The 57,671-nt window shown below is 34.5% G+C and carries 42 protein-coding genes, 1 tRNA gene and 1 pseudogene (1 of these 44 cut by a window edge); 18 read left to right on the forward strand and 26 right to left on the reverse strand.

Features of this window, described 5'->3' with window-relative positions; translation table 11 throughout:
- From CHB80_RS24680 to CHB80_RS14165, 5 genes and pseudogenes are all read left to right on the forward strand, one after another.
- A partial coding sequence (locus CHB80_RS24680) for a DUF7507 domain-containing protein (protein WP_179218171.1) occupies positions 1 to 3,983 on the forward strand: 3,983 nt, incomplete at its 5' end.
- A gap of 35 nt (positions 3,984 to 4,018) precedes the next feature.
- Positions 4,019 to 4,933, forward strand: coding sequence for a PorP/SprF family type IX secretion system membrane protein (locus CHB80_RS14145; RefSeq protein WP_089372142.1), 915 nt, complete (start codon positions 4,019 to 4,021; stop codon positions 4,931 to 4,933).
- Positions 4,934 to 4,946: 13 nt separating this feature from the next.
- Positions 4,947 to 6,914: an OmpA family protein gene (locus CHB80_RS14150; RefSeq protein ID WP_089372143.1), complete on the forward strand. Its 1,968-nt coding sequence runs from the start codon at positions 4,947 to 4,949 to the stop codon at positions 6,912 to 6,914.
- Between the two features lie 344 nt (positions 6,915 to 7,258).
- Positions 7,259 to 7,843 (forward strand): annotated as a pseudogene (locus CHB80_RS24960) (IS6 family transposase).
- A gap of 292 nt (positions 7,844 to 8,135) precedes the next feature.
- On the forward strand, positions 8,136 to 10,274 hold the full coding sequence (locus tag CHB80_RS14165; protein ID WP_089372146.1) for a hypothetical protein: 2,139 nt from the start codon (positions 8,136 to 8,138) through the stop codon (positions 10,272 to 10,274).
- A gap of 126 nt (positions 10,275 to 10,400) precedes the next feature.
- Here the strand turns inward: CHB80_RS14165 and CHB80_RS14170 are convergent, their stop codons facing one another.
- The gene (locus CHB80_RS14170) at positions 10,401 to 11,111 is read right to left on the reverse strand and encodes a hypothetical protein (RefSeq protein ID WP_089372147.1); all 711 of its coding nucleotides are present in this window, start codon (positions 11,109 to 11,111) and stop codon (positions 10,401 to 10,403) included.
- A 912-nt stretch (positions 11,112 to 12,023) separates the two neighbouring features.
- On the opposite strand from CHB80_RS14170, the gene CHB80_RS14175 reads away from it, so the two are divergent.
- The 6 genes from CHB80_RS14175 to CHB80_RS14200 all read left to right on the forward strand — a co-directional run bounded on the left by CHB80_RS14175 (position 12,024) and on the right by CHB80_RS14200 (position 15,537).
- A tRNA-Ser gene (locus tag CHB80_RS14175) sits at positions 12,024 to 12,111 on the forward strand.
- Positions 12,112 to 12,327: 216 nt separating this feature from the next.
- Positions 12,328 to 13,122, forward strand: a complete 795-nt coding sequence (locus CHB80_RS14180; RefSeq protein WP_089372148.1) for a MotA/TolQ/ExbB proton channel family protein — start codon at positions 12,328 to 12,330, stop codon at positions 13,120 to 13,122.
- A 30-nt stretch (positions 13,123 to 13,152) separates the two neighbouring features.
- Positions 13,153 to 13,629 (forward strand): hypothetical protein, encoded by a 477-nt coding sequence (locus CHB80_RS14185; RefSeq protein ID WP_089372149.1) that lies wholly within the window; start codon positions 13,153 to 13,155, stop codon positions 13,627 to 13,629.
- 6 nt (positions 13,630 to 13,635) lie between these two features.
- Positions 13,636 to 14,253 carry an ExbD/TolR family protein gene (locus CHB80_RS14190; protein ID WP_089372150.1) on the forward strand — a complete coding sequence of 206 codons (618 nt, stop codon included), beginning with the start codon at positions 13,636 to 13,638 and terminating at the stop codon, positions 14,251 to 14,253.
- Between the two features lie 4 nt (positions 14,254 to 14,257).
- Entirely contained in the window at positions 14,258 to 14,725 is a 468-nt protein-coding gene (locus CHB80_RS14195) for an ExbD/TolR family protein (RefSeq protein ID WP_089372151.1), read from the forward strand.
- Positions 14,726 to 14,829: 104 nt separating this feature from the next.
- On the forward strand, positions 14,830 to 15,537 hold the full coding sequence (locus CHB80_RS14200) for a porin family protein (RefSeq protein ID WP_089372152.1): 708 nt from the start codon (positions 14,830 to 14,832) through the stop codon (positions 15,535 to 15,537).
- Between the two features lie 33 nt (positions 15,538 to 15,570).
- Here CHB80_RS14200 and CHB80_RS14205 read toward each other — a convergent pair whose 3' ends face one another.
- The 11 genes from CHB80_RS14205 to pyrH form a co-directional block, all read right to left on the reverse strand.
- Positions 15,571 to 16,176, reverse strand: a complete 606-nt coding sequence (locus CHB80_RS14205) for a hypothetical protein (RefSeq protein ID WP_089372153.1) — start codon at positions 16,174 to 16,176, stop codon at positions 15,571 to 15,573.
- On the reverse strand, positions 16,176 to 17,627 hold the full coding sequence (gene rpoN, locus CHB80_RS14210; RefSeq protein ID WP_089372154.1) for an RNA polymerase factor sigma-54: 1,452 nt from the start codon (positions 17,625 to 17,627) through the stop codon (positions 16,176 to 16,178). Before rpoN ends, CHB80_RS14205 begins: the two co-directional genes overlap by 1 nt.
- Positions 17,628 to 17,727: 100 nt before the next feature.
- Complete coding sequence (locus tag CHB80_RS14215; protein ID WP_089372155.1) at positions 17,728 to 18,357, reverse strand: response regulator transcription factor; 630 nt, start codon at positions 18,355 to 18,357, stop codon at positions 17,728 to 17,730.
- Complete coding sequence (locus tag CHB80_RS14220) at positions 18,354 to 19,148, reverse strand: sensor histidine kinase (RefSeq protein WP_229746959.1); 795 nt, start codon at positions 19,146 to 19,148, stop codon at positions 18,354 to 18,356. Before CHB80_RS14220 ends, CHB80_RS14215 begins: the two co-directional genes overlap by 4 nt.
- 85 nt (positions 19,149 to 19,233) lie before the next feature.
- A complete protein-coding gene (locus CHB80_RS14225; RefSeq protein WP_089372156.1) occupies positions 19,234 to 19,938 on the reverse strand; it encodes a hypothetical protein in 705 nt (234 codons plus the stop codon).
- Positions 19,939 to 19,982: 44 nt separating this feature from the next.
- A complete protein-coding gene (locus CHB80_RS14230; RefSeq protein ID WP_089372157.1) occupies positions 19,983 to 20,642 on the reverse strand; it encodes a nucleoside triphosphate pyrophosphohydrolase family protein in 660 nt (219 codons plus the stop codon).
- A 215-nt stretch (positions 20,643 to 20,857) separates the two neighbouring features.
- Complete coding sequence (asnS, locus tag CHB80_RS14235; protein WP_089372158.1) at positions 20,858 to 22,300, reverse strand: asparagine--tRNA ligase; 1,443 nt, start codon at positions 22,298 to 22,300, stop codon at positions 20,858 to 20,860.
- 327 nt (positions 22,301 to 22,627) lie between these two features.
- Positions 22,628 to 25,054, reverse strand: coding sequence for an efflux RND transporter permease subunit (locus CHB80_RS14240; RefSeq protein ID WP_089372159.1), 2,427 nt, complete (start codon positions 25,052 to 25,054; stop codon positions 22,628 to 22,630).
- Between the two features lie 65 nt (positions 25,055 to 25,119).
- Complete coding sequence (locus CHB80_RS14245; RefSeq protein ID WP_179218172.1) at positions 25,120 to 27,237, reverse strand: DUF5686 family protein; 2,118 nt, start codon at positions 27,235 to 27,237, stop codon at positions 25,120 to 25,122.
- A gap of 85 nt (positions 27,238 to 27,322) precedes the next feature.
- Positions 27,323 to 27,880 (reverse strand): ribosome recycling factor, encoded by a 558-nt coding sequence (gene frr / locus CHB80_RS14250; protein ID WP_089372160.1) that lies wholly within the window; start codon positions 27,878 to 27,880, stop codon positions 27,323 to 27,325.
- Positions 27,881 to 27,932: 52 nt separating this feature from the next.
- On the reverse strand, positions 27,933 to 28,640 hold the full coding sequence (gene pyrH, locus CHB80_RS14255; protein ID WP_089372161.1) for a UMP kinase: 708 nt from the start codon (positions 28,638 to 28,640) through the stop codon (positions 27,933 to 27,935).
- A 281-nt stretch (positions 28,641 to 28,921) separates the two neighbouring features.
- On the opposite strand from pyrH, the gene CHB80_RS14260 reads away from it, so the two are divergent.
- Complete coding sequence (locus CHB80_RS14260; protein ID WP_179218173.1) at positions 28,922 to 29,623, forward strand: spondin domain-containing protein; 702 nt, start codon at positions 28,922 to 28,924, stop codon at positions 29,621 to 29,623.
- An 84-nt stretch (positions 29,624 to 29,707) separates the two neighbouring features.
- Here CHB80_RS14260 and tsf read toward each other — a convergent pair whose 3' ends face one another.
- The 4 genes from tsf to rplM all read right to left on the reverse strand — a co-directional run bounded on the left by tsf (position 29,708) and on the right by rplM (position 32,663).
- Positions 29,708 to 30,673 carry a translation elongation factor Ts gene (tsf, locus tag CHB80_RS14265; protein WP_089372163.1) on the reverse strand — a complete coding sequence of 322 codons (966 nt, stop codon included), beginning with the start codon at positions 30,671 to 30,673 and terminating at the stop codon, positions 29,708 to 29,710.
- Positions 30,674 to 30,801: 128 nt separating this feature from the next.
- Positions 30,802 to 31,659: a 30S ribosomal protein S2 gene (rpsB, locus tag CHB80_RS14270; RefSeq protein ID WP_089372164.1), complete on the reverse strand. Its 858-nt coding sequence runs from the start codon at positions 31,657 to 31,659 to the stop codon at positions 30,802 to 30,804.
- Positions 31,660 to 31,821: 162 nt separating this feature from the next.
- Positions 31,822 to 32,208 carry a 30S ribosomal protein S9 gene (rpsI, locus tag CHB80_RS14275; RefSeq protein ID WP_089372165.1) on the reverse strand — a complete coding sequence of 129 codons (387 nt, stop codon included), beginning with the start codon at positions 32,206 to 32,208 and terminating at the stop codon, positions 31,822 to 31,824.
- The gene (rplM, locus tag CHB80_RS14280; protein WP_089372166.1) at positions 32,208 to 32,663 is read right to left on the reverse strand and encodes a 50S ribosomal protein L13; all 456 of its coding nucleotides are present in this window, start codon (positions 32,661 to 32,663) and stop codon (positions 32,208 to 32,210) included. The genes rpsI and rplM overlap by 1 nt, the downstream gene beginning before the upstream one ends.
- A gap of 216 nt (positions 32,664 to 32,879) precedes the next feature.
- Between rplM and CHB80_RS14285 the strand changes: the two genes are divergently transcribed.
- From CHB80_RS14285 to CHB80_RS14295, 3 genes are all read left to right on the forward strand, one after another.
- Positions 32,880 to 33,434: a hypothetical protein gene (locus tag CHB80_RS14285; RefSeq protein ID WP_143337145.1), complete on the forward strand. Its 555-nt coding sequence runs from the start codon at positions 32,880 to 32,882 to the stop codon at positions 33,432 to 33,434.
- A gap of 132 nt (positions 33,435 to 33,566) precedes the next feature.
- Positions 33,567 to 36,272, forward strand: a complete 2,706-nt coding sequence (locus tag CHB80_RS14290) for a DUF5916 domain-containing protein (protein WP_089372168.1) — start codon at positions 33,567 to 33,569, stop codon at positions 36,270 to 36,272.
- A gap of 65 nt (positions 36,273 to 36,337) precedes the next feature.
- The gene (locus tag CHB80_RS14295) at positions 36,338 to 36,871 is read left to right on the forward strand and encodes a hypothetical protein (protein ID WP_089372169.1); all 534 of its coding nucleotides are present in this window, start codon (positions 36,338 to 36,340) and stop codon (positions 36,869 to 36,871) included.
- A gap of 146 nt (positions 36,872 to 37,017) precedes the next feature.
- Here CHB80_RS14295 and CHB80_RS14300 read toward each other — a convergent pair whose 3' ends face one another.
- The 8 genes from CHB80_RS14300 to CHB80_RS14335 form a co-directional block, all read right to left on the reverse strand.
- Entirely contained in the window at positions 37,018 to 37,821 is an 804-nt protein-coding gene (locus CHB80_RS14300) for a TerC family protein (protein WP_089372170.1), read from the reverse strand.
- A 747-nt stretch (positions 37,822 to 38,568) separates the two neighbouring features.
- The gene (gene polA / locus CHB80_RS14305) at positions 38,569 to 41,412 is read right to left on the reverse strand and encodes a DNA polymerase I (RefSeq protein ID WP_089372171.1); all 2,844 of its coding nucleotides are present in this window, start codon (positions 41,410 to 41,412) and stop codon (positions 38,569 to 38,571) included.
- A 133-nt stretch (positions 41,413 to 41,545) separates the two neighbouring features.
- Positions 41,546 to 41,989 carry an SRPBCC family protein gene (locus CHB80_RS14310; protein WP_089372172.1) on the reverse strand — a complete coding sequence of 148 codons (444 nt, stop codon included), beginning with the start codon at positions 41,987 to 41,989 and terminating at the stop codon, positions 41,546 to 41,548.
- A gap of 233 nt (positions 41,990 to 42,222) precedes the next feature.
- A complete protein-coding gene (locus CHB80_RS14315; RefSeq protein WP_089372173.1) occupies positions 42,223 to 43,407 on the reverse strand; it encodes a T9SS type A sorting domain-containing protein in 1,185 nt (394 codons plus the stop codon).
- 126 nt (positions 43,408 to 43,533) lie between these two features.
- Entirely contained in the window at positions 43,534 to 44,625 is a 1,092-nt protein-coding gene (locus tag CHB80_RS14320; protein WP_089372174.1) for an AraC family transcriptional regulator, read from the reverse strand.
- A gap of 1,014 nt (positions 44,626 to 45,639) precedes the next feature.
- A complete protein-coding gene (locus CHB80_RS14325; protein WP_089372175.1) occupies positions 45,640 to 46,647 on the reverse strand; it encodes an isoaspartyl peptidase/L-asparaginase family protein in 1,008 nt (335 codons plus the stop codon).
- A 92-nt stretch (positions 46,648 to 46,739) separates the two neighbouring features.
- The gene (locus CHB80_RS14330; RefSeq protein WP_089372176.1) at positions 46,740 to 47,330 is read right to left on the reverse strand and encodes a hypothetical protein; all 591 of its coding nucleotides are present in this window, start codon (positions 47,328 to 47,330) and stop codon (positions 46,740 to 46,742) included.
- Positions 47,330 to 50,242, reverse strand: a complete 2,913-nt coding sequence (locus CHB80_RS14335; protein WP_089372177.1) for a GH92 family glycosyl hydrolase — start codon at positions 50,240 to 50,242, stop codon at positions 47,330 to 47,332. Before CHB80_RS14335 ends, CHB80_RS14330 begins: the two co-directional genes overlap by 1 nt.
- A gap of 125 nt (positions 50,243 to 50,367) precedes the next feature.
- Between CHB80_RS14335 and CHB80_RS14340 the strand changes: the two genes are divergently transcribed.
- Entirely contained in the window at positions 50,368 to 51,093 is a 726-nt protein-coding gene (locus tag CHB80_RS14340; RefSeq protein ID WP_089372178.1) for a copper homeostasis protein CutC, read from the forward strand.
- 35 nt (positions 51,094 to 51,128) lie between these two features.
- Here the strand turns inward: CHB80_RS14340 and lepA are convergent, their stop codons facing one another.
- On the reverse strand, positions 51,129 to 52,925 hold the full coding sequence (lepA, locus tag CHB80_RS14345; RefSeq protein ID WP_089372179.1) for a translation elongation factor 4: 1,797 nt from the start codon (positions 52,923 to 52,925) through the stop codon (positions 51,129 to 51,131).
- A gap of 133 nt (positions 52,926 to 53,058) precedes the next feature.
- Between lepA and CHB80_RS14350 the strand changes: the two genes are divergently transcribed.
- Complete coding sequence (locus CHB80_RS14350) at positions 53,059 to 55,473, forward strand: outer membrane beta-barrel family protein (protein ID WP_179218174.1); 2,415 nt, start codon at positions 53,059 to 53,061, stop codon at positions 55,471 to 55,473.
- A 4-nt stretch (positions 55,474 to 55,477) separates the two neighbouring features.
- Here CHB80_RS14350 and CHB80_RS14355 read toward each other — a convergent pair whose 3' ends face one another.
- The gene (locus CHB80_RS14355) at positions 55,478 to 56,587 is read right to left on the reverse strand and encodes a TolB family protein (RefSeq protein WP_089372181.1); all 1,110 of its coding nucleotides are present in this window, start codon (positions 56,585 to 56,587) and stop codon (positions 55,478 to 55,480) included.
- A gap of 45 nt (positions 56,588 to 56,632) precedes the next feature.
- On the opposite strand from CHB80_RS14355, the gene CHB80_RS14360 reads away from it, so the two are divergent.
- On the forward strand, positions 56,633 to 57,671 hold the 5' portion of the coding sequence (locus CHB80_RS14360) for a M28 family peptidase (RefSeq protein WP_089372182.1). 200 nt of this gene lie beyond the right edge of the window; the window shows 1,039 of its 1,239 coding nt (coding positions 1-1,039); it begins with the start codon at positions 56,633 to 56,635; the stop codon falls past the right edge of the window.

Genomic DNA, 57,671 nt, shown 5'->3' on the forward strand with positions numbered 1-57,671 from the left:
CTGATCCAAGTGGCGCTATGGTGATGGATGTATCTGATTCAGGTAATGCAGCAGATGATACAGGAGCGGATGATGATGTCACTACGACACCTATCCCTGCTAATTCTAGTATGGAACTCGTTAAAACAAGTATTCTTGTTGATGGTGGTGATGGACTTCAAGCTGGAGATACTATTGATTACACATTTACAGTAACAAACACTGGAAATACTACGATCAGTACTGTTGTATTAGACGATCCATTGCTTGGAGGTGTGATTTCAGGACCAGTATCAGGAGATCTCAATACTGATGACATCCTTGACACGGATGAAGTATGGGTTTATACAGCAACATACACAATTACACAAGATGATATCAATGTTGGAGAAGTTATAAATACTGCGACAGTGACAGGAGAAAATCCTTTAGGTGATATGGTTTCTGATGATTCAGATTCTGGTAATGTTGGAGATGACACTGGAGATGATGATGATGATACGGTAACACCATTACCGGTAATGGCTGAGATTACTTTAGCGAAAGCGGTATCAACATTAATAGATACCAACGGTGACGGCCTTTTAGGCGCAGGTGATGAAGTTACCTACACCTTTACGGTGACTAATACAGGAAGTGCAACTGTTGAAGGTCTTATCATAACAGATCCTGTCATAGGACTTAATAATGCAATAGTGAATCCTGATACATTAGCTCCTACAGAAGTAGGAACGGTGACGGCAATCTACACGCTTACCCAGAATGATGTGAATGCTGGAAATGTAGAGAACTCAGCAATAGCCACTGGAACAGATCTTAATGGAAATTCTGTAACAGATGTGTCTGATAGTACGAATCCAAATGATGATGAAGGACAACCTGGGAATTCAGATGCAGATATAGATGACACGAATGATCCAACAAACTTACCAATACCTGCAACCCCTGCATTAGAGCTTGTGAAAACAAGTGCGTATGTAGATTCTAATGGGGATGGCATTGTGAGTCCTGGTGATATTATTGTCTACACGTTTGTGGTGACTAATACAGGTAATGTAACGGTAACTTCTATTGATGTAACGGATAGTAATCTTACACCTAATCTAGTGGGTACAATAAGTAGTCTAGCGCCTGGGCAAAATGAAACGTTAACGGCTAATTACTTTATAAATCAAGATGACATTAATGCAGGAGAAGTAATTAATGAAGCAGTAGCTAGGGGAGATGATCCAAATGGGAATCCAGTGAGTGATAACTCTGATTCTGGTAACCCTGCCGATGATACAGGAGCAGATGACGATGATACGGTTACACCACTTACGGGTAACCCTATGTTAGAACTTGTTAAAAGCTCTATGATTGATCTTGAAACTAATAGTATTATTTATACATACGCTGTTGAGAATACTGGAAATGTAGATGTATTTGATATTACGATTACTGAAACAACGTTTACTGGAACTGGTATAACACCTACTCCAATATATACAGGTGGCGGAAGTGATATCGATGGTGAGGCAGATGATTTTGATGCGATGCCAGGTGATATATTATTTTTTACTGCAACCTATGTATTAACCCAAGCAGATATCGATGCGGGCATTGTGACAAATCAAGCTGAGGCAAATGGAACTGGGGTAGATGGGACTTCTGTGTCTGATGAATCCGATTCAGGAAATGATGGTGATAATACGGGTGCTGACAATGATCCTACAAATACATTCATACCACAAGATGCTAGTATGAACCTTAATAAAATAGGCGTTTTAGATGATGGCGGTGATGGAATACAAGTCGGCGATCTTATCACGTATACCTTCACATTGACAAATACTGGAACTACAACTATTATCAGCCCTGTTCTTACAGATCAATTACTAGGAGGTGTTATTCCAGGTCCAGACTCTGGAGACCTTAATACCAATGATATCCTCGAAGTGGATGAAGTATGGATTTATGTAGTAACATATCCATTAACTCAGGATGATATTGATGCTGGGATGGTTATTAATACAGCAACTATTGCTGGAAATGCTCCAAACGGAGAGCCTGTTGTTGATACATCTGATGATCCAAATGATAACTCAAATATAGATCCAAATGGTGATGGAAACCCTGATGATCCTACCGTAGTAGACTTTGGATGTATGCCTAATATCTCATTATTTAAAGAAGACATCGCTTTCAGTGGTGATGTGACCAATCCAGTACCAGGTGATATTATCACTTTTGAATTTACTGTTGTAAATACGGGTAATATTACCTTACTAAATGCTGAGATATTTGATGCATTGTTAGGAGGGTTTGTTGGTGAGTTTGAAGAGATTCTAGTAGGCGAGTCAGTTACAACAACACAAGATTATGTAATCACACAAGCAGATATTGACAACGGAAGTGTTTTAAATACTGCATTTGTTGTAGCTGATCCAATCGGTGCTGATTGTGATGAAGTAAGAGATGTATCTCATGATAGAGATTTTGCGACTAGTGGTGTTGATTCTGACGGTGATGGAGATCCAACAAATGATGTGTTAGTAGATTCTGACGGAGACGGAGAACCAGATAATGACACAGAGGTACTATTGCAGCAAAACCCAGTGATCGTTATCACAAAAACATTTGTATACATAGATGCAAATGGAAATGGAGTAGTAGATGTAGGAGATCAATTACTGTACAATTTTGTAGTAATGAATAACGGAAATGTGACTGTGACAGATATCGTAGTTGATGATCCATTGCTAGGCGGTATTGTAGGGGTGATAGATGTTCTTACACCATCAGACACTGGAAATGTGACTGCCACATACAATCTTACTCAGGAAGATATTGATAATGGTAGTGTAACTAATACAGCAACTGCCGTAGGAAATGATCCATTTGATAATGATGTAACTTCAACAGATACTGTTGTATTTGATATCAACGATATGAGTAATATTACGCTATTGAAAGATGCTGAACTTGTTGATTCAAATAATAGTAATACTGTAGATGTTGGTGATGAGATTATTTACACATTCACTGTGACTAACACAGGTAATGTGACCGTTACTAATATCACTATTGATGATACAACTATCGGAGTTACCAATCTTTCTATATCACCAAGTACATTGGAGCCAGGAGAAAGCGGTATTGCTATTGTAAATTATGCATTGACACTAGATGATGTTCAAGCGGGAATGATTGTCAATACAGCTACCGCAAATGGTCTTGATCCTATGGGAGATATAGTTACCGATGTTTCTGATAGTACAAATCCAGCTGATGATACTGGAAATGATGATGATCCTACGGTTACCTTATTCGAAGTAGCGAGTATTTCTCTTGAGAAAGAAGGAGAATATATAGATGCTAATCAAAATAATATTGTAGATCAAGGTGATCGAATAGATTATACATTTACGGTCACTAACACAGGTAATACTCCATTGTTTGATGTAACCATCCTAGATTTACTCGTAGATGTAGAAGGAGGACCGATTAATCTAGCTATTGGAGAAGTGGACAGCTCGACATTTACCGCTAGTTATATCTTAACAAATGAAGATGTAGTAAACGGAAGTGTAGTAAATACAGCAACAGTAAGTGGATTAACCGCAGATGGTGCTATTGTTTCTGATACTTCTGATGATCCTACAGATGCTACAAATGTAGATCCTAACAATGATAATAATCCTGATGATCCTACTATTATTATACTTGATGTAGAACAAGATCTAGAAATCTTTAATGAAATCTCTCCTAATGGAGATGGAACGAATGAAACATTTGTCATTCAGGGGATACAGAATTTCCCTAATAATGTACTACATATTTATAATAGATGGGGTAATCTAGTCTTCAAAGCAGCGAATTATCAAAATGATTTTGATGGCACATCAAATGGGAGAGCCACTATAAATAAAAATAAAAAGTTACCAGTAGGTACGTATTATTACACGCTTGATTTAGGAGATGGCAGCGATGGACGTGCAGGATGGTTATACATAAACAGATAATTGAAATAGTATTAGATAGTTAAATAAGATATAAAATGAATATAAATCTTAAATTATTAATAGGTGTCTGTATAGGTTTTTCTATACAGATGACCTTTGCGCAACAAGATCCACAGTTTACACAATACGTTTACAATACGTTAGGGGTAAACCCAGCGTATGCAGGATCTCGAGGTCATGCAACTGCTCTAGGTTTGGTAAGGGCACAGTGGGTTGGTCTAGAAGGGGCTCCAAAGACACAAACGTTCACTATTGATTCTCCTTTAGGTGAGCATGTTGGGCTTGGATTAGCTATTGTAAATGATGAACTAGGTCCTTCTAGGGAAACATACATAGACTTAAACTTTTCATATACGATACAAACTTCACAAAATCGAAGATTATCTTTTGGAATAAAAGGAGGAGGGCGTTTTTTAGATATTGATTTCACGAGAGGTAATGCACAGAGTCCAGATATTCTATTTCAAAATAATGTAAGTGAAGTGCTTCCAACAATAGGAGCTGGAATTTATTGGCATAGTGACAAGAATTATATTGGAATATCTACCCCAAACTTACTTACAAATCAAACGTATGATGACGTACAACAAACTGTAGCAGCAGAAAGGTTGCATTTGTTTATCATTGGTGGTATTGTGACAGATTTAAGTTCAGATATAAAGTTTAAGCCTGCGTTTCTAGTAAAAGCCGTTTCTGGAGCGCCTTTAATTGCAGACCTCTCTGCTAACTTTATGTTTTATGAAAAACTTCGATTAGGTGTCTCTTATAGATGGGACGACTCTGTAAGTGGTTTAGCTGGTTTCCAGCTTACACCTCAATTACTATTAGGTTATTCCTATGACTATACAACAACAGATTTACAACGTTTTAATACAGGTAGCCATGAAATTGTACTACGATTTGATCTTATTTCTAATCGTAAACAACTAAAATCTCCACGTTTCTTTTAAATTTTATAGATATATGAAAAAGAATATTTCGATACTTCTACTTTTACTTTCCGTTTCAGCATTTGCACAGAAATCGTATGAGAAAGCAGATAAGTTTTTTAACCAAATGCGATATGTAGAAGCAGCAAAAGCGTACGAAAAAGGGATTGACCGAGGCGATAACTCTATGGAGGTTCTTCAGAAAGCAGGAGACGCTTATTATTTTAACACTGATATGGAACAAGCTAATAAATGGTATGATATTCTCATTAGTAGATACCGAGGTGAAGTGCATCCAGAATATCTGTTTCGTTTTGCACACACGTTAAGAGGTATAGGAAACTATAAGTCTGCAAATAAGTGGATGAAAGCTTTCGCGAAAGCATCTAATAAAGAAGATAAACGTATAGATGATTATGCTCAGAAAGAACAAACACTAGCAGATGTAATGGCCATACCACCTGCATTTGAGCTTGCTAATCTTGATATTAATACTATATATTCTGATTTTGGCCCTACATATTATGGAAGTAAGCTCATTTATTCTTCGGCTATTGATACTTCTTATTATGTGAAGCGTAGATATCATTGGAACAAACAACCGTTTTTAAATTTTTACGAGGGTCAAATTAATGCGACAGAGACAAATGTAAAACGTGAGCGCCCGTTTTCTGAATCACTTAATACAAAATACCATGAGGCAACACTTACATTTACAAAAGACCATAAGCGTGTTTATTTTACACGTAATAATTACAATGGAGATTTAAAACGTGATGATGAAGGTGTCAACCATCTTAAACTTTATACAGCAGTTCGTAATGATAGTATTTTTAGTGATTGGAGTGATATACAAGAACTCCCTTTTAATAGTGATGAATACTCCGTAGGACATCCTACGCTAAGTGCTGACAATAAAAAACTATATTTTGTTTCTGATATGCCAGGGAGTATAGGAGCAACAGATATATTTGTTGTAGATGTTTTGGATGATAATAGATATTCTACTCCTAAAAATGTTGGACCGACCATTAACACCTCTGGTCGAGAAATGTTCCCTTTTATTACTGAAGACAAATTATACTTTGCTTCGGATGGACATTTAGGAATTGGAGGGCTCGATGTTTTTGAGAGTGATGTTTTAGAGACTTCTTTTTCAGAACCTCGAAATTTAGGATTACCACTTAACAGTAATTTGGATGATTTTGGGTTTATAATAAATGAAGCCAATGAACAAGGGTTTGTGTGTTCTAACAGAGAAGGAGGTGTAGGGGATGATGATATTTATGCTTTTAGAAGAACTACACCAGAAAATATTACTGAAGCTATTATAGCTGATAATTGTAAGCAAGTTGTAAAAGGATATGTTAGTAATACAAGAACTAAAGAGCGTATTGCTGATGTTACCGTAGGATTGTACAGTGAAGAGGGTATAAAGTTAACAGAAACTAAAAGCCAGTTAAATGGAGATTATCAATTCAACTATGAGTTATTATGCAGTGAGCGTTATGAAATACGTATAGAGAAATTAGGATATAATCTCAATAATAAATTATTTGTTACTTCTAGTATCTCAGAAGAGACAATTATTCCTTTGGAATTAGAAACAGTGGATGAGTTGATTGTTGAGGATAACGGTGTCTTAAAAATAAAGGTGGGGATCATATTTTTCGATACTAATAAGAGTTATATACGTCCTGATGCTGCTGTAGAACTTAATAAAATTGTGGCATTAATGTTTCAACAACCAGATTTACATATAAGAATTGAATCACATACAGATTCGAGAGCCAAGGATAGTTATAACCTCGCGCTTTCGCAAAGAAGGGCTGATTCTACAAAAGACTATCTTATCCGACAAGGGGTGTTATCATCTCGTATAGTAGAAGCTAGAGGATATGGTGAAACACAATTAATCAATAACTGTGAGAACGGTGTTAGTTGTGAAGAGATTGAACATCAATTAAATCGTAGATCAGAATTTGTAATTGTCAAAATGTAGTTTTTATATAGACAAATCCCGCTTTACGATATGTACAATATCATTTTTTTATGTCAACTGATGTAATGAGGGCAAAATGATATAGTGTTTTTTCTCTTTTTAAATTACAGTATTTAGTTAGAGGCTATCCCTATGAAGTGTTTAGCGGGTATTTTAATTTTCTTATTTATAGGTAAATGAATCCATCTAACAAGCAAAAGTTAGCTAAATTGATTTTAAGCCAGAAACCTTTGAAAATGAAGATGCTATAAAGCAACTTCTAGCTAGAAGCAGATATTTAGGTTCTGTCGCATTAATTCTACTATTTCAAATAAACTTAAGTTTGATGTTTATAAAGTAGTTCCATGTACAAACACCATCGATATCCTCACATCATCATACAACAAGCGGTATATTTTAAATTTCGATTTAGTTTATGTTACCGTGATATTGAAGAATTGATGGCTATTCGGGGTGTTAAAGTTGATCATTCTACAATACAGCGTTGGGTGTTTAAGTTTTCTAAAGGCATAGAGAAAAATATGAACATTCGTAAGAAGTTAGTCATCGATAGTTGGAGACTTGATGAAACGTATATCAAGGTAGCAGGTAAGGATAGGTATTTATACCTAGCGGTGGATAAGCAAGGAAATACGATAGATTTCTTACTGACCAAATGAAGAATGAAGGGTTCTGCCCAAAAGTTCTTGAATAAGGCTATTTGAAATAACGCGAAACTTTGTATTATCAATATTGACAAGAGTGGAGCGAACACTGCTGGAATACGGACTTGGAATAGAAGGAGTTTGACTTCAAAGAAGATAAAGATTCGGAGAGTCAAGTGTCTCAACAATATTGTAGAACAAAATCATCGAAGCATAAAAGGAAAATTGGAATTACCACAGGATTTAAAGAATTTGAATCAGCATAACGGACACTTGCAGGAATAGAAATCATACACATTATTAGAAAAGGAAAGATATTGAGTCCTAAGACATCTATATTTAAAACTTTTTGTTTACTGGCTACTTAAAGGGTCTGTTTCTTTCTAGATTACATAATCATTGAATTAATGCGACAGAATCATAATCACACCTTGTATAAAAAATACGTAGCGAAAAGCTATTTTAATATATATAAGATAATTTTCAATGAAATCATCATTATAAATAATGATTTCATTGATATGCAATAAAACTAAATCCAAATAAACTAAATTTGTGAAATCAGCCTTTTTATTAAATGAAATTTACAGACAATACTTTTATAAATCTTCCTGGGGCATATTATCCTCAAATTCTAAGTGAGATAAAAAAGAACCCGAATGTTTTACAACCTATTTATGAGGCATTCACAAATTCATTAGAGTCAATTTATCTTAAGCAAGATGATAATAAAAATAACTCAATTATAATTAAGCATTATCTTAAAAGGAATTTACTTGATGAGTTAGAGTTTGATAAAACCATAATAGAGGACACTGGTAAAGGATTTGATGATAAAGAATTTGAAAGATTTAACATTTTTAAAGACTCTAGAAAGGGGTTTAAAAACAAAGGTTCTGGGAGAATCCAATTAGCTCATTTTTTTAATAATATAGAGTATAGCAGTATTTTTAAGACTAACGATAGTTTTATGAAAAGAAACTTTACGATTTCTAAATCAAGGGATTATGTTCATTCAAATAATACTATTACCTTTTTAAAGTTCACACAACCACTTAACGGAGACGTTAAAGCAACAGGGACTTCTCTGCTTTTGTCTGATTTACTCGAAGATGAAGATAAAAAGCATTATAACTTTAATATAGAGGATTTAAAAGAAAATATTATCAATCATTACTTGATGAATTTTTGTTTAAATAGAAATAACCTTCCAAAAATAACTTTAGAACAATACGTAAATAATGATTTTACTAGAAATCTTGAAATAACTCAAGATGATATACCTAAAAACGAGCAAACATTTGAATTCAATTTGAATTACAGTTTGTTATCTGGATATGAAGTTAAAATTTTAAATGATGAGGAAACTTTCAAAGTAACACCATTTAGAATACCGAAAGCCTCTCTTTTAGAAAATGAAATTAAACTTACAAGTAAGAATGAGATTATTGAATTAAAGAAGTATGATTTGGAATTGACAAATATTTCGGCAAAAGATAATGTCGATGGGGATAGATTTTTATTTTTAATTTCTAGCAAATATTTGGATAACAGAGATAGTGATGTTAGAGGTGAACTAAGGATACCCAGTAAAAAAGACTTAAAGAAAGATTTAGAGTTGTTCAGTAATAAGGAAATCTTTATTGAAGATATTGGGGTAGGTGCAAATGAATCGATTTTATATAATTATGAAGAAATTCAAAATAAGGTAGAAGAAAAACTAGGAAAGATAGAAGAGTTGAAATCTATGTTCCTTCTAAATGATGATTTCTTAAAGGGAATATCAATATCGCTTAATGATTCGGAAGAGAAGATTTTACAGAAAGTATATGTAGAAGAATCTAAACAAGTAGCAAAACTTGATAGTAAGATAAAATATCATTTTGAACAATTGGATAATCTTGATCCATCATCAAAAAGCTATCAAGAAGAATTTGAAGATTATATTGTTAGATTGGTTAAAGATATACCATTGCAAAACAGAAAGGCTTTAACACATTATGTAGCTAGAAGAAATCTTGTACTTGAATTATTTAACAAAATCCTAAAAAGAAAATTAAAAGTTCAAAATGACGGTAGTAGAAACAATGATGAATCTTTGATACATAATTTGATATTTAAGCAACATAGTGATAATACTGATATTAGCGATCTTTGGTTGCTAGAGGAAGATTTTATACTATTTGATGGTTCTTCTGAACATGAATTAAAAGATGTAGAACTTGAAGGAAATAAAATCTTTAAAGATGATAAAAAATTATCGAAGGAAGAATTAGAATTTAGAGATTCTCTAAATGAAAAAAGATATCAAAAAAGACCTGATATATTATTATTTCCCGATGAAGGTAAGTGTATAATTATTGAATTTAAAGCTCCTGATGTGAATGTTTCAGATTACATAAATCAGATTCAAAATTATGCAACATTAATAAGAAATTTCTCAAGAGAAGAATTTCAATTCAAAACTTTTTATGGATATTTATTAGGTGAAAAAATAAATACTTTTGATGTAAAAGCAAAAGACCCTGATTTCAATCAAGGACATAAATTTGATTATCTATATAGACCTTCTAAAACTGTAGCTGGCTTATTTAATAATAGGGATAATGGCTCACTTTATATGGAAATAATGAAATACTCTACATTATATGATAGGGCAAAAAACAGAAATGACGTTTTCATAAAAAAATTGACCCAAAAGTTTGAAGATGATTAACCTTTCTATCAAGTTAGAGGTCTGGTTTAAATATCCTGATTCTCATTTTTAAAGTCTGTAAATTAAAGCCTCAAAGCGGTGAGTTTTCATCGCGTCGCGCTAATCAATTAGGCTTTCATATCCATTTTATTTCTCTTTCACCAAATCTTTTTTGATTTCCTCAAGAGACACTAAAGATTTTTTAAGGTTTGGCACATAATTATTGTACATGATTTGATGATTACCTGCCACCCAATGTTTATATTCCTTACTGTTAGTAAAATATTCTTTTAATTCTTGACTACTATTTTTCTTGTTAATTCTTTTTAAAATCCACTCTAAGTACCAACTGTGATTATCTCGAACTAAATTTCTAAACTCTATTGACTGTTCTTCAATTATTAGTTCGTAAGGAGTTATATCATCATTAATCATTAAGTCATAAACTTTAATAATTTTAAGAGACAAACTATCTTTAAAAGGAATTTGTCTTAACTGGTCAATTCCCGTTTTATTAAAGACAATTCGATAATCTTGAACAATTAACCTTGAAAGTCCGACATCTAATAAATCTGAAGTTGCTAAATTATTCATGACCAATTGAAAAATATGTCTTTTCTTTTCATAAGTATTTATCATTTGAGTAATTTCTTGGATATCGTCATTTACATCATCTAAGATTCTACTATGAATTTCTTTCAATTTATTCTTGTCCTTTTTATATTCTGTCCAATCATTGATTGCAAGGGCAATTAATAACCCAATAGCAATTAAAAATACTTCCCCTATTGCATATCTAAGATATTTCCTCAAGTCTTTATTTATTAATATTCGCCTAATCTTTTTTAAATGTTTCATTTTTTATTTATGAAGCCTAACGATATCGACTACGAATAGTTGCGTGGTTTAGTACTAAACTTTGTAGATACAAACCAAGTAGGAAATTCCGCAGGAATTTCTAAAGTAAGCAAGAACAAGCAATTACTTGTAGTCAATGTGTGTGCCCAGTATGGACGTCTTTTGTTTATCGAAAGATAACTAATTCATTTAGAGGGTGCAAGTCCTTTATGGGGCTGGGTGACACCTTGAATCTTTAGTAAGCTACAAGGTTACTATCTGTGAAGCTAGGGCTGAAGAAAGCAGGACTACAAATCTTGGTGCTGACGAACAGATTCACTGTAAACCATATTATTTGATTTTATGTAAAAGGAATATCAACTTAAAACCAAAATGATTGTATTTATCGTTAATATGGGCAAAAGTTAAAGATTGATTTTCTTTACTTTTTAGTCTGATAACCATTCAAATAATATTAGTAAAGCTAGTTAGAGTTAAGTTTATATCTTGTTTCAAAAAGTTTGATATTTGTCCTGTAAAGTAAAAAGCAACTTAGGCTTTCACATGCTGTCAGGTGTAAGAATATGCCATGATTTGTAGTTTCTATATATTTTGTTTATCGAAGAATAACGTGCTATAAAATGTATTTTAAAGACCATAACCCGAAGGTCACTAATTCAATACTTTCAATATTATTTCATAGATATTCTTAGGAATAAAGTTTGATAGATTAAATCTGATGTCATATCAATATTTTTCTGTTTACTACGATGTTGATAAATCTTAATTATGGTGGTAAGTGGATTTGGTAAGTGAAAAGTTAAGTTTTTGACATTTTTCCACTTTTTTTAATTTTTGAGAAATGTTTATTTTTTTATTCCCAACTAATTTAGTTCTTTTGTCGAGATCAATGATTTCAGTTATTGACAATACAGAGAGGTGGCCGAGCGGTTTAAGGCGCACGCCTGGAAAGCGTGTATACGCCAAAAGCGTATCGAGGGTTCGAATCCCTTCCTCTCTGCTTAATAAAGAAATAAATATCCTTTATTATAAGTTCTTACAAATAGAAACAATTTTATGCTAAAAACTTGCTATTTCATTATAAGTAAGCAAGTCTAGTGCATAGTATGTGCTCACTATAGCACATAATGAGTTTCTATCTGCTATTTTTTTCAGAATTAATCTAATTAATTACTATATTTAACCCTTTACTAATTTAAATTTAAGATCAAGAGCAATGAAAAAATTATTCTCTATTATGGCAATCGCAGCTGTTGTAGCTTTAGGGACTTTCACATCTAAAGCCAGCAATGCGCAAACAACCCTTCCAGTTCAAGTACAGCAAATAATTGCTAGTGTTGATGCAGGAGCAACATTTCAAGAAGAAGCAGCAGAAGAAGAACTATCTTTTACACAAGATTTAAAGAAACGTTTTATAGAAGGAGGACCTGGATTTATGGGGATTGTACTTTTATGTCTTATCTTAGGTTTAGCTATCGCAATAGAAAGAATTATATACTTAAACTTAGCTTCTACTAACAGTAAAAAATTAGCACAAAATGTAGAAGACGCACTTAATAGTGGTGGTGTTGAAGCAGCAAAAGAAGTTTGTCGTAACACAAAAGGACCTGTTGCATCTATTTATTATCAAGGACTGGACCGTGTAGGAGAAGGTGTTGAAGCAGCAGAAAAAGCGGTAGTTTCTTACGGTGGTGTACAAATGGGACAACTAGAGAAAAATGTTTCTTGGGTTTCATTATTTATCGCACTAGCACCGATGCTTGGTTTCATGGGAACGGTAATCGGGATGATTCAAGCGTTTGATAAAATTGAAGCGGCAGGAGATATGAATCCAGCACTGGTAGCAGGAGGTATTAAAGTAGCACTTCTTACTACAGTATTTGGATTAATTGTAGCTATTATACTTCAAATTTTCTATAATTACATTATTGCTAAAATCGATAGTATTGTAAACGATATGGAGGATTCTTCAATCACTCTAATCGATATGTTAGTGAAGCATAAAAAATAATTAGTAATACCTTAAAAACTTTAAAAAATTATGGGATTACATAAAATATTAAAAATAGTAGTAGGTGTCATTGGTATTATTGCCATGATATTTGCTGGTATTGTTTGGACAATTGACAGTGAGCCACTTCAAGACGAAGTAAAAGCATTGGGAATAAATGCAGTAGATGTACCTTCTAGTATTGGTAACTTAATGACTATTGGATATATCGTACTAGCTTTAATTTTAGTGCTAGTTATAATCTTTGTTATTAAAGGATTATTTAGTGGTAATGCTAAGAACGTATTGATCGGAGTTGGTGTTTTCTTACTTGTAATAGCGATATCTTATTTCATGGCATCAGATGTGATACCTGATGACATAATGAAAGCAGCTGCAAAGCAGGAAATAGAGCTTACACCTAACAAGATGAAATGGGTTGGTGCTGGTATAAACTCGTTTTTTATATTAGCTGCTACTGCTATAGGATTAATGTTGTTCTCAGGAGCAAAGAAACTTGTAAAATAATTTATTATGGCAAAACGCTCAGCACCCGAAATTAATGCAGGATCTATGGCAGATATTGCGTTCTTGCTTCTTATTTTCTTCTTAGTTACTACAACTATAGATAAAGATAAAGGACTGGTAAGGCAATTACCTCCTCCTCTAGATGAAGAAATTATACCACCTATTATTAAACAAAAGAACTTGTTTGTAGTATTGGTAAATAGCAATAATGATCTTTTGGTAGAAGATGAGCCCATGGAATTAAAAGATTTACGTCAAGCGGCTAAAGATTTCTTAGACAATGGTGGTATTCCTGCAGGTCAGGAAGGACACTGTAATTACTGTCAAGGAGCTCGTAGCCCAAGTTCATCAGATAACCCTGACAAAGCCATAATCTCTATGAGTAGTGCAAGAAAAACAGATTACACTACATATATTGCTGTTCAGAATGAATTAGGAGCTGCATATAACGAACTTAGAGATAGAGAGTCACAAAGACTTTTTGGATGGAAGTACACAGAAGTGAAGGCGGCAATAGACGCTGGAAACTATGAAGGAAACGAAGAAAAAGCTAAAGAAAAATTAAAGCAGGTTAGAGCACTAATCCCTTTTAAACTTTCTGAAGCAGAACCTAAAAGCAATTAATACTATGTCAAAGTTTAAAAAGAAAAAAGGAGGAGAACTTCCTCCAGTGAATACAGCTTCATTACCTGATATTGTATTTATGTTATTGTTTTTCTTTATGGTGGCAACTGTACTTAGGAAAAACGACCTTAAAGTTTTAAATCAATTGCCTCCAGCAGATCAAATTGAAAAACTTGATAAGTCAAGAACGGTTTTTATATATATTGGGAAACCAGGACCGAATTATAAAGGAAAAGCAAGAGAAGCAATTGTGCAAATAGGTGATCGTATTGTAGATGTAAGTGAAGTGAAAACAGCTATTCTACAAGAAGTAACCAAGCTTAGAGAAGAATTACAAAGCTCGGCTATAGTAGCATTAAAAATTGATCAAGATGCTGAAGCAGGATTAGTTTATGATGTGAAACAAGAATTGCGAGAAGCTAACTTGCCTAAGATTATATTTATTACAACGGCTGGAGAGTCAGTTGAATAAATTCAAATTTTATAATTAGTAAAAAAACGCCTTGATTCGTCAAGGCGTTTTTTTATGTATAATTGAGTAGTCATTTCTTGTATCTTTGTTATAAAACCAGTCTCGTGAAATATCTTTCTTTTTCTTTATTACTCTTTTTATTATGCAGTGGACAAGCGGTTTTTAGTCAAGATAGTGTTAATGAATATACTGTAGTAGATTCGCTTTATAGAGAAGATCAAGTATATATTGGTGTTACATTTAATTTATTATCTAATAAACCTGAAGGAATTTCTCAAAATGGACTTAGTGGTAGCTTGCAATTAGGTTTTATAAGGGATATGCCTTTTAATAAACGCCGAAATAAAGCAATAGGTGTTGGTTTAGGGGTTTCTATAGATACATTTAATCAAGATCTCTTTATAGGAGAAGAAAGTGATGAAAATACAACTATTTTTTCAACAATATCTGAAGATATAAATACAGATAAAAATAGATTCACTTTTTACACGCTGGAAATGCCTATACAATATAGGTGGAGAACATCTACTCCAACAAAATATGCATTCTGGCGTATTCATGCAGGAGTTCAGTTGGGGTATATTTTTAGATTTAAATCTACATTTATTCAAGAAGGAAATGAAGTTAATCAAACGGATCTTCCAGAATTAAATAAATTACAGTACGGACTTACTTTTGCTTTTGGTTATGGAGCGTTTAATTTTCAAACATACTATGGCTTGAATACATTATTTAATGATGATGCTATTGTTAATGGAGAAAATGTAAACTTACAAGTAATCCGTTTGGGACTTCAGTTTTATTTTCTGTGATGTTTTTAGTGCTAGTTTTGGTTTTATATTTTATTAGAACCAATATTTAAATGCCATCAATTGTGGTAATGCACCTACAAAAAAACCAATAATTAACTCTATATATGTATGCGCTTTTGCTTCTAGTCTTGATGTTGCAGTACCACCGCATCCTATAATTAAAAATGCTATAAGTAATAGTAGGTTTTGATTATAGTGAATACTTAAACCCATAATAAACACCACTAAGCCAGATATCCCAATCATATGGAGACTAGCCTTAAAGCTAAATAAGGCTAAAATAAAAGCGGCAAGGCTCGATCCTAATATTGCGACAAAGAAGAAGTGCAATTCTGGAATCTCATACCCTTTAAAAACAATTTGAATGAGTAAAAATGTAAACAATAATTGCATCAATAGAGGATAGCGACGCTCTTTTACATTTTTTAAATTTATATCAGATACCAAGTTTAAATTCTTAAGCATATAATAGCTTAGAATAGGTATAATTACAGTCATGATGGTTGTTGCAAATAACTTTGAAAAAAGAAAGGCAGGATTGAAAAACCGAGGCGAAATTTTAAAATAAAGTAGCACTCCAATTATTGGCATCAATAATGGATGAAAAATATATGAAAGACTTCGTATAATGTATTTCATTAGATTTGTTTACGGAGTCTTGCAACTGGAAGGTCTAGTTGCTCTCTGTATTTTGCTACAGTACGTCTGGCTATAGGATAGCCTTTTTCCTTTAAAATACCTGCTAATTTATCGTCAGTAAGTGGTTTTTTCTTGTCTTCCTCTTCGATAACAGTTTCTAGAATCTTTTTGATTTCTCGAGTAGATACTTCTTCACCTTGATCATTGGTCATGCTCTCACTAAAAAACTCTTTAATAAGTTTGGTTCCATAGGGCGTATCTACATATTTGCTATTTGCTACACGGGAAACGGTAGATACATCCATTTCAATTTCATTAGCGATATCTTTTAAGATCATAGGACGTAAGTTGCGTTCGTCACCTGTCAGGAAGTACTCCTTTTGGTAATACATAATAGCACTCATGGTCACAAATAATGTCTGCTGGCGCTGTAAAATAGCTTCTATAAACCATTTTGCAGCATCGAGCTTTTGTTTTATAAAGATGACGGCATCCTTTTGTGCTTTCGTTTTTTCTTTAGAAGCCTTATAGCCTTTAAGCATATTACTATAATCTCTAGATACTCTTAATTCTGGCGCGTTACGTCCATTTAGTGAAAGCTCAAGTTCTCCTTCTACAATGCGTATCGTAAAATCTGGTACCACATGCTCTACTATCTTTGTATTGCTAGCATAGGAACCTCCGGGTTTTGGATTTAAATGCTCAATCTCTTGAATAGCATTTTTGAGTTCTTCTTCAGAAATAGAGAACTTAGACATTAATTTTTTGTAATGCTTTTTACTAAAGTGATCAAAAGATTTTTCGAGAATAGCTATGGCAAGTTCTACAGACTTCGTTGGTGTTTTTCGCGAAAGCTGTAATACTAAACACTCTTCTAGATTACGAGCGGCGACCCCAGATGGATCTAACTCCTGAACTGTAAAAAGAACTTCTTCTATCTTTTCTTCTGTAGTATATACGTTTTGAGTAAAAGCAAGATCGTCCATTAAGTCTTCTAATGACCTCCTTAGATATCCACTTTCATCCAAGCTTCCAATAATAAACTCTGCAATATCACGCTCCTCTTGCGATAGACGAAACGTATTGAGCTGTGTTTTCAAGTATTGGTTAAATGAAGTTCCAGAGGCATATGGTACTTGTTTATCTTCATCATCTGCACTATAATTATTAGCACTCAATCGATAATCAGGTATCTCATCATCACTTAGATATTCATCTACATTGATTTCGGTTTCTATGGTGTCATTCCCAAAATCTTCTTCGGTATTGCTAAACTCATCAAATTCATCCTTAACTTCTTCCTTGCCACTATCTAGCGCAGGGTTTTCTTCAAGCTCTTGTTTTATTTTTTGTTCAAAAGCCTGCGTAGGCAATTGAATCAATTTCATCAACTGTATTTGTTGAGGAGATAGCTTTTGAGAGAGTTTAAAATTAAGTTGTTGTTTCAGCATATAACAAAAATAAGCAAAAGGGAGAAAATCATCGCCTTATATTTTGTTATAGAAAAAGGAATTACTGAAGCTATTGAAAATAATAACTATAATATTTAATTTAAGGCTTAAACAGGCCATGCTTTATTGCATAAATAACTAATCCTGTCCTGTTTTTTAAATTTAGTTTAGAAAACACACTGTCTCTATAGCCTTGCACTGTTTTTGGACTCAGGAACATGCGATCTGCAATTTCGTTATAGGTCATCTCTGTACAAGCATGTTTTATAAATTCAAGTTCTCGTTCTTTAAGCGTGAGCGAACTTTCTTCGTGCAGACTTCGTACTAAGATTTGAGCTACGGTATTGGTGTGATAAAACCCTTGACTCATGAGTTCTTTTAAGGCACTTTCTAAAACTGATTTTTCGGTATCTTTTAGTAAATACCCTTTTGCACCAGCGCGTAGCATTTTTAAGATGGTGCGTTCTTCTTCTTCTACAGAAAGCGCAAGTACTTTAATATTGGGATAATGCTCTTTAAGATAAGCGGTGGTTTCAATGCCATCCATAATGGGCATATTGACATCCATCAGGACAATATCGGGGCGTTTATTTTCAAAAACAAGCTGATCTACAAGTTCTTGTCCATTTTTACAGGTGTATAACACTTCAAAATCCTGAAAGGAATTTACAAGCCCACTAATGGCTTGTGAGAGCAATGTATGGTCGTCTACTACTACAAGTTTGTTCATGTGATGTCGTTTTTTGATTCGTATGAGAGGTGCATCTCGGTGCCATCTCCTTCAGTTGACGAGACTTCAATGGTAGCGCCAATTAGTTTTCCTCTGGACTCTATATTTGAGAGTCCTATTCCATTTTTCGCTTTCGCGAAAGCCATATCAAACCCAATCCCGTTGTCTTTAGCTTTAATGTCTACACTATTTTGGGTGTAGGTGATACATACATCTAAATGACTTGCCTTTGAGTGCTTAATGGTATTCGTAAAAAACTCCTGAAATATTCTAAAAATAATAGATCCTATTTTTTTATCAATTGTAATAGGAGTTCCGGTTACATTTAAACTCGTGGTTAGATATTCCATACGAGTAAAACGATCTAATTCCAGTTCTAACGCTTCTACAAGCGTCATGTTTTTAAGCGCTTCTGGATTGATAAGTCTAGATAAAGCACGTATTTCTGTAAGTCCTTTTCCTATGGTACTTGCTGCTTCATCCAGTTGCTTTTGATCTCCTCCAGAATTTTGAGTTTGTATTTTAGCTAAGGTTAATAACTGTCCAATATTATCATGCAACTCCCAACTTATATTTCGTAAGGTCTCTTCTCTAATCTCTATTTGTGACTCTGCAATCTCTCGTTCAAAACGTTTTTGAGAATCTTGTTGTTCTATTAAAAGCTCATTTTTTCGCCTGATAAATACAGAAAATAAAACCCCAACTACAATTAATAAAAGTAGCAATATTGTTATAGATACTAGCGCTAGTATTAGCGTGTTGTCATCTGGGTTACTTAGGTATATGGGCAAAATTTATTTTCGTTTATAATATTATGAGTTCTTAAAATAGTGTTTTTTGACTTGTGAATTATAGGTTTAACGTGCTTAAATATAGTTAATTATGTTGGTGTCTTTTTTCGGACCAGATAAATCCAAAAATAATTATTAAGTTAGAAATGATACTTATAATTGAAACAATCATAGGTAATTGGGTGTAAAAAAGTTTCTCATCGATTTCTAAAATATTTAAAGGCTTATAATAGGTTTGTATTGCCAAAATTATTGGATATGAAATATTAAATATTAGAAAACCAATATTAATCCATAGTAGTAAGTCTTTTTTTATTTTAGATATTTGACTACTTTTAATTAAATCTATAGAATAATACATAATTGCAATTACTGTTATGATTGCTCCAAAAAAGAATGCATAATCTAAGAAGTATACCATAGGATTAATAAATAAAATATTAACAAAATAAAATAACCATACGCTGTATAGTAATTTGTTCACAATGCTTTGTCTTAAGCCTGTTGGATCGTTAATACTTTTTTTAATTACCCATATAATTACAGAAAATCTTACAATATCTAGAATATTGTAAAAAATATTATTTGATTGAATAGCATCATATTTTTTACCATAATAATCCCAAAATTCTAATGCGATAATATCATTAATAGCAATGTACCAGAATAAAAACAGAAACAAACGCATTTCTGTATGCTTATATTTATAGAAATAGAAAGTAGCGATAAGTGCTGTGATAAAGAGAATACCAAATTGTGTATTACCTAAAAATTTACCAAAAGACTCCATAAATACTTTCTATTCCTACTAAATGTTTAATTATTTATTTTGAATTAATTATTGCCTTCATCATTATAGTCATCATCTTCATGAGGTGGTGGTGGTCTTCTTCCTCCATGATTACCTGCTAAACTAGTGATGTCATCTTGAATGAATACTAAGTTTGCTTTCCCAGGGGTTTTAATTTTACCTGTTTTAAGATAATAATCTTGTAATACTCCTACAGGAACGGCTGTAGGATTTCCATTCTGATTTTGAATGGCAAAGGCAACTTCATTATCACCTTTTTTCATAGTAGGGTTAAAAAATACAGTTTCAGCATTAGGGTGCGGTGAGTTTTTGGTGTCATACTGCCCTAAGTATACACGAAGTCCCAATATATCGGTGCCCGCTGTTTTGGCTTCTTGTTCTACATAATCCATATATTGTCTTAACTCCTTAAAGTTAAACGTAAGGGAGCGTGTTGCTTGGTAATTATCTACATCTCCTAATTCTTCTTCAAAACTTTCTATTAATCCAACTCTGTTTGCACCATAGTTTTGGTACAAAGCAATGGCTTCACCGAGTTCAATAGCCATATCTGGTCTTTCTACAACTACAACAGTAGGAGGCCCAGTATTGCCATCATCTTCATTATTAGTGTGATCTCCTTTACAATCTACAAGCACGAGTGCCATCATTGTAATCGGAATCATAAAATTTAAAAGTTTCATAATTGTTTTGGTTTAGTGGTTATGAATGTGATTTTTTGTAAGGTACAATGATACGTGTAGTAATTGCAAAAAAAAAGGGGCGAAAGCCCCTTTTTGATATTGTATAATGCCTAGAATAAATAACCTTCTCAATCCAAGGATGCAATATTTATTCTTTTATAAATAACCTTCGAAACAAGTTTTAGAGAATTAATTCCTTAGCTATCGCCTTGCGATTAAAATTCGGCATGTCCCGGAAATCTTGGATAAGGGATGACATCTCGTATGTTTGTCATACCCGTAGCAAAAAGTACTAAGCGCTCAAAACCAAGGCCAAAGCCACTGTGAATACAAGTTCCAAACTTACGCGTGTCTAGATACCACCATAGCTCTTCTTCCGGAATGTCTAAAGCGGCCATTTTTTCTTTAAGCACATCAAGACGTTCTTCTCTTTGTGATCCACCTACAATTTCTCCAATACCAGGGAATAAAATATCCATAGCACGTACCGTTTTTCCATCTTCATTTAAACGCATATAGAATGCTTTGATGTTTGCAGGATAATCAAAAAGAATCACCGGGCATTCAAAATGCTTTTCTACTAAGTAACGCTCGTGTTCACTTTGTAAATCAGCCCCCCATTCATCTATAAGGTATTTAAACTTCTTTTTCTTGTTAGGCTTACTGTTACGTAATATTGCGATCGCTTCGGTGTAGCTTACGCGCTTAAAATTGTTATTGATAACAAACTCTAATTTTTCGCGTAATGCCATCGTGGCACGCTCTGCTTGCGGTTTTTTCTTATCCTCATCTATAAGACGCTTCTCTAAAAATTCTAAATCGTCTTGGCAGTTATCTAGCACATATTTAATTACATACTTGATAAAATCTTCAGCAAGATCCATATTGGCATCTAGATCGTAAAAAGCAACTTCAGGCTCAATCATCCAAAACTCTGCAAGATGGCGTGATGTATTACTATTTTCTGCTCTAAATGTAGGGCCAAAAGTATACACCTTTCCTAATCCTAATGCATAGGTTTCTGCTTCTAGCTGCCCAGAAACTGTAAGGTTGGTTTCTTTACCAAAAAAATCTTGACTGTAATCTATACTACCATCTTCTTTTTTAGGAGGATTATTAAGATCCAATCCTGTTACTTGAAACATTTCTCCAGCACCTTCAGCATCACTACCAGTAATCATAGGGGTGTGTGCTTGAAAAAAACCATTCTCATTAAAATATTGATGTACAGCAAAAGATAGTTTAGAGCGCATTCTCATAATAGCTCCAAACGTATTGGTGCGTACACGCAAGTGTGCTTGCTCACGTAGCTTTTCTAGGGTATGACGCTTAGGCGATAAGATCGTAAGTTTTACATCTTCTGGATCTGCATCTCCTTCTATTTCTATAGACTTTACCTTGATCTCTACACGCTGTCCAGCTCCTTGACTTTCTTCAAGAACCCCAGTTACAACAATAGCAGCACCTGTATTCACGCGATTTAAAAGTGCGTCGTCCATATTTTCATAGTCTACGACGCATTGTATGTTTTTGATGGTAGATCCATCGTTAAGTGCAATAAATTGATTAGCTCTAAAAGAGCGAACCCATCCTTTTACAGTGAACTCCTGATGTATAGCATCACTAGCTAAAATATCAATTACTGAGATGTAGTTCATAGTATTTTAATTTTTAATCCCATACTGGGTTTGATTCCTCTGACTTTTTGAGCCAGAACTTCCTTGATATTCTTTAATTATTTTTCTTTCAAAGAAAGACGTAAATTAAAGAAAGGCAAATATAAATGATGTTTTGAAATTGACAGCCTACTTTTAGAGGGTAATTTTACTCAATCATTGAGATTGCAATATGCTGAGACCTGTATTAAAACTAAAAATTAGTTTTCTACTAATACATTGTAGGTTTTGCTGGGGATTCTTTTTTTATACGCTTTCGCGAAAGCGTATACAGCAACAGCTCTATTTTGGGATATACTTTTGAGGTACTTAGTGTGTATGATCTTCCTTAGAAGGATCATTTTCTATTTCTTGCTCTTCATTTAATTCTGTGATAATTTGAAGAGCAGGTTCTTTTAGTGTATTCTTATTAGCGATATTGTGTTCCAACGAAAGTAATAAGGAAGGGAGCAGTAAAAGGTTTGCTAACATGGCAAATAAAAGGGTAGCACTCACAAGGCCTCCTAAGGCAACAGTTCCTCCAAAACTACTGATCATAAAAACCGAAAAACCGAAAAACAATACAATCGAGGTGTAAAACATACTTACGCCCGTTTCTCGTAATGATGCATATACAGATTTTTTAATTTTCCATTTGCTAGCACGTAGTTCCTGTCTGTATTTTGCTAAGAAGTGAATGGTGTCATCTACAGAGATTCCAAAAGCAATACTAAATACAAGTATGGTTGATGGTTTAATTGGAATGCCTATGAATCCCATCATTCCTGCGGTGACTAGTAACGGTAGTAAATTAGGAATTAGAGATACAAGAATCATTTTAAATGATCGGAACATCCAAGCCATAAAAATAGCAATAAGGAGAATGGCAAGTGATAAACTTATCACCAAATTGTTTACTAAATAATTAGTTCCTTTTTGAAATACTAGTGCTTTTCCTGTCAGGGTAACTTCGTAGCGATCTTCAGGGAATAATGTTTTTATTTTTGCCCTTAGATTTTCTTCGGCACGTTCCATTTTATCCGTTCCAATGTCTTTCATAAAAGTGGTAATACGTGCATATTGACCTGTGCTGTCTACATATGCACCCATTAGATTGGTTTGTTCCGAAAAGCTACTGGTGTATGGTAAAATAAAATTTCGCTCGTTACTACTTGGTAATTGGTAATATTTTGGAGCGCCGTTATAAAAAGCTTGCTTGGTATATTTTACTAAGTTAACAATAGATACTGGTTTGGATAATTCTGGTTGTTCTTCTATCACTTGGCTTAACTCATCCATACGTCTTAAAGTGGCGAGTTTTAGCACCCCTTTTTTACGCTTAGTGTCTATTAATATTTCTAATGGCATAATGCCATCAAACTCTTCTTCAAAAAACTTGATGTCTTTAAAGAAGGCGGTTTTCTTAGGCATGTCTTCTATGAGACTTCCAGATATACGTATCTGGTTAATCCCAATCATACTTGCGGTTAATAGGATGATACTTACAACATAAATTGCAATACGATGATTTCTTACCATGCGCTCCATCCAATTAACAAAACCTTCGATCCAGTTTTTTCCTAAATGCTTTAAATGCTTCTCTTTTGGAGGTGGCATATAGCTATATATGATAGGGATGATAAGTAATGATAAAAGAAAAATCCCTACAATATTAATACTGGCTACAACGCCAAATTCTTTAAGTAAAGAACTCTCGGTAAGGATGAATGTAGCAAATCCTGACGCGGTTGTGATATTTGTCATCAATGTCGCGTTTCCTACTTTCGTAATCACACGTTGGAGTGCTTTTACTTTGTTACCATGCATTTTATACTCATGCTGGTATTTGTTAATTAAAAAGATGCAATTGGGAATTCCAATTACAATAATAAGTGGCGGTATAAGTGCGGTAAGTACTGTAATTTCATATCTAAGGAGCCCTAAAAAACCAAAAGCCCACATTACTCCTATAATTACAGTAATCATAGATATGAAGGTGGCTCTATAGGATCTAAAGAAGAAAAAGAATATTAAGGATGTGACTAATAAAGCAGCTCCTACAAATAGTCCTATTTCATCTATAATATTTTGAGAGTTGAGGGTGCGTATGTATGGCATCCCACTGGTACGGACTTTAATACCAGATGTTGCTTCAAAATTTGAGATAAGGGGTATAAGATCATTAACGATAAAATCTCTTCTTGCAGGCGTATTTACAATACTTTTATCTAAATAAATAGCAGATCGAACGGTACCAGTTTCTTTATTATAAATTAAATTTTCATAAAAAGGAAGATCATTAAAAAGTTGTTTTCTATAATCTGAAGCTTGTTTTTTAGTGGTGACACTGTCTGGTATAAATGATTTTAAATCAAACCTAGCAGGGTTTTCTTGTTTATCAAGTAGTTTAAGATCTTTAAGAGATATAGATAGTGTAACCTCGGCATATTGATCTATTTTTTCAGAGAGACTATTCCAAGCATTTAATACTTGTGGAGTAAATAGGCTGTCATTTTTAATGCCAATTACAATGAGGTTTCCTTCTTCGCCAAATTTATCTAAGAAGGTGTTGTATTCTAAATTTACTTCATGATCGTCAGGAAGTAGGTTTGCTTCGGTGTAGGTAAATCGCATGTGAGTCCACTGTTTTCCTAAGAAAACAGTAGTAGCTATAACAAGAATGAGGATTAGGAGTTTATTGCGTAATATAATACTGGCAACATTTTCCCAAAATCCTGAACTTAAAAACTTGGCCATTACCTCTGGTTACAGTCACAAAGGTATTCTTTTATTAAAGAAAATCCGAGAAGGATGTTACTTTTCTAAAGTTGTAAATTAAAAGTAAATTTAAAAGCAATATTATCTTCAAAATTGGGTAAATGATATGCGCCATATCTATAGGTAAGACTGGTTCCAAAACCAAAGATTAACTTGTTGATTTCGAAGCCTGATTCGGTATATCCTTCTCTTAAAGAACCAAACTGAATATCTAAATGATCTTCGGGATTGCTAATATCTCCTATGGCAAATCGAGTGATAAAAACCATTTCAGGTTTGAAGTTTTTGCTTATGTTAAAAGGAGCGAGTCTGTGCTTAAGTTGTGCGGTAAGTAATCTGTCTGAGAAAAACTCACTAAAAAACATTGTTTCAAAACTATTAACGCCTGCTACTGAGAAACGTTGAAGTATGGTTTCTTTTGTAGGTGCATTAGGATATGCTTGAAATAAATGGGTGATAGGGAGGTCACCAAATCCTACATTTCCTTCTACTAGCAATTCTGTAGCAGACTTATTAAGTCTATCGAGTCTATAAAAAACTTTAGCCCCTATTTTAGTAAAATTGAAGTCTCCTTCTAAGCCGTCTATACTTTGTGAGATTTGAGCTGTTACTTTAGGGTAGCCATCGTATACTTCATTAATGCCAGATTCTGTTTTCATAAACTTACTTCCAGGGCTCCATCGTACGCCAGCAGTGAGTTCTGTGATATTATAATTGCTTATTTCTTCTCCGTCATTGATATAGCGATATGGAGTTGTTTGTTCTATACGTCTATGGGCAACTTGAAATTCGGAGAGTAGTTTTGGTGCAATTCGATATTCAAGATTTGTTCTTGTGGTGCGGTGTTTGTAAAATAAATTAATATTTACGAGCCGTGGTTCAAATAAAGAATACACACGTCTGTCTGTCAGGTACGCATAGTTTCCTACTTCTTCCAGATCACTATTATAAGTCAAGCTAAGCCATGCATCTTTTTTTGAATCAAGCAGGATGCCACCTCCTGCACCGTATTTAATTTCCTTGTCTTTAAAGCCATAAGCACCGTATCCTTCTATACGAAATCGTTTAGAAAAACTTTCATTAGTAACACCTCCTAAGCCAAGACGTAAGCCTTCAAAATTGTTGAATTTTACTGGGTAGGTGAGATCGAAATCAAAAAAGTTGACGCTGTAATATCCGACACTAAAATTATTAATAGTTCCTAAACGACGTTCAATATTTTCTGCATTTATAATTCTTTCTATTTCGGAGAAGCTTCGTTTGTCTTTATTAGTCAAATCTTCTGAGCGATAGTTTTGCCAGAAACTTTGTGGTTTTTCTGTGGCGTCTGGCTCTATAGTAATGGCATAGGGTTGTATCTCTATTTCTTTCGCTTTAAGCGAAAAATCACTATTACTGGTTGTAGAAACGAGGTACTTTTTAGTAATCATTTCTTCCAGATTTTCTTCCTGTAATGTGCCTATTGAAATTCGTCCACCAAAAAAAGAAAGACGTCTGTCACTATCTCCTTTATCAATAAAAAGTGCTCGGTTTTTGGGGAGGTATAAATTTGCTTCTTTATTGAAAATATAGGATTGGCTTAGTTTGATTTTTATAGCATCATCAAGACTTACTTGTACGTTTTTTAGGGCGAGTTTTTCTTTATCTAATACCATAACCCCAGACAGTCCTGGAATTGCTTTTGGTCTTTTAGGGGTAAAAGAAATATGTATTTCATCATTAGAATCTGACGGAACAATGTTGTATGTATAATTTCTTAAACCTCTACGAGATAAAATACCTGCATATCGGGTGTTGAAAATCACAAAATCTTCATCATAGAAAGAGCGAGATTGTAAATTTACGGCAAGTACTTCATAACGTGTTTTTTCAAAACCAGCCAATTGAAAACCTATAATATCTTCTATAAACCCTTGTGATGTGGTGTATGTAGTATTACTTACTTTTTCAGATAAATAGCTATGGGTACTTGTGCTAAGGCTATCGGTTATGATTGTCTTTTCATAACTAGTATATGCATAATTAGATAAAACCGCGCGTGGATCATTAGTGTCTCTTAAAGAGATGGCCTTTTGTATAAGCTCTTCTGCAGTTTTGCCTGATTCAGTTTGTGCAAAAGTAGAGATCTGTATACATAATAAAACAGCAAGTATTTTATACATAGAAAGTTTGAAGTATATTCAAATGTATTAAAAAAGCGACCGCTAGCGGTCGCTTTTTGTATTTGTTTAACGATCGTTTCGTTAATTAAACGGTCATTATTTCTTTTTCTTTTGCTGCTAGCGTAGTATCTACATTTTTGATGTATGTATCTGTAAGATTTTGAACGTCTATTTCTGCATTTTTGACAAGATCTTCAGAAATATCATCTAGCTTTTTAATATCATTGTTAGCACTTTTTCTATCATTACGTACTCCTATTCTAGCATCTTCGGCTTCAGAACGAGCTTGCTTTACAAGTTCTTTACGTCTTTCTTCAGTAAGTGGCGGTACATTGATTATAATGCTTTCCCCATTATTCATTGGGTTAAATCCTAAATTAGAATTAATAATAGCACGCTCTATATCTGCGATGATTGATTTTTCCCAAGGTTGTATAGATATCGTACGTCCGTCTGGGGTATTTACATTTGCTACTTGGGATAGAGGTGTTTGACTACCGTAATAATCTACCATAACACTTTGAAGCATTGCAGGACTTGCTTTTCCGGCACGGATTGTAAGTAATCTCTTTTTAAGGTGCGAAATAGCACCTTCCATTGCCTCTTTAGTGCTATCTAATATAAATTGAATCTCTTCATTCATAATAAAACATGTTTTAAACGCAATTTAACAAAAACTACGCCATATACTAATTTTATAGGTTTACTGTGGTTCCTATTTGTTCTCCTGTAACTACTTTTAATAAGTTGCCAGGCTTATTCATATCAAAAACAATAATAGGAAGTTCATTTTCTTGACTTAGCGTAAAAGCAGTGGTGTCCATTACTTTTAAGCCTTTACGTAACACATCGTCAAAAGAAATATGATCATATTTGACAGCGTCACTATCTTTTTCTGGATCTGCTGTGTAAATACCATCTACACGAGTCCCTTTAAGAATAACATCTGCTTCTATTTCTATAGCGCGTAATACAGCAGCAGAATCTGTTGTGAAATAGGGGTTACCTGTACCACCACCAAAAATGACAACACGTCCTTTTTCTAAATGACGCATTGCTTTCCTTCTGATAAAAGGCTCTGCAACTTCATTGATTTTGATAGCTGTTTGAAGTCGTGTAGGGATATCTGCATCTTCTAATGCATCTTGTAATGCAAGTCCGTTTATTACAGTAGCAAGCATTCCCATGTGATCACTTTGTACACGATCCATCCCTTTGCTTGCTCCAGCAACTCCTCTAAAAATATTCCCGCCACCTATTACAATAGCAACTTGAACTCCAGTATCAATTACTTTTTTGATGTCTGTTGCATATTCAGATAAACGTTTAGGGTCTATACCGTATTGACGATCACCCATTAAAGACTCGCCAGATAATTTAAGTAAAATTCTTTTGTATGTCATAGATTGAAAAAGATTATGCAAATATAGTGCTTATGCTACTTTTTTAAAGAAATTCTTTTACGCAAGATTTAGTAAATATGGCTATAGGTTTTTTTAAGCATGGAAAATGTAGAAATATGTTATTTTGTGCTTAAAGTGGCTGTTTTTATGTAAACTATTATAAACTCTTACCTTTTAGGAGTGGCAAGTTTATTATATTTATAACATAAATAGGTGAGTGTTGCTATGCACTCATTATTTTTCCAAAATATTTTTTTAAAATCAAAATGTATACATCAATTATGAACAAATTATTCAAACTAAGCTATCTTGTTATTCTTTCATTTTTTATAAGTTGTGGAAGTGATGATGATGGAGGTCCAGATGGAGGAGGTACACCAGATGGAGGCTTACCAGAAGCTAGTGCTACATATAGTCTTGATTTCACAACTAATTTTACGCAGGCAAATAATCCACAAGATTATCCTGCAAATGCTTCTTTTGGGACTATCATTGCGATAGCTCATGCACCTGAAGTATCTGTATATTCTCTAGGTCAAATAGCATCAGATGGAATGGCTTTATACGCTCAATCTGGTGATGTAGATGGCCTTGCTGCTTTTATAAGTACATCTTTAGGAGAAGAAGGAGATGGGTTGTTTAGTATTACAACAGCAGGAATGGTAGGTCCTGAATCATCAGCAAGTACTTCTGTTTCTGTAACTCCTACACGTACTAGAATTACGTTTCTAGCAAGATTAAACCCTAGCCCAGATTGGTTTTTAGGAGTAAGCTCTTTTAATATTGTAGATGGAGAAACATTAATAGATTTAGAAGAGATAGAATTACGTCCTATAGACGCAGGGGTTGTTCTTGGAGATACGTATGAGGCAAATGATGGTAGTGAAAATGCTGCTGTGAGTCTTTATGATGGAGCTCCTTTTGGAAATGGAGATCCTCTTTCAGAGCCTATAGGGAATCTAGTGATTGAAAGAACTAATTAAGAATTAGTTATAAAAGCTATAAATAAAAAATGCGCTCTAGAAATAGAGCGCATTTTTTTTATGTGTATTTGATATTCTTTTTGCTTATGCTAAAGAAACTCTTTCAAATCCTGTAACGCTTAAATCACCTTTACTAGTTACATAATCTGCAACATTAAGGCTTTCGTCCATGATGAAACGCTGATCAAGAAGACACTTCTCGTGATCAAGTGTTGTATTGTCAGAAATGAAACGCTCTAGTTTTCCAGGAACAATCTTGTCCCAGATTTTTTCAGGCTTACCTTCAGCTTGTAATTGCGCTTTGATATCATCTTCAGCCTTTGTTAAAACTTCAGGAGTTAATTGAGACATGGAAATATATTGAGGTACATTTTTAAGTGTTTTACCTAAACGACCTAATTCAACATTATCTTTTTCAATAGCAGCAATTCTTGCTTCAGTTTCAGAAGCAACATATGCAGGATCAAAATCTTTGTAAGATAATGTAGTTGCTCCCATAGAAGCTACTTGCATAGATACAGATTTAGCAACCTCTGCAGAGACATCTGTAGCAGCAGATAATCCTACTAAAGCTCCAATTTTGTTACCGTGAACATAAGAACCTACAAAAGGAGCTTCAAGTGTTTTGAAACCTCCTATTTCTATTTTCTCTCCGATAACACCAGTTTGCTCGGTAAGTTTTTCTGCAACTGTCATACCCTCAAAATCTGCAGCAAGAAACTCTTCTTTAGAATTTGTTCCTAATGCAATATCTGCCATTTGGCGAGCCATAGCTACAAAAGAATCATTTTTTGCAACAAAGTCTGTTTCACAATTTAAAGAAACAACAACACCTCTCGTGTTATCATCGTTTATTTTTGCAACAACAGCACCTTCGCTAGAATCTCTGTCTGCTCTTTTTTCTGCAATTTTCTGTCCTTTCTTACGTAGGATAGTAATTGCTTTGTCAAAATCACCTTCTGCTTCTACTAATGCTTTTTTACAATCCATCATACCGGCTCCGGTAGATTTTCTAAGCTTGTTTACGTCTGCGGCTGTAATTTTTGCCATAATAATCTTTCTGATTATAATTTCCGTAAAGACGGAAATCTATTAATTAATTAAATTAAAAAAGTCGTTCAGTTTATTTTCTGCAAAGAAAGGAACTAAACGACTTTTTTGTATTATGAAAATGTTATTTACTCTTCTTCTTCGCTTGCTTCAGCTTCTACTTTTGCTGGTTCAGCTTTTGCTACAGGAGCTGGAGCTGCTGGTGCTGCTGGAGCAGGAGCTGCTTTTGCTGCTGGTTTCGCTTTTGCTTTTGGAGCAGGTGTGTCTTTTCCTTCAGCTTGAGCTTCTTTTCCAGCCTTGCGTTCTGCAAGACCTTCAATAACAGCGTCAGATACATATCCTACAATCTTATCGATAGATTTTGAAGCATCATCATTAGATGGTATAAGGTAATCAACTTGACGTGGGTCAGAGTTGGTATCTACCATCGCAAATATTGGAATGTTTAATTTTTGAGCTTCTTTAATCGCAATGTGCTCGCGCTTAATATCTACAACAAATAATGCACCTGGAAGACGTGTCATATCTGCAATAGATCCTAAGTTTTTGTCAAGCTTCTCACGAAGACGATTCATTTGTAGTTTTTCTTTCTTAGAAAGCGTATCAAAACGTCCATCAGCCTTCATACGGTCGATAGTTTGCATTTTCTTTACTGCTTTTCTAATAGTAACAAAGTTGGTAAGCATTCCACCAGGCCATCTTTCTGTGATGTAAGGCATGTTTGCTTTTGCAGCTTTGTCTGCTACGATATCTTTTGCTTGTTTTTTGGTAGCTACGAAAAGTATTTTTCTACCTGATGCTGCTATTTTTTTAAGAGCTTCTGAAGCTTCATCAATTTTTGCAGCTGTTTTGTATAAGTTAATGATGTGAATACCATTACGCTCCATATAGATATATGGTGCCATATTTGGATCCCATCTTCTTGTGAGGTGACCAAAGTGTACACCTGCATCAAGTAATTCTTTAACTTCTATGTTGTTTGCCATTTTTGTAATAGTTTACGTTCCGTTGGACTTAAATTAGCAACGCTGTACTTGACAGGGTTTAGATGCTAAACTAACCTTGATTCTTTATACGCTTTCGCGAAAGCGAACCAAGCAACGACAACATTTTTAATTTTCTTAATTCTGAGATTAATACACGATGTATTAACGCTTAGAGAACTGGAATTTCTTACGAGCTTTCTTCTGTCCGAATTTCTTACGCTCTACCATTCTTGGATCTCTTGTCAATAAACCTTCTGGTTTAAGGATGCTACGGTTTTCTGCATCAAGCTCACACATTGCTCTAGAAAGCGCAAGGCGAATTGCTTCTGCTTGACCTGTAATACCACCTCCGTATACGTTTACTTTAATATCAAAGTTCCCATCATTTTCAGTCATTACTAATGGTTGGTTTACTTTGTATTGTAACGTAGCGGTAGGGAAGTATGTAGCCATGTCTTTTTTGTTTACGGTAATGTTTCCTTTTCCTTCAGAAACATATACACGTGCTACAGCGGTCTTACGACGACCGATTTTGTGAATTACTTCCATTACTTAATTTCGTTAAGATTAATTGTTCTAGGCTTTTGTGCCTCTTGTCCGTGCTCTGATCCAGAGTACACTTTCAAATTGCGAAATAAAGCACTACCTAATTTGTTTTTAGGTAACATACCTTTTACTGCATTCTCAATGATGCGAGTAGGGTCTTTATCGAAGAGTTCTGTTGCTGTAAGACTACGCTGCCCACCAGGATATCCTGTGTGACGGATGTATGATTTGTCCGTCCATTTACTCCCTGTTAAGTTGATCTTTTCTGCATTGATAACAATAACGTTATCTCCACAATCAACGTGAGGGGTAAAGTCAGTTTTGTACTTACCGCGTAAAAACTTAGCTACGATAGATGACATACGACCTAGCGTCTGTCCGTCAGCGTCTATCAAAACCCACTCCTTACTTACGGTAGCTTTGTTTGCAGATACTGTTTTGTAACTTAATGTGTCCACACTAATTAATTTTAATTAAACATTCCAATTTTCCCGTGTAAAAACGGTCTGCAAAAGTACAATTAATTATTGATTACACAAATAGCCAAGTGGCAATATTTTATAGCGTTTTTTGAAGGGCAAATATAGGGTATATATATAGGACAAAATTTATAACAATTACTTCCCCTTTTTTCATTCGTTTTAAAAGAGGTATTTTTAGGTAAAAAATTCAAAATGAGTAAAGTAATTCTATGCCTGCTGGGGTGTCTTTTGTTCTTAAGTTGCAGTTCTGATAATGAGAATACAAATTCCCCATTGGCGGGACTGAACTATAGTATTTCTTCATTTCGCTTGGATACGCCTATGGACTTTAATGGTGATGGTCAGTTTTCTAATGATTTACTTATAGAAACTCCTTTGTTTTCTCCTTTATGGTTGGATGTTTTTAATGATTGCCTGTCTATTAATAGCCTACGTTTTGATGCAGGAGGGATTGCTTGTCCTTTTGGTGATTTGCTTTTAGAAGTAATGGAAGATGAAAATGAAGATCTTATACAAATTTCTATATGTGTTGTGTTAAGTTGTGAAGGGTATACAAGATATACAATTGTTGATGATCGGATTATATTTTCTTTTGGTAATGATATTGTTAAAGACGGGTTGTTTCTGGATGATACTATAATCATCACTTTTTCTGAAGAAGAAATCTCAACATTTGAATTTTTACAAAACGACGGGACAATTCTTACGTATAATGGCCCTGTTACTATCGAGTATACATTAGAATAACTAAATAATTGGGTTTGTTTTTTTGAAGTGATTCTCTGTTAAAAAAGTTAAGATATTCATAAAAAAAAGACAATAGTGTCACATCTATTATAGTTTGTAAGTCTATTAGGGCATCAAACTAATCATCAATTCATGCAATCAATCAATCAACGAGCAGTTATTCTATTTTTTGTTACGTGTGTTTTTGCTTTCGCGAAAGCGTACTCACAAACAGATTCTACCAAAACAACCACTGTAGTTCCCAAGCGCACCTATACTACAAATGCGTATACGGGAGAGGCGCCTACTATAGACGGAATTATAAATGAAGATGCATGGAATGCGGTAGAATGGGCAGGAGATTTTGTAGAAAATGAACCTGATGAAAATACAGCGCCCGCACAACAAACAAAGTTTAAAATCACCTATGATCAGAAGTATTTATATGTAGCTTGGAGAGCTTATGATACAGAACCTGATAAAATAGAACGCCGCATGGGACGTCGAGATGACTTTCCTGGAGATTGGGTAGAGATTAATATAGATAGCTATAATGATGACCGCTCTGGGTTTTCATTTACCATTTCTGCTTCTGGTGTAAAAGGGGATGAGTTTATCTCCAATAATGGAAATTTTGATGATAGTTGGAACCCTATCTGGTATGCCGCTAGTCATATAGATGAGGAGGGCTGGACCGCAGAGGCAAAAATACCTTTAAGTCAGCTTAAGTTTGGAAAAGCAGAAGAGCAAGTATGGGGGTTACAAATTAATAGGCTGTATTTTAGAAATCAAGAACGCGATGTATGGCAACGTGTGCCTCAAGATGCTAATGGATGGGTAAGTAATTTTGGAGAATTACGTGGTCTTAAAAATATAGAGCCTCAAAAACAATTGGAGATCCAACCCTTTCTGGTGAGCCAATATGATACGTTTGAAGCACAAGCAGGAAACCCCTTTAGAGATGGTGATGATTTTAGACTCAATGGTGGGATAGATGCAAAGATTGGAATTACAAATGACCTGACATTAGACCTCACTGTAAATCCAGATTTTGGACAAGTAGATGCAGACCCAGGAGCCATTGCGCTGGATGGATTTGAAATTTTCTTTCAAGAACGAAGACCCTTTTTTGTTGAGAATGCTAATATTTTTAGATTAGGATTGAATGGGAGTCAGGATAATTTGTTTTTCTCTAGACGTATAGGACGTAGTCCGCAAGGTTTTTCTACTGCCGATGGTAGTAAAGGGGAATTTGAAGATTTCCCTATTAATTCTACCATACTTGGAGCTGCAAAATTTAGTGGAAAAACAAAAGATGGATGGTCTATTGGAGCTTTGCAAAGTATTACAGCAAATGAGTTTGCAGAAATAGAACTAGATGATCGAGAAGAAGTAAGAGATCTTCTAGAACAAGAAGGAAATCTAGGAGAAAACAGAAAAGAACTTGTAGAACCTTTAACAAGCTATAGTGTGGTACGTTTACAGAAGGATCTTAATAATCGTAATTCTTTTGTAGGAGGGCTGGTTACTTATACAGATAGAACTTTAGATCAAAACCTGTCTTTTCTTCACGATAAAGCACTTACTGGAGGGATTGATGGACAGCATACCTGGCAAAATCGTAACTACTTTATAGATGGGAAATTTCTATTTAGTAATGTAAGAGGTTCTGCCGAATCTATTACTAGAACACAACAATCTATTAGGCATTTATTTAATAGAGTAGATGCAGATCATGTCGAGGTAGACCCTACTAGAACATCTCTTACGGGTACAGGTGGTCGTATTGCGATAGGAAAAGATGGAGGTGGTAACTGGAGATATGGGAATAGCTTTGCATGGAGATCGCCAGAATTAGAACTCAATGATATTGGATTTTTGAGACAAGCAGATGAGATACGCCAGAGTGCTTGGTTACGCTATTTGTTTTTGAAACCTACAAGCTGGTACCGCAGAGCACAAGTAAATTTTAATCAATTTACCACGTTTGATTTTGATGGGAATTACAATCGTATACAATATGATGTTCAAGGGAATATCAATTGGAAAAATAATTGGTTTACTGAAGTAGGCTTCGGTCATAAACCGCGTATTTTTATTAATACATTCTTAAGAGGAGGACCTCGCTGGAGATTTAGTGATGAGAATTTTAGTTTCTTATTTGCTGGAACAGATCAGCGTAAAAAGTTTTCGGCTGTTTTGGGTCACGTGTATTCTCAAGCGAGAGAAAATAACTTTCAGTTTAAGAGATATGTAGTACGTTTTAACTGGCAACCTTTAGATGCCTTAAGTCTTAATCTGGAAACAGAGTATGAAAAAAACCCTAATAAAACACAGTACGTATCTCAGCAAGCATATGCTCCTGCACAGTTTGGTGCGCGATATATTACGGGAGAAATAGATCAGGAAACATTAAGTACAACCTTACGTGTAAATTATAATATCAATCCTAATCTTACGATACAATATTATGCACAACCCTTTATAGCAAAAGGAACATATACTAATTTTAATTATGTAGCCAATAGTGAAGCAGAACGATTAAGTGATCGTGTAACATTATTTACAGATAATCAAATTGATTTTCAGAATGGGGCATATGTTGTAGATGAAGACGAAGATGGAACAGCTGACTATTCTTTTGGGGATCCTGATTTTAACTTTGTGCAATTTAGATCCAACTTAGTAATGCGTTGGGAATATATTCCTGGGTCAGAATTATTCTTGGTTTGGTCGCAAGGCATTGAAGGAAATAGTGCCTCTGATGCAAGCCTCTTTGAAGCAGCAGATCAACAAATATTAGGGCAACAAATTAGAAATACTTTCTTAGTCAAATGGACCTATAGATTTGTATTATAATATTCATACATATTTATCGTTCCTACTATTCAATTTAATTACTACTAACATACTATATCAATTTTATGAAAAACCTTTTTAAGTATTTAACAATTTCTCTTTTAGCATTTACTGTTTCATGTTCTAGTGATGATGACTCATCTAATGATACTATTCTTGTAGATGGAGAAACGTATCTTTTAACTTCCTTTGAAACAGAAACAAGTTTTGACCTTGATGGTGATGGAGACGCTTCTAATGACATTTTGGTAGAAACAGGATGTCTTCAAAATAATAGACTTATTTTTTCTACAGATAATACTGCTACTGCAATCAATGAAACTTTTCTAGATATTTATGTTTCTGAAGATACCTCTGGTAATTTATTACAACTTGTAGAGTGTGATATTGATAATGAAGCTATACCATTAACTTTTAGTCAAAATGGAAATACGGTAAATATCGTAGATAGTGGAGAAACGCTTTCCGGAATTGTGTCTGGGAATACGCTTGTTTTTACATTAAATGATGGGTTTGTGGGAGAGTTTTTAAATGAAGATGGATCAGAAGGCACTTTTGAATTAGAAGAAACCATAGTACTTACTTATACGAGACAATAAATAAGTATTCATATGTATATAAAAAAGCCCGAGATTAACTCTCGGGCTTTTTTTATGTGTTTACTATTCTTGTATACGCTTTCGCACTTCGACTGTGCCCAGTATAAACTTCTGCGTCACTACGTTCCTTGAAAGCGGACCAAGTATTAATGACTATCTCCTTCTTCTTTGGCTTTTAATAAGTTCTTTTGATACCTTCCTTGTACGATGTCTATAAGTACCAGTGTGATAATTACAAAGTAGAAAGTCGTTTTACTCATGTGGGTAACTGGGTTTCCGAAAAATGATAATTTTCCAATTTCTCCACCTTCAGAGAGTAACATAATCCCTACAATAAGAAGAATAAAAAGTCCGAGTACTTCATACATTCTGTTTTTCTGAAGGAAGTTTGATACTTTATCTGCCATAACAATCATTAAGATTCCTCCAGCTATAATAGCTATAGACATTAAGATCATCTGTGCTTTAAATTCCATGCCACTAGTAAGTGCCATAGCGCTCAAGATAGAATCAAATGAGAAGACAAGGTTCATAACAACAATCCAAAAAATTATTTTTCCTACAGAGGAGCGTTTTGCTTCCGTCGCTTCATGTTCTTTAATAAGCATCATATGCCAAATTTCTTTGATTGCTGTATAGATAATAAAGATCCCTCCAGCCAGAACAATAATACTGTGTACATTAAAAGAGAATTCAATAATATTATTGCCTTGTACAGTGATGAAAGGGTCTTGGAAATATTGTATGACAGACATCAATACAAAAAGTAATATAATACGTAATACAATTGCCATTCCTACACCGAGTCTACGTACATAGCTTTGCTTTTCGGCAGGTGCTTTTTTAGACTCTAGTGAGATGTATAAGAGATTGTCAAATCCTAATACAACTTGTAAAAGAACGAGCATTAATAAAGTGAATAAACTGTCTAGGGTAAAAAGACCTTCCATGATGGGTTAGTTGATTTTAGATTGTTAAGATGATGTGTAAATATAAATAATTGAGTACGTATTCAGATAATATCATTTAAAAATATGTGTACTGCTATTTCTACTAGTCTTGATATCATGTAAATGTTACACAATTACATTGTATTCTTTCAAGTGTATATAGAAAATAGAGTAATATTCTAATTTAGAGTAATACGCTATTTTTATACCTCCCTCAATCCCTACTTTCTAGGAGGGAAGTGTTTATATTTTGTGTTTTAGTATTTCAAATGTATTTAGAGAAGAGTTTTCCCTCCTAAGAAGGAGGGCTAGGGAGGTGTGACTTTTGAGAAAGTAAAAACCTTAGTCATCTCGATCCTTCGACTTCGCTCGGGATAAACTTTTAGGAGAGATCACACAAGTAGCTCAAGTATAATTTGTGAATACTGTTATGCGATTTCTCGTCACTCGTACCTCGTTCTGTCGAAATGACGCTAGTATACATTTTCGCGAAAGCGGTGACTTCGATACAATTTTAGCTATACACGATGTTTCTATCTAACATCACTCAGTCATCTATATCTAGTCTATTTTCTTTTTTCTATATTCTATGATCTCTTTTCTGAAAAATTAATGTGCTTCTAGGTATATGTGTAACGGAAAGTTTTTAAAAAATCAAAAAGGAAAAGTTCTGATTTTTTAAAAAACGACCACCTAGATTAGAATTTTACAATACTTCGTCGTTCGTACCTCCAACTTCGTACTTCCTTAATGTGCTTCTAGCCAGTTATGACCCAATCCTACTTCTACGTCTAAGGGAACATTCATTTTAAATGCATTTTCCATTTCAGTTTTGATAAGGGTTTTCATTGTTTCTAACTCTTCATTAGGAACATCAAACACCAATTCATCATGCACCTGAAGTAGCATTTTGGTTTGGTAGTCGCTGTTTTCAAGTTTCTCATAAATATTGATCATGGCAAGCTTAATAATATCGGCAGCACTTCCTTGTATGGGAGCATTTACCGCATTACGCTCGGCAGCGCCACGTACAATGGCATTTCCAGAATTGATATTTTTTAAATAACGACGTCTGTCTAATACGGTTTTTACATACCCATTATCACGTGCAAAATCTACTTGCTCACTCATGTAATTGCGAAGCTTTGGATAGGTTTTGTAATAGGTGTCTATCAATTCTTTAGCCTCTGATCGTGAAAGATCTGTCTGATTACTTAATCCAAATGCAGATACCCCATAAATGATTCCGAAGTTCACTGTTTTGGCATTGCTACGTTGCTCACGCGTTACTTCATCTAGAGGTACATTAAATACTTTGGCAGCGGTAGAGGCATGAATATCTTCTCCGTCTTGAAATGCTTTGATCATCGTTTCCTCTTCACTTAAAGCAGCGATAATACGTAACTCTATTTGAGAGTAATCGGCAGCGAGTAAGGTGTGGTTTTCATTACGCGGAATAAATGCTTTACGCACTTCACGGCCACGTTCTGTACGAATCGGAATATTTTGAAGATTTGGATTGTTAGAACTTAAACGCCCTGTAGCTGCTACCGTTTGCATATAATCGGTATGCACACGATGATCTATTCCTACCTGTGTTGGCAAGGCATCTACATAGGTAGATTTTAGTTTAGTAAGTCCTCTATAATCTAATATCTTCTGGATGATTTCATGATCTTTTGCTAGATAAGAAAGTACATCTTCTGCTGTAGAATACTGACCTGTTTTGGTCTTTTTAGGTTTGTCTACCAGCTTCATTTTATCAAAAAGGATTTCTCCTAATTGTTTTGGTGATCCGATATTAAATTCTTCACCAGCTTCAGCATAAATCTCTGAGGTGAGACGTGTGATATCTGCTTCTAGTTCTTCAGAAAGTTTCTCTAGAAAGTCAACATTTAGATTGATCCCTTCCAATTCCATAGCGGCCAGCACACGTAGTAATGGAATCTCAATGTCATCAAATAATTTCCTTGTTCCTGCTTCGTCTAGCTCTTTTTCAAAATGCTTTTTAAGCTGTAATGTAATATCTGCATCTTCTACGGCATATTCTGTTTGCTGATCTAATGGGACCTGACGCATAGAAAGCTGATTCTTTCCTTTTTTTCCAATCAGTTCTGTAATAGATACAGGTGTATAATTGAGATAGGTTTCTGCAAGCACATCCATGTTGTGTCTCATGTCAGGATTGATGAGGTAATGTGCGAGCATGGTATCAAAGAGTTTTCCTTTTACAGTAACTCCATACTTGGCAAGTACTTTAAGATCGTATTTTAGGTTTTGCCCTATTTTTTCAATGCTTTCAGCTTCAAAAAATGGAAGTATTTCTTGAATCAATTCTTTTACTTGTTCCTGATCTTCTGGAAAGGGAATGTAAAAACCTTTTCCCACTTCCCAAGAAAATGCAATCCCTACTAGCTCAGCTGTAAGTGGATCAAGACCCGTTGTTTCGGTATCAAAACAAACGGAAGTTTGCCCCATAAGGCTATTCATAAATAGCTTTCGCGAAAGCGGACTATCCACACTTTGATATACATGTGGTGTATCTTTGATTGTTTTTCTGGTAGATCCAGCTTGCATACTGTCTGTAATGGCCTCACTATCTCCTCCAAAAAGAGAAAACTGTCCTTCACCTGCGGCAGGTTTTGGCGCTTGTTTTTTGGTGGCTGTAGTCGTGGTAGGTGGTGGTGCTTCTCCAGAAAATATTTTTACGAACTGATCTTTCATACGTCTGAATTCCAGTTCGTCAAATTTCTTACCTACGGCTTCAGCATCTGGTTCAGAGAGTTCATAATCTGATGCGTCAAAGGTTACATCACAATCTAGCATAATAGTAGCTAGTTGTTTTGAAAGTAATCCAAGCTCAGCATTTGCCTCGACTTTTTCTTTCATCTTCCCTTTAAGCTGATCTGTATTTTCAAGTAACCCTTCCATAGAGCCATATGCGGCAATAAACTTTTTAGCCGTTTTATCACCTACACCAGGTAAGCCAGGAATATTATCACTAGCATCTCCCATCATTCCTAAGTAGTCAATGACTTGTTCTGGACGTTCTACCTCAAAACGTTTTTGTACTTCTGGAATTCCCCAGATTTCAATACCATTCCCCATTCGGGCAGGTTTGTACATAAATATATTTTCAGATACTAGCTGTGCATAATCTTTATCTGGTGTAACCATATACACTTTGTATCCTTCTTTTTCGGCTTGTTTTGATAAGGTTCCTATAAGATCATCTGCTTCTACACCTTCACGTTCTACAATAGGAATGTGCATGGCTTTTAAAATTTCCTTAATATGAGGAACGGCTATTTTTATAGCTTCAGGAGTTTCGTCACGATTTGCTTTATACTCGGGGAAGGCTTCAACGCGAGCGCTACTACCTCCTTTGTCAAAGGCAACGGCCAGATGATCAGGGCGTTCTCTTCGTATAACGTCAAAAAGACTATTTGTAAATCCCATAATGGCGCTTACATCCATTCCAGAACTGGTGATTCTAGGGTTCTTTATAAGTGCGTAATAACCTCTAAATATGAGTGCAAAGGCATCGAGTAAAAAAAGTCTTTTTTGTGTGTTTTCTTCAGTATTGGTCACTTGGAAGGAATTTTTATACGCTTTCGCGAAAGCGTAATTATGCTACATCCAAATGTAAGAAGATGAGGGCAGAAATTATAGTGGTGTTAATAAGTAGTTATTCTATTTATAACAGTGCTGGTATTAAGCGCTCTTATTCTTGACTTTCAGCAAATCGTTTAAAGTTTTCCATCCATTTATACGCTTGTTTCTTAAATAAAGATGGGAATAAAAGCATCATGAGTTTTGGCATAATCCAACTTACTCTGGTGTATTCGCCTTCAGTTTTGTATTCAGTTTGGGTGTCATTTATAGGGATGAAAGAAGTCTTTAATGTATTATCCATATGCATATGATGGTAGGTTGCTTCAATGGAATGGGGTAGTTGGTTATCAACAATAGTTTCTGTTAATTCCATTTTTCTTTTTCCTTGTGCCAAGTAGATTTTAGAAATGGCTCCATTTTCTCCTTCGGTACCTTTTGTAAGTTCTTTTTTTTGAAAGCCTTCTTGCCATTCTTTTAGATTATTTGTGTCGGCAAATAATGCGGCTAGTTTTTCATAAGGTTGATCAATAATAATAGTTCCTCCAAATTTCATAAGATTTCATTTTAAGAGTGATACAATGCCATGTAATGGATATGTAACCTATTTGTTTTTTGATATTTGGGCGTGTCCTTCATCCTGAAAAAGTTCAGGAATCAGGTCGGGCTTTTCTTTGCAATTCCTCGCCTTCCCTTAAGGTCAGGCTGTGGGATTTTCATTGCAATCCCTCACGCAAAATAGTGGTGTTCAAAAATATGATAGATTACATATCCATCTGAAAGTAGTAATTATTTTTTAATTAATTGTCCGCTATATAGTTGTTTTGAATCATTGCTGATAGTGTATATATAGTTTCCTGTTGCCATTTCTGAAATATCAATAGATTGTTTAAGGGTTGTATTTTCTGGCGAGATGTCTCGTATGTCCATTACAACCTTTCCTACCATGTCAATGATTTTAATGGTGATATTATTTGTGTTTATAGGGAGTTCTGTTTCGATAGTAAATACATCTGTTACTGGGTTAGGATATGTTTTTACTTGGTTGATGCCTAAATCAGTGTCATTTACAGATAAAGTAATATCAATTTGTCTCAATATTTGAGGATTGATAACCGCGCCATCTAATGGAACTGCGCAGTTTACAAAAATGGTCGTTCCGTCATCAGATACGGCAATACCATTTGGGGTAGAAAAGGTAGCAGTTTCTCCTGCTCCGTCATCATTACCACGAACACCCGTTCCTGCGAGGTCAGTCATAACAGGATTATCTATGTTTAGGTAAAAAATTTGATGCCCACCATAACTGGCTATATAAAGGTTTCTTGTATTTGGGTCATAATCTATATGTCCATTTCCTGAAAAAGTTTCTCCTATTTTAGTGATGGTGCCATCTGGTGTGATCTTTATAATATCTGGATTGGCAAAGTTAGAGACATATAGGTTGTCATCTTCATCTACAGTGATTCCATTTGGACATGTAAACATATCTCCCGATGCAAATTGGGTAGAGGTTCCATCTGGGGTTACTTTACGTATGGTATTATTTCCACAATTACAGACGTAAAAGTTGTCGTTACTATCAAAAACAATCCCAACGGGCGCAACAATACCTGTAGCGGTAACTAATATTCGTTCACCATCTACGATCTTGTAAATAGCACTAGCTCTTATGTCAGATTGATATAAGGTACCTTCACTATCAAAGTCATTACCAGATGCTCCAATAAAATCGGTTGCATATACGGTTAGATTTAAATCTGTGTCTAATTGTAATATATTATTTGGAATACCATCAGGATCTGCCATTCCTAAAAAATCTCCAAAGTCTGCAATAAAAAGGTTTCCTTCAGAGTCTATAGAGATCCCACCACTTCCACTAAATTCAGAAGTAATTGTTGTGACGACTACTTCATTTTGTGCATATATCCATAGTGTAGTCATACAAAGTAGCGTACATAATAATTTTTTCATGATTTTACGGTTTTAAAGTTTATAGAGGCTAAGGAAGATCAAATGCGAGCATACCTTGTAATTGCTTATAAACATTAACAAGCGTACATGTAAGGTTTTATAGGTGTTTACGCGCTTTTTGGAGTACTAATTTTTAGTTCTGTACGATGTCGGAGTTGTGCCCGTATGCTTTTTGAAAGCTTTGTAAAAAGAAACTCGATTATTGAAGCCTGAAGAAAAAATAATATCAGTGATGGTTAGATCTTGATTGTTTGTAAGTAATTGTTTTGCCTCTTCAATTCTGTAGCTATTTACAAAATCAAAGAAACTAGCGTCAAAGTATTCATTAATGATTTGAGAAGTGTGATGTCTAGAAAGGTTTAGTTCTTGTGCTACATCATTTAAGCGTAATTCTGTATTCAAATAGGGTTTGTTATTTTCAAAGTAATGGGCAAGTGTTTTTTTGAGTTCCAGCGCATGGTTTTCGGTAAGACCGGTTTTTTGGTATTTTTTAAAAGGAAGTACTTGATCTATAGATAATCCTTCAAAAATCTCTGGTTGCTTGAATCCAAAATAAGAAATCGATGCAATAAAAAATATAATCACATACATAATTATATAATCATGTTGTGTGTCTATAACACCTAGATAGGATAAGATATAATAAGAAAGCATCGCTATTACATAACAAGCAAAAGAGCCTAAGGTCCAATAAAACCATTGTTTTTTGTTATATCCTACATGAATATTTTTAAATGACAGATAGGTGTATATAGTGTAGAAAATCATGGTGCCTGCACAAAGGGGAAGTATAAAATCTGTATAACGGATGTATTGTCCAACAAGTTGATTTTTTAACACCTCTAATTTTTCTATAGATGAGAGCTTGTAAATGGGTAGGTATAACCAAATAATACAAATGGTGGGAATAAGATGTATAAGGTCGCTAATCTGTAATTTTTTCTTTCTTATCACTTTCCTTGCATAAATGTACATAAGTGGAGGATACAGTGTCCATATAATGGCTAGCAATCCATAAAACATAATATATTCTAATTGATATAAAAGTGTAGACCAATACAGTACATTATAGGTTAGGTTGCAAGCAAATAAGACAAGAAATAAGCTTAGTATTCTATTAGAAAAAGAATCTCCCTTTTTTCGAAAGAAGAAAAAAACAGCAACTGCTAATGCTTGAAATGCAAAAAAAAGAAAAAATAATTCCCAAATATTTAGCATATAGATAGGTGTTTAATTACTGCAGACCTGCTAAACAAAATACGCATTTTTATAGAATATTAATGTTTCTGATGGTTGACTAAATAAATAAAGCCAGGTAAGATGCTATGAGTAAAGAAACCGCTCGAGATTAATATAAGTATCCTTGAATATTTAGAACACTCGCGACCCCAATTGATTTGGGATAAGTAAATAAAATAACGGTTTGTTGAGTTATATAAATAAAGAAAGCCAGGTAAGATGCTATGAGTAAAGAAACCGCTCGAGATTAATATAAGTATCCTTGAATATTTAGAACACTCGCGACCCCAATTGATTTGGGATAAGTAAATAAAATAACAGTTCGTTGAGTTATATAAATAAAGAAAGCCAAGCAAGATATTATGAGTAAAGAAACCGCTCGATAATGATATAAGTATCCTTGAATATTTAGAACACTCGCGACCCCAATTGATTTGGGGGAGTAAATAAAATAACGGTTTGTTGAGTTATATAAATAAAGAAAGCCAAGCAAGATGCTTGGCTTTCACCCCAAATCATAATTGATTATTTAAAAGTCAATTACAACAGTCTTAAATGTCTTTTGCCACAAGGGCGTCTGCAAATATAATAGAAAATTATAAAATACTCATTATTAGAGCTTGATTATCTTTAGTTACGTGTTATTTATAGTATAACGACGGTTTTTCAGTAATCGTATTTTGTTAAAATAATTTTTTACTTGTTAATAGTTAAACAGCTGATATTCAATTAATTATAATTTTTAAATTATTTTAAAAATACAATTATTAAGTTTTATTTTTATTTTCAGATTTTTTTTAACGAAGAGCTAAAATACAAGTTTTTAAATGGTTACTGTCGCATATTTGTGCTTTTAATTTTAAATTATGAGTTGATAAAGCACTTTTGTGGACAAAATTTCCTTACAACGATTATTATGGTAATTTAATCTGAGTATTTTTTACCGAAAGTGTATAGTGTTAAAAATTAAATTATTTGCAATTCACTTAAAATTTAGGCCTTATTATAATAATCTGAGATGATATTTTCTGACTTTCCGTCTTGATATTTCATCATTGTAAAACCTGGATGTATGGCATAATTTCCAGTTTCTCCATTTTTATTCATGGCAATATAGGCTACTTGAAAATCTTTATAGCGGTCACCTCTTTTAACAATACGATGTATAGCTTCTTCGCATGCTTTTTGGGGAGACATGCCATTACGCATTAGCTCTACAACTAGGAAACTTCCAACAGTTTTTAAAACTTCTTCACCCATACCTGTAGCTACGGCTGCGCCCACTTCATTATCTACAAAAAGACCAGAACCAATAATGGGGGAGTCTCCTACGCGTCCTTTCATTTTATAACCCAATCCTGAAGTGGTACATACACCTGCGATTTCACCAGAAGCATCCATGGCGAGCATGCCTATAGTGTCATGATTTTCTACATTGATAGCTGGTTGGTAATCACTAGTTTTTAACCATTCTTTCCATGCTTTTTCAGAAGCAGGTGTGAGTAATTTTTCTTTTTTAAATCCTTGACTATATGCAAATTCTTCTGCGCCTTTACTAGCCATGATTACATGTGGAGTTTCCTCCATGACTTTGCGAGCTAGTGCTGCAACATGAACAATATTTTCTACTGCTAGTACAGCACCATAATCACCATCAGGAGACATTACACAAGCATCTAATGTAACATTACCTTCTCTATCTGGTGTCGCACCTATTCCGACAGTAGTATTTTTTTCATTGGCTTCTTCTACAGCAACACCTTCTATAATAGCATCTAGTGCGGGTTTTCCTTGTGCTAGTAATTCACCAGAAGCAGTGTTTGCACTTTCTGTATTCCACGTGCTTATTGAAATATAATTTGGTTTTGAAGAAGAAGCTATGATCTTCTCTTCAGTATCTTGAGTTTTATTTTCGACTTCTTTACAACTTATTCCTGCTACTCCTGCAGCAATTCCTGCACTCGTTAGTGCCGTGTTTTGTATGAATTTCCTTCTATTCATGTCGTTATGATCTGTTTAGCTTTTGTGTTTTGATTGATTTAGTAGAAGTTTCACTTTCGTGAAAACGTACCATGTATGTTTAAATGACTGCTTCAAGATACTACTTTATTCCTTTTAATTTTTTTAGAAATCCAATGAAATATAAATACATACCCTATAAATATTGCTAGCTTTAAAATAAGATGAAGAGGCCAGTAAGGAACTGTGTTTAGAATACCTCCTAAGTCAATATCTGACCATTTTAAGGGTAAGTAATCTCTGTGTATCGATGTAATTAGAATGATATATTGCTCTAAAGTAATTAAGAAAAATGGGATTGAGATGAGTCTTATTAAAATATTTTTGCGAACTAATTTAAAGCGAAAAGGTTGTGTGATAAATAACCAAGAAAACATCATGAGCCAATATGCCCACGCATAAGGCCCCGTCGCTCTGTTGGTAATTGCATACTCATTATTTGAATCTCCTATAACTAGAAAAAGATATACATAGGATAGAAGGATACTAACTGTGTATACTATTCCAGAAAATATAATAAAACGACAAGCTGCTTCATCAATTTTTGAGACAGTATCTTTTATTTTTGGAATAAAACGCCCTATTAATAGTGGAATAGTTAGTAAACCAAAAGAAATGAAAATATCAGTTCTGAAGAATTCTAATATTACACCAAAAACTTCCATTACTGTATAGCAATTTCATCTACAAATATCCAGCTGCGGCCTTCGTATGGATGTCCTTTATGCCATGTAGGAACAGGTCCTAGTGTTTTGGCAATGAGTTTTACATAGCGAATATTTGATCGTTTTTCTTGTCCTTTAATCGTTTTGATAGCCACCTTGTCTGTTGGAGTAGGAGTTGCTATTTTTTGACTTTTATAGGATTGGAAGTTTTTACCATCTGATGAGACCAGTAACTCAACTTCAGTAGGGAAGAAAATCCAACTCCCTTGATCTTCTAAGAAATGGGTTTCTATAGATGTGATATTTTGATTTTTTCCTAAGTCAACTGTTGCAATAACATCCCTGTCATGATATCCTTGCCAAGTACCTGTTCGGAAGTTAGCGGTTCCTCGTATACCATCGATAAGTGCATCATTTCCTCCTGCATTGTATGCATTTGCATACTCGGCATCTAGTTGTATAGATAGATTTTCGTCTATTTTATAAAATTCGGTTTTGATCGTGACACTTTTTTGTCCTTCTTTTTCTGAATAAGTATAAAGAGTAGTGGGTTCTGTAATGGTAATAGGTCCCTCATACTTTAGGAAATCACCTTCAGAAGTACTATAGTAAATCGTTGTTTCTTCTTCTCCGGTACCTAATACAATTTCTGTTTGTTTTTTAAAGGCAATATCACCTTTGGCAATAAACGGAACAGGTACGATAAGTGATTCTTTAATTTCAGTACTTGGAATATGTGCATTATCTGTCGCCCAATTAGAAGGTTGAGCGCTCATTTCAAAAATTAAAGTTCCCCCTTTTGTAATATCATCATGTGTAATGTAAGAGTAGGGGTGTGATACTCCATTTAATTTCGCGGAAGCGATATAGATATTTTCATCAGAAAGATTGTTTGCTTGAACTGTAAATATGTTTCCGTTTTCAAGATGGATAGATGCTTTATCAAATAATGGTGCTCCAATAATATATTGATTACTACCTGGTGTTACGGCATAAAAGCCCATACTACTTAACACATACCAAGCACTCATTTGACCACAATCTTCATTTCCAGAGACGCCATCTGGTTCGTTTTTATATAATGTGGTTAAAATCTCGCGTACCTTTTCTTGTGTTTTATGAGGCTTGTTTATGAAGTTGTATAGATACGCCATATGATGGCTAGGTTCATTACCGTGGGCATATTGTCCTATAAGCCCCGTGATATCTGCCTGATCACGTCCAGATGTTTGTGACTCTGCGGTAAATAGCTCATCCAGTTGTGTCTCTAATGCTTTTTTACCCCCTATTAACTTCGTAAATCCAGTAATATCTTGAGGAACATAAAAGCTATATTGCCAAGCATTTGCTTCTGTGTAATTGAAATTCACTTCAAATGGATCAAAAGGAGAAAACCAAGTATTACGTACACGACCGCGCATAAATTTACTACTAGGATCAAACGTGTTTTTATAATACTGAGCTCTTTCTATAAAAGTGTTATAGGTAGTCATATCTCCTTTAGATTTTGCCATTTGAGCAATCGTCCAGTCATCATAAGCATACTCTAATGTTTTAGATACCGATTCAGATTCTTCTTCTACAGGAATGTATCCAAATTCTTTATAGGCTTCAAGCCCCAAATGATCTCTTGTTGCACTATGGAGCATCGCTTCAAATGCTTTGTCTGTATCGTACCCACGTATACCTTTCATATAGGCATCTGCAATCACAGGAACGCCATGATATCCAATCATACACCCTGTGTAATTTGCAGAGAGATCCCACATAGGTAGAATACCTCCCTCGTCATATTTGGCGAGGAATGTATTTATAAAATCATTGGTACGATTTTCTTCAATAATCGTGTATAGTGGGTGTGCGGCTCTATAAGTATCCCATAATGAGAATACAGTATAATAATCAAAATCTGTAGTTTGGTGAATTTCTTGATCTATACCGCGATATCTCCCGTCGATATCTTGATAGATATTAGGAGCAATCATGGTGTGGTATAAAGCACTGTAAAAATTTGTTTTATTATCCAAATGCGAATCTTCAATCACAATTTTAGAAAGCTGTTTTTCCCAAGTGTCTTTTGCTTCTTGTTTGATTTGATCAAAGGTTTTAGAACCAATTTCTGTATCTAGATTTTTCTTTGCCCCAGCTTCATCTACAGCCGATATGCCTACAGAAACATAAATAGGTTCATTGTTTGGGTTGTCAAACTGTAGTGCTAGTTTTGTGGGAGTGTCTGGATGATTTGGTGTGGTTTTAAATGGATGTGATGTTTTTAAGTAGTAATATAATTTTTGTTCTTTAGCCCATGATTCAGAAAATCTATGTCCGCTTATTTCAGTATCAGAAAGGATATTGATACTGCCATCTAATAAGATGTCTCTATGTTCAATATCTAAGATGATGTATTGATTATTCGCTTTCGCGAAAGCGTATTTATGCATCCCTGCTCTTTGTGTCACTGTAAGGGCAACATCAATATTTGTACTATCTAAATGTACCTCATAATAACCAGGACTTGCTTTTTCTTTGTCATGTGAAAATGGAGCGCGATAACCAGGTTTTCCATCAGCGCCATTATGGAAATTTACAGACGTTGTAGGCATTAATAAAATATCGCCATAATCTAAAATTCCTGTGCCACTTAAATGCGTATGACTAAATCCATAGATATACATATCGTCATAATGATATCCAGAACAGCCATCCCAGCCTTCTAACCTAGTATCGGGGCTTAATTGCATCATTCCAAAAGGCATTGTGGCTCCAGGATAGGTATGTCCGTGACCACCTGTCCCAATAAATGTGTTCACATAGCTAGTTAATGGTTGTGATACCGTGGCTATAGAAATGGTGTCTTTTTTACAACTAAAACAAATACAAATAAATGAGAAAAGTAGGATTTTGAAACGCATATAAATAAAATTTAAAGTCAGAAAGATACAGAAAAGATTAGGCTTTTATAAACACTTTACATGATGTGTTTAAAACTATGCTTTGAGATACAGAAGTTCCTCTTTATTTTGTGTACTTTCGGGATATGTTATTAGAAATTTGTGCAAATTCATATCAATCGGCTATCGCTGCTCAAAAGGCAGGAGCGCAACGCATAGAGTTGTGCAGTGAGCTCGCTCTAGGAGGTATTACTCCCAGTCATGGTTTAATAGAAAAAGTAGTAGCAGATTTAGAAATACCCGTGTATGTTTTAATACGACCTCGTAGCGGTGATTTTACCTATTATGATGATGAGTTTGATGTGATGCTACGTGACATTGCTTTTTGTAGAAATATCAAAGTAGCTGGGGTGGTTTCAGGAGTTCTGCAACCTGATCTCACCATAGATGAAGAACGTACACAAACACTCGTAGATGCATCCGGAGGGATGACATTTACATTTCATCGTGCTTTTGATTGGACACCAAACGCGATGGATGCACTTAAGACACTTCAAAAAATAGGAGTAGATCGTATTCTTACTTCTGGTCAATCTGATACAGCGCTTGCGGGTTTATTTGTGCTTAAAATGTTGTTAGAAAAATCTAATAACAAACCCATTATATTACCAGGTGGCGGGATACGACCTTCTAATATAGGACAATTCATTACTGCTGGATTTAAGGAAATACATGCCTCTGCGAGTAATACAATAGAAAGTCTTGAGGGCGCTTTCCCTATGCATAATTTACAAGCGGTACAGCAAGATTTACAAACCTATTCTGATCCTGAAAAAATAAAGGAGCTCTTAGAAGCAATGTATAATTCGTAATTGAAACTTATTTAGATTGTATATTGAATGATATTTTAATCATTCAATTTTAATACAGCCATAAATGCTTCCTGCGGAATTTCTACATTTCCAACAGCACGCATACGTTTCTTTCCTTTCTTTTGCTTTTCTAGAAGTTTACGCTTACGCGAAATATCACCACCATAACATTTGGCAGTTACATCTTTACGAAGTGCTTTTACCGTCTCACGCGAAATGATTTTTGCACCAATAGCAGCTTGGATAGGAATATCAAACTGTTGGCGTGGTATTAACTGGCGTAGTTTTTCACACATCTTCTTTCCTATATCATACGCATTATCTTGATGTAATAATGCAGAAAGTGCATCTACAGGCTGACTATTTAAAAGGACATCTACCTTTACAAGTTTAGAAGCACGCATTCCTATAGGAGAGTAATCAAAAGAAGCATATCCTTTTGATACTGTTTTTAAACGATCATAAAAATCAAAAACAATCTCAGCTAGAGGCATGTCAAATGATAATTCTACACGTTCAGGTGTAAGATATGTTTGATTGGTAATGGTTCCTCGTTTTTCTATACACAATGACATTACGGGACCTACAAAATCAGATTTTGTAATGATAGAAGCCTTGATAAAAGGTTCTTCTACACGATTCATTTTAGATGGATCAGGGAGATCTGATGGGTTATTTACAAGAATAATCTCATCAGGGTGTTTATGTATGAATGCGTGATAAGATACGTTAGGTACGGTAGTAATCACCGTCATGTCAAATTCGCGCTCTAGACGTTCTTGAATAATCTCAAGATGTAGCATTCCTAGAAATCCACAACGGAATCCAAATCCTAGTGCTGCTGAACTTTCAGGCTCAAAAACCAGCGAAGCATCATTTAATTGAAGTTTCTCCATAGAAGCACGAAGTTCTTCATAATCTTCTGTATCTACAGGGTAAATTCCTGCAAATACCATAGGTTTTACATCTTCAAAACCTTCTATAGCATTTTGTGTAGGGGTTTTAGCATCTGTAATAGTATCTCCTACTTTTACTTCACGAGCATCTTTTATTCCTGTAATAAGATATCCTACATCTCCTGTTTTTATTTCTTTTTTAGGAACTTGGTTTAACTTTAAAGTACCTACTTCATCAGCACCATAGGTATTGCCAGTTGCAATAAACTTTATCTGCTGATTTTTCTTAATACTTCCATTTAAAATTCTAAAATACGTTTCTACACCTCTAAAAGGATTGTATACAGAATCAAAAATAAGTGCTTGTAATGGTTCGTCTGGATTTCCTTTTGGAGCAGGTATGCGATCTATAACTGCAGCTAGGATTTCTTTAATTCCTATACCCGTTTTCGCGGAAGCGGGAATAACCTCTTCAGCATCACATCCTAATAAGTCTACAATATCATCTGTTACTTCTTCAGGATTTGCACTAGGTAAATCTACTTTGTTAAGTACTGGGATGATTTCAAGATCATTTTCAAGAGCTAAATATAAATTAGAAATAGTTTGCGCTTGGATACTTTGTGCGGCATCAACAACAAGTAAAGCCCCTTCACAAGCTGCGATACTTCTTGATACCTCGTAGGAAAAATCTACATGGCCTGGAGTGTCTATTAAATTAAGAATATATTCTTCACCTTTATAGGTGTATTCCATCTGTATTGCATGAGATTTAATGGTGATTCCACGTTCTCTTTCTAAGTCCATACTATCAAGCAATTGCGCCTGAGCCTCACGTTTGGTAACTGTAGAGGTTTCATCGAGCAAACGGTCAGCTAATGTGCTTTTACCATGGTCAATATGGGCAATGATGCAAAAATTTCTGATATTCTTCATAATCTATTCCAAGTCAATGTGTGCAAATATAGGTCTTCTATCAGCATTTTATAGACAGAAAAATGATTTCGTCGAAAAAACCTTCATCCGCACACATAAAGACTTGCTTTTAGAGTATTTTTGTAATCTTATCATGAAGAATTTCACCCCGTTTTTCTTAGTGTTATTTTTAATTCTAAGTTCTAGTTCTTTAATAGCTCAACAAGCTTCAATTTCAGGAAAAGTAGTCACTATTTCTGGAGACCCAATTCCTTTTGTCAATATTGTTCTTTATGATTCAGAACAAACCATTATACAAGGAACTATTACAGAAGATAATGGTACGTTTGTGTTTTTGTCTGTTTTAGAGGGGACTTATACTGTAAAGGCTAGTTTTGTGGGGTATGAGACGGTTACTTCTGCTATTTTCACCTTTTCGGGAAATAAAACGCTGCCAGATATACAATTAATTGAAGTATCCGAAAGTTTGGATGAAGTTACAGTGGTGGGTAAGAAACCTACAATTTCACGTAAGGCAGATAGGTTGGTGTTTAATGTGGAGAATACAATTGCGGCTCAAGGAACTACGTGGGATATCTTAAAAAGAACACCGGGCGTGGTGATAAGACAAGGCGAACTTACCGTAAGAAATACAAATGTTACTGTATATTTAAATAACCGTAAAGTAGAACTGAGTTATGAAGAAATTCAGAGCTTGTTAGAAAGTGTAGGAGGCGATCTTATAAAATCTGTAGAAGTCATTACTAATCCATCAGCTAAATACGATGCAGAAGGAGGAGCTATTCTTAATATTATTTCTTCAAAAGCTTTATATCTTGGATATAAAGGGTCTGTAACTGCTCGCGGAACCTATGGAATATTTCCAAAACATTATTTTGGTACAAGTCATTATTTTAAGAATAAAAAATTAAATGTCTTCTTTAATTATAGTTTTAATCCTCTTAAAAGAACACAAGAAACTAATACGTTTATAAATTATCGAAATAATAATAGTGTTGTTGCTGAGTGGGATCAGGATATTGAAGATAAACAATGGAGAAAAGCACATAACGCAAATTTGATTCTGGATTATCAACTCAATGAAAAACAAAAAATTAGTTTTTCGGCGGTAGGATTGTATTCTCCGGATGAATTTAATTTTAATAGATCTGCCACACAAGTAACATCGGTAGATAGTCCATTTTCTATAGGTACAACAAGTCGTCTGGATGGAGATCAAAAGAATTTTGCATTTGATATGTCGTATTCTTATGATTTAAAAAACGGAAATTTTAAATTAAATACACATTACACGACATTCTCAAGAGATCGTCTTCAAAACCTTTCGTCTATTTATACCGATACTCAAAATGAAAATTTTAGGAATGTTAGATTCACTTCTGATGCATTCCAAGATATAGAGATTTATACAGGGCAAGTAGATTATACATCCCAGCTTGGAGAAGTGACATTAGAAGCTGGAGGAAAAGTATCTATCATTGATTCAAGATCTGTAATTGATTTTTTAAATATTCAAAATGATGCTGTAAATGGGCTAGATCAAGCTCAGAATGATGATTTTCTATACGATGAAAATGTATATGCCGGATATGTAACCTTAGGTAAAGATTTTGATAAGTGGAGCTTGAAAGGTGGTTTGCGAGTAGAGCAAACAAATTCTACAGGTACTTCTTTAGTTTTAGAGGAGGTAGTCGCATTAGATTATTTAGAGTGGTTCCCTACTGCTTATGTAAAATATGAACTCTCAGAAAATCATAGTTTTAGTTTAGATTATGGGCGTAAATTATATAGACCTCGTTATCAAGATTTAAATCCGTTTGCTTATTTTTTAAATGAAAATAATTTTTATCAAGGTAATTCAGGATTATTGCCAGCCTTTAGTCATCAATTTAACTTTAATTACTCGCTAGCTAATGCATACTTCTTTGATGTGTATTATAGAGATAATGGAGAAAATATTTTAATGCTACCTTTTCAAGATAATGTAACGCAAGTGTTACGTACAGATAGGCAAAATGCATTAGATAGTAAATCTTGGGGGTTTGATTTTACACACGGTCGTTCTATTGCAAAATGGTGGTATTTCTATACGTATATGAGTGTTTTTCACGAAGAAGAAACATTTCTTGCTGTAGAGAGTAATAATGTGCCATATACAAATGAAGTGGACGGTTTTTATGGGTCTTTTTCAAACTTCCTGACACTTAGTGCAGATAAAACCTACACAGGCGAGGTGTCATTTACATATGTGTCTAATTTCTTATTGGGTAGTTATATTCAAGAAAATACAGCCGATTTAAGAATAGGTCTCAAAAAAACATTTTGGGATAAAAGAGCCTCATTGTCTGTGGCTGTAAATGATATTTTAGGAGAGGCAAATGCCTTACTTAGTTCTAGATATTTAAATCAAGACAATGGTTATTTTGCAGTGCCAGAAACTCAGAATATTCAAATAGGGTTTACCTATAACTTTGGTAATTTTAGACTAGAAGACAATAACAGAGAGTTAGATAAAAAAGAAAGAGAACGTCTTATTACAAGTGATTAATCCTTTAATCTACCCAATCTGCAATAAAAAGATTGGTATCTCTACCACCTCCATTATTCCTATTTGAGGAAAATGCTAGTTTTTTTCCATCATTTGAAAAAACAGGAAAAGCATCAAAGGTTTCTCCATGCGTAATACGCTCTAGATTTTTCCCATCTAAGTCTATCATATAAAGATTGAATGGAAATCCACGTTCTGCTTCAAAGTTGGAAGAGAATAAAATCTTTTTACCACTAGGATGGAAGAACGGACTCCAATTTGCATTTCCCAAACGAGTAAGTTGACGTAGATCCGAGCCATCTGCATTACAAATGTATAGTTCCATGTCTGTGGGTTCTACAAGTCCTTGTGCAAGTAAATCTTTATATTTTTTGATTTCTTCTGCTGTTTTTGGTCGAGATGATCTGAAAATAAGTTTTGTGCCATCAGGAGAGAAGAAAGCACCTCCATCATATCCTAATTCGTCTGTGATTTGCTGTACATCAGACCCATCAATATTCATGGTGTATAATTCTAAATCACCACTACGTGTTGAGGTGAATACAATTTTATCGCCTTTTGGTGATACTGTGGCTTCAGCATCATATCCTGGTTCATCTGTAAGTTGGTCAATAATATTCCCTTCAAGATCAGAAACAAAAATGTCAAAAGTGTCATATACAGGCCATACATAATTGCCGTTTTTACGTAAGGGAACTTCAGGACATTCTTTTCCTCCTAAATGTGTAGATCCATATACAAAAGATTTGTTGTCTGGTAAAAAGTAAGCACAAGTAGTACGTCCCATTCCTGTAGAAATCATAGGAGGTTTACTATCTTGAAATGTTTCCCCTAGATTCATTAAAAACATTTGATCACACCCCACTCCCCAATCTTTATAATTGGATTGAAAAATTAATTGTTTGTCATCAAAACTCCAGTATGCCTCTGCATTGTCACCACCAAATGTAACCTGTTGTATATTCTTAAAATGGATCTCTTCTGGATAGATTAATGGGTTGTCTTGAGTTTTGGCAACCGTTTTTAAATCTTCAGTTTTTGTAGTTGTTTGTGATGTGTTTTCTTTGCAAGCAATACAAACTAAAATAATAGCAACTATATAAAAACGTTTCATACGAGTTTAAATCATTAATTTTGTGCAAAAATACAGTATTCTTCTATGAAAAAGCTCATTTTAGGTATTACGTTACTAAGTTTGATCTCTTGTAAAAAAGAATCAACCTTTCAGTATACAATGCAAGACGATGTAACCTTTCTGGCTTCAGATGATTTACAAGGGCGTAAGACGGGTACTGAAGGAGAATTAAAGGCTGCAAATTATATCAAAGAGCGGTTTGCTGCTTTAGGGTTATCTCCAAAAGGAAATGAAGAAACTTTCTTTCAAACCTTTTCATTTGCTCCTAAAAATGATCCTCATGGCGAAGTACGCTTTCGCGAAAGCGGAAACGACTCTCTTATTACGGGTACAAATGTGATAGGGTATATCGATAATAAAACATCACATACGATTGTTATAGGAGCACATTACGATCATTTAGGAATGGGCGGTGAAGGCTCTTTGCATAGAGATGGTGAGGCCATTCATAATGGAGCTGATGATAATGCAAGTGGTGTGGCGGTTTTATTACAATTAGCACAGAAACTTCAAGGGCCATCTTATAAAGGAAATAATTACCTGTTTATTGCTTTTTCTGGAGAAGAAATGGGCTTGCTGGGTTCTAATTATTTTACCAAAAATGCAACTATACCACTTTCTGAAATTAATTATATGATTAATATGGATATGGTAGGAAGACTTAATACAGAAAAAGCATTGGCCATACATGGGGTAGGAACTTCACCTTCTTGGAATCAGACGGTATTTGCAGCTAACACTTCTTTTGAGCTAGCAGAGCATGAAAGTGGAGTAGGACCTTCAGATCATACATCGTTTTATTTAAATGATATTCCGGTATTACATTTATTTACAGGCCAGCATGATGATTATCATAAACCTGGAGACGATAGTGAAAAACTCAATTATGAGGGGATGCAAATGATAGAAGACTATATTTTGGCAATCATTTCTGAACTTGATAATAACGGAAAAATAGCTTTCACTAAAACCAAAGATGAGAGTGCTGTTGTGCCAAGTTTTAAAGTAGGTTTAGGTGTTGTGCCTGATTATCTATTTTCTGGAAAAGGAATGCGTATAGATG

The organism is Dokdonia pacifica (genome assembly GCF_900188275.1).
GTDB classification, from domain to species: Bacteria; Bacteroidota; Bacteroidia; order Flavobacteriales; family Flavobacteriaceae; genus Dokdonia; species Dokdonia pacifica.

Bases quoted from the DNA above. Each gene is read 5' to 3' on its own strand.
- CHB80_RS14145 (WP_089372142.1), top strand. From the start codon at position 4,019: ATGAATATAAATCTTAAATTATTAATAGGTGTCTGTATAGGTTTTTCT.
- CHB80_RS14150 (WP_089372143.1), top strand. From the start codon at position 4,947: ATGAAAAAGAATATTTCGATACTTCTACTTTTACTTTCCGTTTCAGCA.
- CHB80_RS14165 (WP_089372146.1), top strand. From the start codon at position 8,136: ATGAAATTTACAGACAATACTTTTATAAATCTTCCTGGGGCATATTAT.
- CHB80_RS14170 (WP_089372147.1), bottom strand. From the start codon at position 11,111: ATGAAACATTTAAAAAAGATTAGGCGAATATTAATAAATAAAGACTTG.
- CHB80_RS14180 (WP_089372148.1), top strand. From the start codon at position 12,328: ATGAAAAAATTATTCTCTATTATGGCAATCGCAGCTGTTGTAGCTTTA.
- CHB80_RS14185 (WP_089372149.1), top strand. From the start codon at position 13,153: ATGGGATTACATAAAATATTAAAAATAGTAGTAGGTGTCATTGGTATT.
- CHB80_RS14190 (WP_089372150.1), top strand. From the start codon at position 13,636: ATGGCAAAACGCTCAGCACCCGAAATTAATGCAGGATCTATGGCAGAT.
- CHB80_RS14195 (WP_089372151.1), top strand. From the start codon at position 14,258: ATGTCAAAGTTTAAAAAGAAAAAAGGAGGAGAACTTCCTCCAGTGAAT.
- CHB80_RS14205 (WP_089372153.1), bottom strand. From the start codon at position 16,176: ATGAAATACATTATACGAAGTCTTTCATATATTTTTCATCCATTATTG.
- rpoN (WP_089372154.1), bottom strand. From the start codon at position 17,627: ATGCTGAAACAACAACTTAATTTTAAACTCTCTCAAAAGCTATCTCCT.
- CHB80_RS14215 (WP_089372155.1), bottom strand. From the start codon at position 18,357: ATGAACAAACTTGTAGTAGTAGACGACCATACATTGCTCTCACAAGCC.
- CHB80_RS14225 (WP_089372156.1), bottom strand. From the start codon at position 19,938: ATGGAGTCTTTTGGTAAATTTTTAGGTAATACACAATTTGGTATTCTC.
- CHB80_RS14230 (WP_089372157.1), bottom strand. From the start codon at position 20,642: ATGAAACTTTTAAATTTTATGATTCCGATTACAATGATGGCACTCGTG.
- asnS (WP_089372158.1), bottom strand. From the start codon at position 22,300: ATGAACTACATCTCAGTAATTGATATTTTAGCTAGTGATGCTATACAT.
- CHB80_RS14240 (WP_089372159.1), bottom strand. From the start codon at position 25,054: ATGGCCAAGTTTTTAAGTTCAGGATTTTGGGAAAATGTTGCCAGTATT.
- CHB80_RS14245 (WP_179218172.1), bottom strand. From the start codon at position 27,237: ATGTATAAAATACTTGCTGTTTTATTATGTATACAGATCTCTACTTTT.
- frr (WP_089372160.1), bottom strand. From the start codon at position 27,880: ATGAATGAAGAGATTCAATTTATATTAGATAGCACTAAAGAGGCAATG.
- pyrH (WP_089372161.1), bottom strand. From the start codon at position 28,640: ATGACATACAAAAGAATTTTACTTAAATTATCTGGCGAGTCTTTAATG.
- CHB80_RS14260 (WP_179218173.1), top strand. From the start codon at position 28,922: ATGAACAAATTATTCAAACTAAGCTATCTTGTTATTCTTTCATTTTTT.
- tsf (WP_089372163.1), bottom strand. From the start codon at position 30,673: ATGGCAAAAATTACAGCCGCAGACGTAAACAAGCTTAGAAAATCTACC.
- rpsB (WP_089372164.1), bottom strand. From the start codon at position 31,659: ATGGCAAACAACATAGAAGTTAAAGAATTACTTGATGCAGGTGTACAC.
- rpsI (WP_089372165.1), bottom strand. From the start codon at position 32,208: ATGGAAGTAATTCACAAAATCGGTCGTCGTAAGACCGCTGTAGCACGT.
- CHB80_RS14285 (WP_143337145.1), top strand. From the start codon at position 32,880: ATGAGTAAAGTAATTCTATGCCTGCTGGGGTGTCTTTTGTTCTTAAGT.
- CHB80_RS14290 (WP_089372168.1), top strand. From the start codon at position 33,567: ATGCAATCAATCAATCAACGAGCAGTTATTCTATTTTTTGTTACGTGT.
- CHB80_RS14295 (WP_089372169.1), top strand. From the start codon at position 36,338: ATGAAAAACCTTTTTAAGTATTTAACAATTTCTCTTTTAGCATTTACT.
- CHB80_RS14300 (WP_089372170.1), bottom strand. From the start codon at position 37,821: ATGGAAGGTCTTTTTACCCTAGACAGTTTATTCACTTTATTAATGCTC.
- CHB80_RS14310 (WP_089372172.1), bottom strand. From the start codon at position 41,989: ATGAAATTTGGAGGAACTATTATTATTGATCAACCTTATGAAAAACTA.
- CHB80_RS14315 (WP_089372173.1), bottom strand. From the start codon at position 43,407: ATGAAAAAATTATTATGTACGCTACTTTGTATGACTACACTATGGATA.
- CHB80_RS14320 (WP_089372174.1), bottom strand. From the start codon at position 44,625: ATGCTAAATATTTGGGAATTATTTTTTCTTTTTTTTGCATTTCAAGCA.
- CHB80_RS14325 (WP_089372175.1), bottom strand. From the start codon at position 46,647: ATGAATAGAAGGAAATTCATACAAAACACGGCACTAACGAGTGCAGGA.
- CHB80_RS14330 (WP_089372176.1), bottom strand. From the start codon at position 47,330: ATGGAAGTTTTTGGTGTAATATTAGAATTCTTCAGAACTGATATTTTC.
- CHB80_RS14335 (WP_089372177.1), bottom strand. From the start codon at position 50,242: ATGCGTTTCAAAATCCTACTTTTCTCATTTATTTGTATTTGTTTTAGT.
- CHB80_RS14340 (WP_089372178.1), top strand. From the start codon at position 50,368: ATGTTATTAGAAATTTGTGCAAATTCATATCAATCGGCTATCGCTGCT.
- lepA (WP_089372179.1), bottom strand. From the start codon at position 52,925: ATGAAGAATATCAGAAATTTTTGCATCATTGCCCATATTGACCATGGT.
- CHB80_RS14350 (WP_179218174.1), top strand. From the start codon at position 53,059: ATGAAGAATTTCACCCCGTTTTTCTTAGTGTTATTTTTAATTCTAAGT.
- CHB80_RS14355 (WP_089372181.1), bottom strand. From the start codon at position 56,587: ATGAAACGTTTTTATATAGTTGCTATTATTTTAGTTTGTATTGCTTGC.